Raw genomic sequence first — 57,671 nt, 5'->3', positions numbered from 1 at the left:
ATGGCCTTCATCTATGCAGCGATGGCGGGCGGCGGTAGCGCCGTGTTGGCCCCCGCGCGCAAGGTGTCGCTGGTATATCTGTGCCTGATGTTGTTGCCGCAGGTCGGCTTCTTTGCATGGGCAGGGACACGGATCGATTTGACCGTCGCAGTGATGTGTGCCGGCATGCTCGGCCTGCTGGTTTATTCGAGCAGCAGTTCGCGGCGCATCACCCTTTCGGCCTTGCAGTTGAGTCGTGAGAACAAGCGCATGGTCGAGGAGTCGGTGACCCGCCAGCTGGAGCTGGAAAACCTCAACACCCGGCTGGAGGATCGCGTGCATGAACGCACCATCATGCTGGAGCTGGAAGTGGACGCGCGCGAAGAATATGCCCTGCAGCTCAAGGAGCTGGCACTGCGTGATCCACTCACCGGCCTCTTGAACAGGCGTGCGCTGGCGGAGCAGATGGATGAAGTGCTGGCCTGCGCGGCGGGCGTAGGCATGGGGGTTCAGGTCCTGTTCATCGACCTGGATCGCTTCAAGGAAGTGAATGATGTGCAGGGGCATTTTGTCGGCGATCAGGTGCTGATCGAAGTTGCCGCGCGGCTGCGCGCAGCGTTGCCGGAACCCGCGCTGGTGGCGCGCTGGGGCGGTGATGAATTCGTCGCTGTGGTGCCGGCCGTGGCCGGGCGGAATCTGGTGCCGGCCGTACATGCCTGCCTGGCGGAACCGATTCGCGTACGTGGCAATGAAATACGGATTGACGCAAGCATCGGCATCTCGCTGTCGCCGGAACATGGGCGTGACGTAGATGTGCTGGTGCGCCAGGCCGATGTGGCCATGTATCAGGCCAAGCTCAAGGGGCGTTCAGGTTCGCAAACCTATGATGCGGCGATGGGCGAGCAATTGCGCCGTCTGCATGAACTGGGTCAGGCTCTGCGCGAGGCCTTGGAGAATGACGCCCTGAGCGTCGTGTTCCAGCCCATCGTGCCGCAGCACGCGAGCTTGACGTCAAAAATGGAAGCCTTGCTGCGCTGGCAGCATCCCGTGCGTGGCGCTGTTTCGCCACGCGAATTCATCGCGATTGCCGAGGACGCCGGCCTGATCGGCAAGCTCGGCCGCTGGGTGCTGGTGCGTTCCTGTTACGAGGCGCTCAGCTGGGGCAATGACAATGTGGTGTCGGTGAATGTCTCGGCGCTGCAGGTCATGTCCGGCGAGCTGCTTGATGACGTGATTGCCGCGCTGCGTGAAAGCGGCTTGCCGGCCGAGCGGCTGGAGCTGGAGCTGACCGAAAGCGTCTTTATCCACGATATCGACGCGATTGCCCGGGTGCTCGACACCCTGCGCGAGATCGGCGTGCGTATTGCCATTGATGACTTCGGCACCGGCTATTCCTCGTTGTCTTATCTCAATCGCCTGCCCATCGACACACTCAAGATCGACCGCAGTTTCGTCCTTGCAGCCGAAGGCGACGGCGATCAGATGCTGCGCGCCATTCTCGGCATGGCCCGGGGTTTCGGTTGCAAAGTGGTGGCCGAAGGCGTCGAAAATCCGGCACAGCTGGCCATGCTGCGCAGCCTGTCGATTGACTACATTCAGGGCAATTGCATCAGCGCGCCCTTGCTGCCGGATGCTGCGCGCGTTTGGAACGATTGTCAGGCAAGCCTTGCCTGAAAGCCCCACAGGACGGACTTTTCCGGCAGGACTGTCTGAAGAAGCCCGTCCGGCAAGCTTCTTTGGATCGCATGCCTGAACAGCGCCGTCCGGTGCGGCTCTTCGGGCAGGTGTAGGGTCTGTAACCTACATTCAACGCGATCCGCTGAATGTAGGTCAACAGACCCTAGAGCCCGTTGGCGCTTGTTGCCATTGCTGCGTCAGCGGCAAAGCTCACCGAAATGCCGCGTGATTCCGAGCCCCAAGTGCATTTTTTCACGATCAGGATTTCCGTGCACTGCGTTGGCGTGCCGAGGATGGCCTGTACTTCGCTCATGCTCATGCCGGTGTGAAGTTTGGCGTAGTTGTCGGCATTCACTGCGCTGCAGGCGGCAAGCAAGGCACTGAGCAGGAGGAGGGGCAGGATCTTGTGCATGGTTTCCTTTCGTTAATCCAGTGCTTTGCCAACGACTTCAGCGACGTCGCTGGACAAGTTTTCCTGGGCGCGAATGCGTTCGAGTTGCGCACGCGCCTGACGTTGGCGAACCGGATCAAATTTCTTCCAGCGATCGAATGTGCGCGCGATGCGCGAGGCGACCTGCGGGTTCAGCGGATCAAGTTGCAGGATCACATCGGCGGCGAGCTTGTAGCCACTGCCGTCGGCGGCGTGGAAGTGCTGCGGATTGGCGGCGCAAAACGCGCGCAGTAGTGAATACACCTTGTTCGGATTGCGGATGTCGAAGGATTCGTGCGCCATCAGGGCGCGCACATCCTGCGTCGTGCCGGGCAGGCGCGAGGTGGCTTGCACCTGCAGCCATTTGTCGACCACCAGCGCCTCGTCGCGCCACTTGGAATAGAAGCTGTCGAGCAGGGCGTGCCGCGCCGGAATGTCCAGATTGGCGACAGCCGCTAGCGCTGCAATGCTGTCGGTCATGTTGCCGGCCGTCTCGAAATGACCGATGACCAAGGCTTGCGCGCTAAGCTCGTTGAGCTCGGCGAGGTAGCCCAGGCAGGCATTGCGCAGGGCGCGTTTGCCGGCCTGCGCACCTTCGGGTGAGTAGGGCGCCTCGTCTTTCAGTTCGAAATAGGCGGCGAGCAGGGGCTCGCGCAGTTCGCGTGCCAGAGTGCGACGCAGGGCGAGGCGGGCGGCGTGGATCGCATCCGGATCGACTACGCCCATCTGCTCGGCGAGCACGTTTTCGGACGGCAGCACCAGCGCCTCGGCCACCAGCGCCGGGCCGCCTCCTTCGACAAAAGCCGCGCCGAGCAGGCGCGCCATGGCGAGGATGTAGTCCTGCGGAATCCAGCCAGTGGTTTCCCCTGTGCCCTGCTGGAATGCAGTGACACCTGCCAGCAGGATGTCCGTAGCCAGTCGCTGACCGGCTTCCCAGCGATTGACCGCATCGCGGTCGTAAGCCATCAGATGGACGAGGTCGGCGGTGCTGTAGGGATAGTCGAGCACGACCGGCGCCGAGAAGCCGCGCAGCAGCGATGGCACAGGTTCGGCATCAATGTTCTCGAAGATAAAAGTCTGCTGTGCTTCGCGCAGTTGGAGGGTGCGCTGGCTGCCGGTAGCATTGCTTTCACCCACCAGTTGCAGGGGCAGTTCGCGCCCGTCGGCGTCGAGCAGGCCGAGCACGATGGGCAGGTGATAGGGGCCGCGTGCCTGCGGCAAGCCGTCCGCCGCCATGCGATCTTCATACGGTGTGTGGGCGAACACTTGCTCCACTTCCAGTGTGTAGCGACGAGTGGCTGCATCGAATCGGCTGCGCACCACCAGGCGCGGCGTGCCGGCCTGGCTGTACCAACGCTTGAACTGAGTCAGATCCAGGCCTGAGGCGTCCTGCATTGCGGCGACGAAATCCTCGCAGGTCACGGCCTGGCCATCGTGGCGGGCGAAGTACAGGTCCATGCCCTTGCGGAAAGCGTCCTTGCCGATCAGGGTGTGGATCATGCGGATCACTTCGGCACCCTTTTCATACACTGTGGCGGTGTAGAAATTATTGATCTCGGCGTAGCTCTCCGGGCGGATCGGGTGGGCCATGGGGCCAGCGTCCTCGGGGAACTGGGCGGCGCGCAGGGTGCGCACTTCCTGGATGCGGGTCACGCCGGCGGAATGCACATCCATGCCGAACTGCTGGTCGCGGAAGACGGTGAGGCCTTCCTTCAGTGACAACTGGAACCAGTCGCGGCAGGTCACGCGATTGCCTGTCCAGTTGTGGAAATATTCGTGGGCGACGACGCGGTCGATGTTCTGGTAGTCGGTGTCGGTGGCCGTGTCCGGGCGGGCCAGTACGTACTTGGTGTTGAAGATGTTGAGGCCCTTGTTCTCCATCGCGCCCATGTTGAAGTCGCCCACTGCGACGATCATGTAGTGATCGAGATCCATCTCCAGGCCGAACACATCCTCGTCCCATTTCATCGATTTCTTCAGCGCGGCGATGGCGTGATCACACTGATCGAGCTTGCCCGGCTCCACATACACGGCGCAGCGCACGCGGCGGCCGGAGCTGGTGACGTAATGGTCTTCGATTACATCGAGTTTCGCGGCTACGCAGGCAAACAGATAGGCCGGCTTGGCGAAGGGGTCTTCCCAAGTCGCCCAATGTCTGTTGTCGTCTTCTGAGCCGCTGGCAACCGGGTTGCCATTGGCAAGCAGGATCGGGAAAGCGGTCTTGTCGGCGTGCAGCGTGCATTCGAATTTTGCCAGCACATCCGGGCGATCCGGGTAGAAGGTGATGCGTCGGAAGCCCTGCGCCTCGCATTGAGTGAAATAGCCGTCTTTCGAGCGATACAGGCCGGAGAGCTGGGTGTTCTGGTCCGGCTCGATCCGCACTACGGTTTCCAGCAAAAAGGCTTCTGGCGCCTGATGAATTGTCAGCAGGTCATCGGCGTATAAGAAGTCGTTTGCGCCCAAGGTGCGCCCATCCAGTTTCAGGGATTCGAGCTGCAGGTCTTCGCCATTCAGAACTAGCGCAGCATCCGCGCCAGCCGGGTTGCGACGCATCGTCAGGCGGCTGCTGACGAACGCAAAGCCGACATGAATGGCGATGTCCAGGGCGACAGAATCGACCAGATAGGCTGGCGGGGTGTAATCCTTGAGGTAGATGGTGCTGGGCGTATTGGACATGTTCAGGCTGCTTGAAAAGGATGGGGTGAGTGTAACCGAGCGAGGTGGATGCCGCGCAGGGCCTTCGGTTTGATCGTTATCAACAGGTTTTTGCGGGCTATGTGCTTAGCTTCGCCTACAATAATCCGGCTGCGCGCAGGCGTCGGCCCGTTCCAACAGCACGAATTACTCAGTGAGACAGAGACAGTGAGAAAACTTAGCCTTCGACTCAAGCACCTGGCGCAGGAACATCAGGCCGTGATGCATTTCGTTTCCGCCATCCGCGAGATCTCGCCGGAAACTGAAGCCGACTTGCCGGCGATTGCCGCGCGCGTACGCCGTGTGTTCGCCTCCGATCTGGAGCCGCACTTCGTTGAGGAGGAGCGTTATGCCCTGCCAATGCTGCGCGAAGTGGGGCATGTTGCGCTGGCTGATGAAGTGTTCGCCCAGCACGAAAAGATGCGGGCGATGGAAAAAGCGCTGGTCGAGCCTACTACCGAGATGCTTATCGAATTCGTGCATATGCTGGAAAAGCATGTTGAGCTGGAGGAGAGCGAAGTCTGGGACGTGCTGGACATCGCGCTTGAGGCCAGTGCTGCAGAAAAAGCTGTCGACGAAGCCGCAGCAAAGGCTGCCAACGCCTGACGCGGGAACCGGGCTGCGGTGAGTGAATGAAGGCGGCTACGAGCCGCCTTTTTCATGCCTGCTTGTCTCAGCGCGAGATGCTTTCGCCGCCCGTGCTTTGCATCAAGGCCACCACTTCCTCTGCGGAAACGAGGTTGAAGTCACCGTAGATGGTGTTCTTGAGCGTGCCGGCCGCCACTGCGAACTCCAAGGCCGAGGCGTCATCACCGGGATAGTGGATCAAGCCATAGATCATGCCGGCCGCGAAAGCATCGCCGACGCCGACACAATCCACGACGTGCTCGATGGCATGGGTGCGGGCCTTGATCATCTTGCCGCCAGCATATACCAGGCCCGTGAAGATATGGTGGTTGGCGTCCAGTGTGTTGCGTAGTGCCAGGAAGAGCTTCTTGTTGCCACCCGCCTTGGCATTTGTCTCCTCGAAGAAGCGCTGATAGCGATCGAGTTCGATGGCTTCATCCGCGCTGCGCGCCTTGAAGGGCACTGGGTCGACCCCGTATACCACCTTGTATTCGCTGCCGGTGCCAAAGAGGACGTCGGTCAGGTCGAGCATGGGCCGCATGACTTCCTGGGCCGATTTGCCGTATTGCCACAGGTTCTTGCGATAGTTCAGGTCGCAGGACACGGTCAGCCCGAGCTTCTTTGCGATCTGAATGGCTTCCAGGGTGGCGTCGGCGATGTCCTGTGTCAGGCCCGGACCGATGCCGGACCAGTGAAGCCAGGTAGCCGTCTTGAGAATTTTTTCCCAGTCGATCATGCCCGGTTTGAGCGTGGCGAAGGATGAGTTCGCACGGTCGTATACGACCTTGGAGATGCGTTGCGAGGCTGGATTTTCGTAGTAATAGAGGCCGAGGCGCTCGCCTCCGAAGACGATGTTGCCGGTTTCGATGCCGTGTGAGCGTAGTTCGGCCAGGCAGGCGTCGGCGATGTCATTTTTCGGGAAACGCGTGACGAATTCACTCTTCAGGCCGAAGTGAGCCAGTGATACGGCGCAGTTGGTTTCGCTGCCGCCGAAGGTGGCGGCAAAGCTGTTGGTTTGCGACAGTTTGAGATAGCCGGGCGGCGTGAGGCGGAGCAGGACTTCGCCGAAACTGATGATTTTGTGTTCCATGCTGATCTTCTTGAGGAAGTTTGCTTACAGGGAGAGGTTTGCAGAGCGGCACTTCTGTGAGTGCTTCTGCTGTGCGCAAATAGAAAAGGCCATCACGGGGATGGCCTTTTCTTGTGCGGCTAAATCTGGCTTACAGGCCCAACAAGGAGGTCGTGTGGTGCGCGATCATCCACTCTTCGTTGGTGGGGATTACGGCCAGAGTGATCTTTGAATCTGCGGTGCTGATGCAATGGGCCTTACCGCGGATCTTGTTCAGTTCCGGGTCGATCTTGGCGCCCATCCATTCAAGGTAGCCAACGACCTTGTTGCGGACGAATTGCGAGTTTTCGCCGATGCCGCCGGTGAACACCAAAGCTTCCAGGCCGCCGGCCGCCATCATCAGCGAGCCGATTTCGCGGGCTGCGCGGTAGCAGAACAGTTCCAGCGCTTCTTTGGCTTCCGGCGCGTCGGACGCTTCAAGGGTGCGGCAATCCTGACTGATGCCGGAAACGCCGAGCAGGCCCGATTCTTTGTACAGAAAGTTGGAGATTTCCTTCGGGCCGTAGCCGTGGGTATCCATCATGTACAGCAGCACGCCCGGGTCGATGGAGCCGGTGCGGGTGCCCATCATCAGGCCTTCGATGGCGGTAAAACCCATCGAAGTGGCTACACACTTGCAATCGTGCAGGGCGGCCATCGAAGCGCCGTTGCCCATGTGGGCGATGATGACGCTGCCGTGCGACTTGTCACCGATCACTTCAGGCAGCTGACGGGAGATGTAATCGTAGGACGAGCCATGGAATCCGTAGCGCTTGACGCCTTCGGCCGTGATCTTGCGCGGGATGGCGTAAGTCTGGGCTTGCCAGGGCTGGGTGCGGTGGAAGGCCGTGTCGAAACAGGCGACTTGCGGCAGGTTCGGGTACTTGGCGGCCAGTACGCGAATCGGGCGCAGGTTGTGCGGCTGATGCAGCGGGCCCAGCGGGATGAAGGTTTCGAGCACCTTGAACACTTCCGGCGTGACGACGACCGGGGCACTGTATTTTTCGCCACCTTGCAGCACGCGGTGGCCAACGGCTGCCAGCTCCACCTTCTGTTCTTCAATCCAGCTGAGCAGGGTGGTCAGCGCCAGTTCTTGTTGCGCTTCCAGATCGGTGCCTTCGGGCGACTTGATGATGGTGTCGAGCAGCGTCTTGCCGTCGATGTCCTTGGCGACGAACTGGGTGTTGGCGCCGATGCCGTCGATCTGGCCACGGTAGACCGAAGGCGCGTCCTTAACCAGTGGCAGGTTGAAGACAGCAAACTTGAGGCTGGAGGAGCCGGCGTTGATGATCAGGAGGGACTTCATTTCGATCTCTTTCTTTTGCGGACTTAAAGGGATACCGCTGCAAGGCGGTGGGCTACAAGACGTTTGACGACAGCGCAGGACGCGGCGCGGGCTTCGGCCCGATCTGCGCGACTGGTTAAAACAATGGGCACGCGAGCGCCCAGCACAACACCAGCCAATAAGGCGCCGGCAAGGTATTCAAGTTGTTTGGCAAGCATATTGCCCGATTCCAGATCCGGCACCACCAGAATGTCGGCGCAACCAGCTACTTCCGAGGTAATGCCTTTGGTGCGAGCCGCGAAGGGCGAAATGGCATTGTCGAAGGCCAGCGGGCCATCAAGGATACCGCCCTTGATCTGGCCACGGTCCGCCATCTTGCACAGTGCCGCAGCGATCAGGGTGGACGGGATCTTCGGGTTGATGGTTTCCACCGCCGAGAGCAGCGCTACGCGTGGCTTCGGGATATTGATGGCATGGGCCAGATCAATGGCGTTCTGCACGATATCGACCATGTCCGCCAGTTCGGGCTGGATGTTGATGCCGGCGTCGGTAATCAGCAGGGTGCGCGGGTAGCGTGGCACATCGGCCACAAAGCAGTGGCTGATGCGGCGTGCGGTGCGGATACCGGTAATCTTGTTGACCACCTGGCTCATCAACTCATCGGTGTGCAGGCTGCCCTTCATCAAGGCGTCCACCTCGCCGGCCTTGGCCAAGGCCACGGCGCGTTCGGCGGATTCGACGCTGTGCTCGGTGTCGATCAACTGGCAGCCATCCAGGCTCTCGCCGATCATTTCCGCAGCCTTGCGCATTTTAGCCAGCGGGCCGATCAGGATCGGGATGATCAGGCCTTCGTGCATGGCTTGCAGTGCGCCTTTGAGGGATTCCGCGTCGCAGGGGTGGGCGACGGCGACCTTGATGGCGGGCAAGCCTTCGCTTTGCGCCAGCAGTTCATCGTAACGGCGCTGCTGGTCAGTGATGGTTACTTCGGGCAGGGTGGCGCGGGTGCGGCGGATGCGCACCGTCGGCGCAGCCACGATGGCTTCGCCTTCCACCACCAGTACATCATCCTGATTGGTCACCGTGCAGGCGATAAGCAGCTGCTTTTTATCGGGGATTTTCTGGGTGCAGACCAGTTTGACTGACAGCGTGTCGTCGATATGAACGAGGGCGTTGAAACGCAAACTCTGGCTGACGTAGGTGGTGCCGGGGCCGGGGAACTGGTTGCCGAGCAGCGCCGAGATCATCGCGCCGGAGAGCATGCCATGCGCCGTGACCTCACCGAACTCACTTTCCTTCGCGTACTGATCGTCCAGATGTGAAGGATTGACGTCGCCGGAGACTACGGCGAAAAGCTGGATGTCCTCTCGACGCACGGTGCGGTTCAGGGTAGCGCTATCGCCGACCTTGATTTCGTCGTAAGTGATGTTCTGCAGCGTTTCGAGCGGGGAATCGGTGATGTCCATGGCCTTGCTCCTCTTGTATCAATAATAACTATCGAAACCTGCCCTTTTGGTGACAATCATCAAATTGAGTCGGGAATTATGTCGCGCCGCCGCAAAACAGCCTTGTCACCCCCGGATGCTAGAATTCCTGCTTCTGTGCCTTCGCGTTGCGGCGGCGCTAACCACCCATCAATCCTGTACAAACATGCAAATCACGATTCTCGCTGCGGGTCAGGGCAAACGTATGAATTCACGCCTGCCCAAGGTGCTGCAACCGATTGCTGGCCAAGCCATGCTCGGCCATGTGCTGACAACGTCGCGCAAGCTCGGGCCCCGGACGTTATGTGTGGTGTACGGCCACGGCGGTGATCAGGTGCGCGCCGCGCTCGACGCCCCGGATATCGCGTGGGCTGAGCAGGCACAACAACTGGGCACCGGTCACGCTGTGCAGCAAGCCATGCCCTGGCTGGGCGACGAAGGTGCGGTGCTGGTGCTCTATGGCGATGTGCCGCTGATCCGCGCGCAGACTTTGCGCGATCTGGTGGAGGCGGCAGGAAGCTCCCGCATGGCTTTGCTGACCGTGAAGCTGGCCGACCCAAAAGGTTACGGCCGGATCGTGCGAGACCTTGAGGGGCGTGTCGCTTCCATCGTAGAAGAGAAAGATGCCAGTGCTGCTGAAAAGGCCATTCGGGAAGTTAATACCGGCATCCTGTGCGCGCCGGGCAGTTTATTGCGCGCCTGGTTGGGGCGTTTGCAGAACAACAATGCTCAGGGCGAGTTCTACCTGACCGACGTGATCGCCATGGCCGTGGCCGAAGGCGTCGAGGTCGTCACGCAGCAACCGGCGCACGAATGGGAAGTCCTGGGCGTCAACAACAAGGCCCAGCTCGCCGAACTGGAGCGCATCCATCAACGCAATCAGGCCGATGCTCTGCTCGAAGCCGGCGTGACCCTGCTTGACCCGACGCGCATCGACATTCGCGGCGAGCTGATCTGCGGGCGTGACGTGGAGATCGACGTCGGTTGCGTGTTCGAAGGCCGTGTCGAACTGGCCGATGGCGTGAAGATCGGCGCGCATTGCGTACTGAAAGACGTCAAGGTCGGCGCCGACAGCGTGATCAAGCCCTTCTGCCATTTCGAATCCGCCGAGATCGGTGCCGCTGGCGTGCTCGGCCCCTACGCGCGTCTGCGCCCCGGCACCGTGCTGGCCGAAGACGTGCATATCGGCAACTTCGTCGAAGTCAAAAATTGCCAGATCGCCGCCCATTCCAAGGCCAATCACCTCACCTATCTGGGCGACGCCACCATCGGCAGCCGCGTCAATGTGGGCGCTGGTGTGATCACCTGCAACTACGATGGCGCCAACAAGTTCCGCACAATCATTGAGGACGACGCCTTCATCGGTTCGGATGCGCAGCTGGTCGCGCCGGTGTGTGTCGGCAAGGGCGCCACGATTGGCGCCGGTACAACCCTGACGCAGGATGCGCCGGCGGACGCGCTGACAATCTCACGCACGCGCCAGCTCAGTCTGACGGGCTGGGTGCGGCCGGTGAAAGTCAAAAAGGAGTGATGGTGAGGGCTGTCTGAAGAGCCGCGCGCAGATTGGCTCTTCAGCTGGCATGCCCGAAGAGATCCGCCTGGTGCGGCTCTTCGGTGTGCTACTCGATATGCGGGAAACTCGCCGCGTATTTGCTGATCCACTCCATGGCAGCTTGCGTGCTGTCCAGTTCGCGGCCTTCCTTGTCGAGCGTTTCGCGCCGGTAGCGTTCGATGTAGCAGAGCTGCTCAACCATGCGCACCGCGTAAGCGTCTTCGTGGGCTACGAACTGGATGCCCAGTTCGTAGCAGGAGTGGGCGTGGCGGCACCACACCACGGCACCGCGTGCGCGGAAGGGACGTGTGCCGACCGGGATTTCCACCGAGACTTCGCTGCCAACTTCCAGCGGTTCAGCAGAGCGGCAGGCCAGCCCGCCCTGACTCACGTCGCGCAGACTGCGCAGGCTGCGCCCGAGCTGACCTTCGCAATGGATGTGGATGGGCATTTCTGAAGGATGGCGCAGATAGGCGCGATCGCGATGCTGGACGGAGTTGTTCATGGTGCTCTGCCGGTGGATGACTCCAGCCTAGTATCTGCTGGCGTCTTGTTCCATCAGGATAAAACTGCCCTTGTGACGGTTGTCACGCTTTTCACTACACAGCGCCCATACGCCGCTGACTGGCCGCGCTTGCGCGGGTTAAACTCGCGCAGCGCAAGACGCACAGACCAATAATCCACGAGACAAAACCATGCCCGTCAAGCTCATTCAGGCCACGCCGTCGGCCTACACATACCCCTTGCTGATCAAAAGTCTGTTGCACGCCTCACTGGCGACCGCGCCGGATCAGGAGATCAGCTATCAGGGCCGCATCCGCTACAGTTACCGCACCCTGCGCGAACGCATCGGGCGCCTGGCCAGCGGCCTCGCCGCGCTGGGCGTGGACGCCGGCCAGACCGTGGCGGTGATGGACTGGGACAGTCACCGTTACCTCGAATGTTTTTTCGGCGTGCCGATGATGGGCGCGATCCTGCAGACCGTGAATGTGCGCCTGTCGGCCGAGCAGATCCTGTACACGCTGAACCATGCACAGGCCGATGTGCTGCTGATCAACAGCGAGTTCTTCCCGTTGCTGGCTCAGATTGCCGATCGCCTGACGACTGTGCGGCATTTCGTCTTGATCAGCGACGAGTCTCATCCGCACGAAGCGCCGGTCGCGCTGGCAACGGAATACGAGGCGATGCTCGCTGCCGCTGCGCCGGATTACGATTTCCCGGATTTTGACGAGAACGCGCAGGCCACCACCTTCTACACCACCGGCACCACGGGCGATCCGAAGGGCGTGTATTTCAGCCACCGCCAGCTGGTGCTGCATACCCTGTCGCTGGCTTCCTCGCTGGGCACCGCGCCGGGGCAGGGGCGCATGCATCGCGAAGACGTGTACATGCCGATCACGCCGATGTTCCATGTGCATGCCTGGGGCTTCCCGTATCTGGCCACGATGCTCGGTCTGCGTCAGGTCTATCCCGGCAAATATCTGCCGGAGAGCCTGCTGCGGCTGATTCGCGACGAGAAAGTCACTTACTCGCATTGCGTGCCAACCATCATGCACATGCTGCTGACCCATCCGCTCGCGGCCGAAATTGACTTCAAGGGCTGGAAGGTAATCATCGGCGGCTCGGTCATGCCGCAGGTGCAGGCGCTGGCCGCGATGAAGCGCGGCATCGATCTGTTTACCGGTTACGGCATGTCCGAGACGTGCCCGGTGCTGACGCTGGCCAACCTGAACACGGCCGATCTCGATTTGTCTCCTGAAGACCAGGCGGTCTTGCGCGCCAAGACCGGCCGGCCAATGCCCTTGGTCGACCTGCGCATCGTCGATGCTGAAATGGATGACGTGGCGCACGATGGTATCGCCACTGGTGAAGTCGTGGTGCGCACGCCCTGGCTGACGCAGGGCTACCTGAAGGCGCCCGAAGCCGCCGAAGCCCTGTGGGAAGGCGGCTATCTGCATACCGCTGACATCGGCCACATCGACGCGCGCGGCTTCCTCAAGATCACCGACCGCATCAAGGACGTGATCAAGACGGCCGGCGAATGGACCTCCTCGCTGGCGCTGGAAGACGTGCTCGCCAAGCACGAGGCCGTGCACGAAGTCGCGGTGATCGGCATTCCCGATCCGAAGTGGGGCGAGCGCCCGCTGGCGCTGGTGGTGCTCAAGCCGGATTTCGATGGCAAGGTCACCGAGCACGCGATCCGCAACTTCGCCGCGCACCTGATCGAAACCACCGGCATCTCGCGTCACGGCGTGCTGCTGCAGGTGCAATTCGTCAAGGCGCTGTCCAAGACCAGTGTCGGCAAGGTCAACAAGCGCGCGATGCGCGAGGCACGCGTCAGCGTTTAAGCAGATGGCCAAGCGGCATCATCATCACGTCTATGTCATCGAGCTGTCCTGGGACGTGCTGCTGGAGCCGCGCTTCATGAAGGCCAATCCTGACTACCAGCCCGGCAAGCCCTGCGTGTACGTGGGTATGACCGGGCTGCGCCCCGACGAGCGTTTCGACAAGCACAAGGCTGGCATCCGCGCCAACCGCTACGTCACCGAGCACGGCCTGCGCCTGCTGCCCGCGCTGTATGAATGCTACAACCCGATGCCGTATCATGCGGCGGCGGAAATGGAAGTCGAGCTGGGGATAGCGCTGCGCGAGGCCGGTTACGGTGTGTGGCAAGCTTGATTTGCCGGCGCGGAGAGCCGCGCGGGGCGGACATCTCCAGCATGCCTGTCTGAACAAGCCCGCCCAGTGCGGCTCTTCAGGCAGGTCATTTTTAAACAAATCACGCTTCGATAGACGATCAGCATGGCCAGCATGAAACCGAAAAACGCCTCCGGCGGCCTCGTATATTCCACCGAACTTGGCCGCACCTGTCCCGGCTGCCGCCGGCCCGTCGATGCCTGCATCTGCAAGCAGGCGCCCTCACCGAGCGGCGATGGCGTGGTGCGCGTGTCGCGCGACACCAAGAGCCGTGGCGGCAAGTGTGTCACCGTGATCAAGGGCGTGCCGCTGGACGCCACCGCGCTCGCCGCGCTGGGCAAGACGCTCAAGGCTGCCTGTGGCACCGGTGGCACCACCAAGGACGGCGTGATCGAGGTGCAGGGCGATCACTGCGACGCGGTGATCACCAAGCTCAAGGCGCTGGGATATAACGTAAAGCGTGCGGGCGGCTAAACCGCCGACTCGCTCTGAAAGCGATGACGGCCTTGCTCCCGCCTTGCCGTACTGGCGTACTGTCTGCGGCGGGGCGCCTTGTCCACACTTCCAGAGCGCGCCGGCAGAAGTGGACCTCGCTCCCACAGAGGCGCGCAGGCGGCTAAACTCTGCTGCGACTTGCGACTTGCGACTTGCGACTTGCGACTTGCGACTTGCGACTTGCGACTTGCGACTTGCGACTTGCGACTTGCTTTGATCTGTCACACTCCCACCCATTGCAGGGTCTTACCCCTCACTCCTTACGCCTCACTCTTCACCGCCCCATGACCTTCACCGAACTCGCCCTGATCGAACCCCTGTTGCGTGCGCTCGACGTACTCGGTTATCACACGCCCACGCCCGTGCAGGCGCAGGCGATTCCGGCCGTTCTGGCGGGGCGCGATCTGATGGCTGCCGCGCAGACCGGCACCGGCAAGACCGCCGGCTTCGCCCTGCCGCTGCTGCAGCGCTTGGCCGCTGAGACGACTCCGGTCGGCCCGCAGTCCGTGCGCGTGCTGGTGCTGGTGCCCACGCGCGAGCTGGCCGAGCAGGTCTTCAGCAGCTTCTGCGATTACGGTCACTTCCTGCCTTTGAAATACGCCGTCGCCTATGGCGGCGTGGGGATCGGGCCGCAGATCACGCAGCTGCGCCGGGGCGTTGACGTGCTCGTCGCCACGCCCGGCCGCCTGCTGGATCTGCTCTGGAAGAATGCCCTGCGTTTCGATGAGGTACAGACCCTGGTGCTGGACGAAGCCGACCGCATGCTCGATCTGGGCTTCGCGCGCGAACTGGATCAGGTCTTCGCGGCCCTGACCCGCCGGCGTCAGACCCTGCTGTTTTCGGCGACTTTCTCCGATGCGATTCGTGCCTTGTCCGTCAAGCTGCTGCACAGTCCGGAGCGCATCGAAGTCAGCCCGCGCAATTCCACCGTGCAGGGCGTCAAGCAATGGCTGGTGACCTGTGACAAGAAGCGCAAGACCGAACTCTTCAGCCACCTGCTGAAAAAGAATGGCTGGAGCCCGGTGCTGGTCTTCGTGCGCACCCGCAAGGGCGCCGAAGCCTTGCTGGAAACGCTGCTGCATCAGGGATTCAATGCCGACGCGATCCACGGCGACAAGGCCCAGGCCGGGCGCCAGCGCGCGCTGAGTCGCTTCAAGAGTGGCGAGGTCAGCATCCTCGTCGCCACCGATGTCGCGGCGCGCGGTCTGGATATCGACGATCTGCCCATCGTGATCAATTTCGACATGCCCAGCGTTGCTGAAGATTACGTGCACCGTATCGGCCGCACCGGCCGCGCCGGCGCCGGCGGCCTGGCCCTGTCGCTGGTGTGTGCTGACGAAGTGAAGATGCTCGCCGCCATCGAAGCCCTGATCCGCCAGACCATCAAACGCGTTGAAGAACCCGGCTTTGCCGCCACGCACCGCGTCGGCCAGACCGCGCCGGAAGGCCAGCAGGTCATTCACAAGCCGAAGAAGCCGCAGAAATCCAAGGCGCCGGGTGCCTCCGCAGGCGGCAAGCGTAAACCGCTCAAAATTGGCCGCAGCGGTGGTCGCGCGGCCGCCAGCAAAGCGCCGGGATCCCGGCCCGCCAAGCCCGCGGCCAAACCGCGCAGCCGTTAGGGCGGAACGCCAGGATCCGGGCTCAATAGCCCGTGCTCGTGCCAATCCCGGCCGGCAGCTTGCCGCTCAGCTGCACCGGCGTGTAGGCGCCGGGCGTCCAGATCAGCCAGTCCAGCGTGCCTTGATACGGATGATCAATGCTACCGTCACCGAAGCTGAGATAGTTATCCCCGGCACTTGCCGTGGCGCGCAGACCGCCGGACACCGCCAGTACGGGCGTGGCATTGCCATCCACATACAGCGTGGCGCTGCCCTGTGTTGCACTGCTGAGCGTGACGACCAGCTGATAGGTATGGGCGCGGCCGAGATCAACCGCCGGACTACTCGTCGTATTGGCACTGAGGGTGTTGATGCCATCCCATTTTTCCAGCTGGACGCCCGTGCTGGCAGTGGCGATCACCAGTTTGACGCGGCTGCCCGTCACGCCCGTGTCGGCCAGGGCCAGATCAAGATCCAGTGTGTGATTGAGCAGGTAGAGGCTGCCGGGTGCGACCTGCAACAAGGCCGTGGCGGATTTGGGATAGCTGCCACTGGCATCCCAGACGCTGCCGAGCCTGGCCATCGTCTGTTGCGACGCGATGCTCGTGCTGTTCAGGCTGAGCGTGCCGTCGTCATTGGCGGTGAAGTTGCCGGCATTCGCCGCTATCGTAAACCGGCTCGTCGAGCCATCGGCCAGACTCACCGACGCGAGCGCATCCGGCGGGGTGTCTGCCTTGTAGATATTCCACGCGAGTGCGCCACCCGAAGAACTGGAGGAGCTTGATGAACTCGACGAACTTGATGTCGTGCCGCCGCCTCCATCTCCACCGCCTCCGCCACAGGACGTCAGCAGCAGGATCAGGAGCAGGGCGAGCAGGATGAATGGATGTTTCCGCAACAGGTTTCGCATGGCTGCGCTCCTTTGCTCAAGCGGTGGCGGGTGGGAAAGCGCCAAGTAACGCCACTTTCCCCCGCCTCCCACTTTCATTATAGAAAGTGTGTCGCGCTTGATCTGCCGTGAGCCTGTTTGCGCAAAAGGCCCATCCTTGCGGACGGGCCTTTTTTTTAATGAACGGCTGAAGAGCCTCACGCAGCCTGCCTCTGCGGGCAGGCTCCTTGCAGAAGCCCGCCCTATACGGCTCTTCAGGCACTCATCGTGAACACGCCCAGCTTGTTGCCATCCAGATCGCGGAAGTAGGCGGCGTAGAAGCCGCTGTCACCGCGCGGGCCGGCCGGGCCTTCGTCCTTGGCGCCCAATTCCATGGCTTTCTTGTAGAAGGCGTCGACGGCGGCGCGGTTCGGCAGGTGCAGCGAGACCATCGTGCCGTTGCCGACTGTGGCGGGCTGGCCGTCAAAGGGCGTGATGACACACAGTGAAGGCTTGTCCGGGGCGACGCCCCAAGAAACAAAGCGCTCGGTTTCCATGTCGCGTTTGGCGCCGATGCTGGCGAGCAGGGCATCGTAAAAGGCGGCGGCGCGGGGGATGTCGTTGCTGCCGAGGGTGACGTAACCGATCATGGTGCTTCCTTTGTGTGAGGGGGCTGAGCTGGGATTATTGCCGAGCCTGGGTGATGAGGGTGTCACAGGCTTACGGGCTGTGGCGAAAAAAAGGCCCATCCTGGCGGACGGGCCTTTGGCGTGCAGCGATGCCGCAGCTTACTTGCAGTTCGGGATCACGCGTACGGCGATCACGCCATCCACGGTCTTGAGCTTGGCGACCACGTCGGCCGGCACGTCGCCGGACACGTCGATGATGTTATAGGCCACGTCGCCGCGATGCTTGTTGATCATGTCTTCGATGTTCAGGCCGATGGCGCCGAGCTGGGCGGTGAGGCTGCTGATCACGTTGGGCACATTGCGGTTCGATACGGTGATGCGCGTCTTGCCGCTCGGGGCCAGTTCGCAGGCCGGGAAATTCACGGAGTTCTTGATGTTGCCGCGCTCCAGGAATTCACGCATCTGGTCGGCCGCCATCACCGCGCAGTTGTCTTCGGATTCCGGGGTGGAGGCGCCCAGGTGCGGCACGCACAGGACCTTGTCCACGCCCAGCAGCTCGTCTTCCGGCAGGTCGATGACATAACCGCCCACGTGGCCGGAGGCAATCGCGGCCTTGATGGCGGCGTTGTCGACCAGACCATTGCGGCTGAAATTGAGCAGGCGGCAGCCCTTCTTCATGTGGCTGATGCGCTCGGCGTTGAAGAGGTTCTTGGTTTCGGCGGTCAGCGGCACGTGGATCGTGATGTAGTCGGATTCGGCGACCAGCGCATCAAGGCTGGGCGCTTTCTGCACTTCGTGCGACAGTTTCCAGGCGGCGTCGACGCTAACGAAGGGGTCGAAGCCGATGACGCGCATACCCAGAGCGTTGGCGGCATTCGCTACCAGCACGCCGATGGCGCCCAGACCGATCACGCCAAGGGTCTTGCCCTGGATTTCCGGGCCGACGAACTGGGCCTTACCTTTTTCCACCAGCGGCGGCACTTCGTCGCCCTTGCCCTTGAGCGTGTTGGCCCAAGTGATGCCTTCAAACAGGTTACGGCTGGACAGCAGCAGGGAGGCGATGACGATTTCTTTTACGCCATTGGCGTTGGCGCCCGGCGTGTTGAACACGACGATGCCGCGTTCCGAACACTTGGGCAGCGGGATGTTGTTCACGCCGGCTCCGGCACGCGCAATCGCCAGCACGGAGGCGGGAATCTCGATGCTGTGCATGTCGGCCGAGCGCAGCATGACACCGTCCGGATTGAGGATCTCGGTGGCAGATTCGTAGTGGTCACGCGGCAGGCGGTCGAGGCCGCAGGCGGCAATCTTGTTAAGCGTCTGGATCTTGAACATCGTGTGAGTCCTCAAACGTGGATGATGACGGGAAGGGAAATTCCGGCTCCGCAGCCTGCAGCGGAAAGGCGGCATTGTACGGGGTTTGGCTTGCGCGCGACTTGAAGCGGGTCAAGTCGTGCTTACATCAGGGCGACCAGCACATCCTTGAGCGAGGCGACCACCGGCACGCCATAGCGGCGGATGTCGGCATCGGGCTTGAGCAGATCCGGCACCATCACGGTCTGCATGTTGGCGGAAACCGCCGCGCGCACGCCGGCGTTCGAATCCTCCAGCGCCAGACAATCGCGCGGTTCGACGCTCAGGCGCAGGGCGGCCAGCTCGTAGATATCCGGCGCGGGCTTGCCCCGGGTGACCTCATCGCCACAGGCCAGCGCGACAAATTTTGGCAACAGCTGCGCGCGGCCAAGCTTGGCTTCGGCGCGCGGGCGGTGGGTCGAGGTGGCGACAGCACAGGGAATGCCTGTGCCTTCCAGATAATCGAGCAGCTCGCGCACGAAGGGTTTGATCGGAATCTCGCCGGCCACAATTGCCGCCTCGTACAGCTCACCGAAACGGGCGCGATGCGCGTCAATCGGGAAGTCCGTGCCGAAGGCGTCGAGGATCAGCTGATTCGAATCTTTGGCCGTGCGCCCGACCATGGACAGGCCCAACTCCGCCGTCCAGGGCGCGCCCAGTTCCTTGGAAGCCTGTTCGAAGAAGGCCAGGGCGACGCGCTCCGAATCCAGGAGCAGGCCGTCCATGTCGAAGATGACGGCGCGAGGGCGAGTGAGGGTGAGCATGACTGGGGACTGGGGACTGGGGGCAGGGGGCAGGGAACTGGGAACTCGGTTGGCGGCTGGGGCTGGTTTTCCCAGTCCCCAGTTCCCATTACCGAGTTCCCTACAACAAAACGATGTCAAATTGCTCCGGCGTGTAGCTGGTCTCGGCGTGGAAGGAAATCGGCTTGCCGATGAAGTCCTGCAGGTTGGCAATGGCTTGCGCCTCCTCCTCATGGAACATCTCCACCACGCTGGGCGAGGCGAGGATGCGGAATTCCTTGGCGCTGAACTGGCGTGCTTCGCGTACCACTTCGCGCATCACTTCGTAGGCTACGGTGCGTGCGGTTTTTACTTCGCCGCGCCCTTCGCAGGTCGGGCAGGCCTGACACAGCACGTGGGCCAGCGATTCGCGGGTGCGCTTGCGCGTCATCTCCACCAGCCCCAGCGAGGTAAATCCGCCGACCGAGACCTTTGTGTGATCGCGCGCCAATGCCTTGGTCAGCTCGGCGAGCACCGACAGGCGGTGCTCTTCGTTCTCCATGTCGATGAAGTCGAGCAGGATGATGCCGCCCAGATTGCGCAGGCGCAGCTGACGGGCGATGGCCTGAGCGGCTTCCAGATTGGTCTTGAAGATAGTGTCGTCAAAGGTGCGGGCGCCGACAAAGCCGCCGGTGTTTACGTCGATAGTGCACAGCGCTTCGGTCTGGTCGATGATCAGGTAGCCGCCACTCTTCAGGTCGACACGTCGTGCCAGCGCCTTCTGGATTTCCTCTTCGACACCATGCAGATCGAAGAGCGGCCGCTCACCGGCGTAGTGCTCCAGCAGGTCAGCGACCCGTGGCATGTAATCGGCGGCGAACTGCGCCATCTTCTGGTGGTTCTCGCGTGAATCAATCACCACTTTTTCGGTTTCGCTGCCGATCAGGTCACGCAGCACGCGCTGGGCCAGATTCAGATCGCGATACAGCAGGGCCGGCGGTTTGCCGGTCAGGCGCTGCGCTTCGATCTCCGACCACTGCTTGCGCAGATAGGCCACGTCGGCTGCCAGCTCTTCGTCGCTGGCCTGCTCGGCCTGAGTGCGGACGATGAAGCCGCCTTTTTCCTCGGGCGGCAAAAGGCTTTGCAGGCGTGAGCGCAGGCGATCGCGGCTGGCCTCGTTTTCGATGCGCTGCGAAATGCCGATATGGTTGTCCTGCGGCAGATACACCACCAGCCGACCGGCAATCGACAATTGCGTCGACAAACGTGCGCCCTTGGTGCCCAGCGGGTCCTTGAGCACCTGCACGATCAGCGACTGGCCTTCGTTGAGCAGGCGCTCGATGGGACGTTGCACTTCGCCGGCGGCGCGATCCATCCAGATATCTGCCACATGCAGAAAGGCCGTGCGTTCCAGACCGATGTCGATGAAAGCCGACTGCATGCCGGGCAGCACGCGCACCACCTTGCCCAGATAGATATTGCCGACGAAACCGCGCGAATGTTCGCGCTCGATGTGCAGTTCCTGCACCACGCCGTTATAGAGCAGCGCGACGCGCGTCTCCTGCGGCGTGAAATTGATGAGATAAGCCTCGCTCATGAGAGCACCCGGAATTTTGTAAGTGGCACCATTCTACCGGCAAGCCTCGACCCCACGGGTTCGCCGGATGGGCATTTGACACGCTTCCAGACGGATAGTGCTGCAGCGCACCTGCCCTGCGTTAAAATTGCGGCATTCCTCTTCGCTGGAGCTTCCATGCCCTTCATCACCGACCTCGCCGCTGCCTGGCAAAAGAACAACTCGCTGCTGTGTGTGGGGCTCGATCCGGATCTGGCGAAATTCCCGGCCCACCTGCAAGGCAAGCCGGACGCCATCTACGAATTCTGCAAGGCCATCGTCGATGCCACGGCGGACGTCGCCTGTTCTTTCAAACCGCAGATCGCCTACTTCGCGGGCGAGTCAGCCGAAGCCCAGCTCGAAGCCCTGATCGATTACATCCACGCCGAGTATCCGGACATCCCGGTGATTCTGGATGCCAAGCGAGGCGACATCGGCGCCACCGCCGCCCAGTACGCCCGCGAAGCCTTTGTGCGCTATCAGGCCGACGCGCTCACCGTGAATCCCTACATGGGCTTCGACTCGGTCGAGCCCTACCTCGAATACCCGGAGTGCGGCCTGATCGTGCTGTGCCGCACCTCCAACCCCGGCGGCTCCGACCTGCAGAACCTCACCGTCGACGGCGGCAAGAAGCTGTATCAGCACGTCGCCAGCCTCGTCGCCGAGAAGTGGAACAAGCACGGTCAGGCCGCGCTGGTCGTCGGCGCCACCTTCCCGCAAGAACTGGCAGACGTGCGCGCCATCATCGGCGACATGCCCCTGCTGGTGCCCGGCGTCGGCGCACAGGGCGGCGACGTGCAGGCCACGGTGAACGCGGGCAAGACCGCCGACGGGCTGGGCCTGATGATCAACTCCTCGCGCGCCATCCTGTATGCCGGCAAAGGCGAAGACTTCGCCGCGCAGGCCCGCAAGGTGGCGATTGCCACGCGCGACGAGATCAATCTGTATCGCTGAAGGTTTGTGAAATGAAAGCGGACATCAAAACCCGATTTGAGAAAATTGGGAAATGGATTGCCTGTCTCGTTTTTGTTTGTGTTTTTGCCAACCTTGCTTATGACCTCGTGATCAACGAGCCTAAGGCCAAGGCGACTCTAGCGCAGCTCGAAACCGAGTTTCAAGCCATTGAGCCTGGTGCTGGAGCGACGGGTTGGCCTTCTTACACGACAAGTCACAAGCCAAGCCAAGGGCTTGTTTCAGGCCGTTTCGTGCGACACATGCCCGCCGCTGAGGGGCAAGCCTACTATGACAAAATTCTTGTCAAGAACGGCTGGAAATTTCACAAAACGAAAATTATTAAAGACTATGGACGCGACTTGGGAGAAAAGGTGGCGTACTACTGCAAGGGTGAATATCAGGCTGCTTTGCATTATGTGAAAAGCGCTGAGAGCAATGACATGATGTATTCGCTGAATCTGAGTTGGGGTTTGGGTGGATCAGATTCTTGCCAGTAGTTGATGGTGTCCATGTCGAACGCTGAAAACCTCGCCATTGTTCATATATTTATTGCCCGAAGACCCGCTCTGGATGATCTTCTTAGGTATGCCTATATGAAGAGGCTTGCAGGGCGGGGTTCTTCGGGATGTCTGCCTGAAGGCCCTTGTCAGGCGCGGCTCTTCAGGCAGGCAAGGAAATGCAAGGAATTGTGGCTTGGCTGAAAATTGGTTGCTAAACGCAACAACCCTCGCTTAGAGTGTTGTGTATAGCAACTATTTCTACGTCCGCCATGAAAACCCCCGAAACGATGAACCTTGCCCGCCAGATGCGCGAGCTGGTGCAGCTCTATCTTGTCCGTCAGCGCCGTTACGCGCATGAACAGGGCTTGCCGCCGCAAGGGCGGATGCTGATGTTGCTGCAGAAAAACGGGCCGTTGACCCAGGCTGAATTCGGCCGGGTAGTGGGCCTGGAGAAGAGCTGGGTCAGCCGCATGCTGGATCGCATGGTGGCCGATGGCTGGGTCGAGCGGATGCCGCTGGAGAGTGACCGGCGTTGCCTGCAGCTGCATTTGACGCCGGCCGGGCTTGAGCTGGCCGGGCGCGTCGATACGCAATTGACCGGGCATGCCGAGAGCCTGCTGGCCGGGCTGGCCGAGGCGGATCAGGCGCAGCTGGCCGCTGCACTGGCGCCTTTGATTGATGCGCTGCGCACGGCAGCCGGAACGGTCGAGGCGCGCTGAGATGGAGCAATCGACTCGCAGTTTTCGCGCTTCGCTGGCGGCCATGCTCGGCATCTCGCTGGTCATCATCCTGATCGCCATCGATTCCACCGTGGTCGGTACGGCGATGCCGCGCATCGTGGCAGAGCTGAGCGGCTACGACCTGTATTCGTGGATCGCTTCGGCCTATCTGATGGGCAGCGCGGTGATGATTCCGATTACCGGGCGACTGGGTGATCTGTATGGCCGCAAACCCTTCGTCTTGCTGGCCGTTGTGTTGTTTACGCTGGCCTCGGCGGCCTGCGGGCTGGCGCAGACCATGTTGCAACTGGTGCTGGCGCGCGGCGTGCAGGGGCTGGCGGGCGGTATGCTGGTCGGCGTGGCCTTCGCCTGCGTGCCGGATTTGTTTCCGGACCGACTGCAGCGTGTGCGCTGGCAGGTGATGCTGTCCGCCAGTTTTGGTGTGGCCTCGGCAGTCGGCCCGGCGCTGGGCGGCTGGCTGACCGAGCATGCGGGCTGGCGTAGCGTGTTCTACGTGAATCTGCCGGTAGCCGTGCTGGCGCTGCCGGTGATCTGGCGCTATCTGCCCCATATCGTGCATCACGAGGGCGAGGCGCGCAGCATCGACTGGTTCGGTGCCTTGCTGATGACGGCGGCGATCTGTGGCCTGCTGCTGGCGACCGAGCGCGGGCAGATGCATGGCTTCGGCAATCCGCTGACGCTGGGCCTGTGCGCGCTGGCGCTGGTGTGTGGCAGTGTTTTCATCTGGCATCAGCATCATTCGCGCGCACCGATTGTGCCGCCGCGTCTGCTGGCCAATCAGGGGGCACGCCAGTTGATGTTGCTGGGCCTGAGCACTGGCGTGACGATGTTCGTGCTGATTTTCTACTCGCCGCTGATGTTGCAGGGCGGCTTCGGCTTCTCGCCCAAGCTGGCCGGCTTCGTGATGACGCCGCTGCTGGTATGTATCACCTTGGGCAGCATCGTCAATGGCCGATTGTTGCCGAGCGTGCGTCGGGCCGAACGGGTGATTGCCTGGGGCCAGTTGGGCACGCTGGTGAGCTGCCTCTTGCTGGCGTTCGTAAGCATCAGGATGCCGCAGGGCTGGATGATGGCCGCCTTTGCCCTGTGCGGTTTCAGCCTCGGATTCCAGTTGCCCAACCTGACGCTGCAGATGATGGCCGCCTCCGGCAAGCAGGATCTGGGCGTCGGTTCGGCCATGATCCAGACCACGCGCATGATCGGCAGCATGATCGGCGTGGGCGTGGCCGGCGTGATCGTCAATGCGGCCTATGTGCGCCATATTGCGGCAGAGCTGGCGGCGCGGCATCTCACCGATCCGGCGCTGGTGCAGCTGATCAGCTCGCCGCAGGTCCTGATTCGCGAGCAGGATCAGGCGACGCTATTGACGCTGGCACAGCAGCAGGGCATCGATGCAGCAACTTTGCTGGAGACGGCGCGACTGGGTCTGGTCAGCGGGATTCATGTGGCTTTCCTGCTGTGCGCGTTGATTGCGGGTCTGAGTATCTTCATCAGCTTGCGTTTGCCCCCTTACGAAATCACAAAAAACCGCTAGGATTGAGAGCTACGGGTTTCAGGCAGATCAAGGCCGTCCACTGTTTGTTCAAGTACGCTTGTTTATCACTTCTTCCTTCGAGGCACTTTGCAATGGCAATTTTCCAGGGTATCGAACACGTCGCGGTTTTCTCGGCGGACACCACACGTCTGCGCGACTGGTATGTGCAGAATCTCGACATGAAGACCATCGTCGACAATGGCGTCGGTGTGTATTTCCTGCTGATGGCCGATGGCTCAATGATCGAACTGGTGCCGAGCACCGAGGCCTCGGTGTGTGCCGGCAAGCCGCAGGTGAAAGATAGTGGACTGCGTCACATTGCACTAAGCGTGGATGAACAGGATTTTGGCGCTGCCGTGAAGCGCCTGAGCGATGCGGGTGTCGAGACCATTGGTCGTTCGCCGAACCAGTTTCCGGAAGGCCTGGCGACATTCCATTTCCGCGATCCGGACGGCAACATCCTGCACCTGATTTCGCGCCCGAATCGTCTGTCGCTGGCCGCCGCGCCGCGCCTGGCAGATGCGCCGAAGAACACGCTGATTCAGGGCATCGAGCACACCTGCGTCATCGCCAATAATTCCGAGACCCTGCGCCAGTGGTATATCGACGTGCTGGGCTTCCAGCTCATCGTGCGTGACGATGGCCACGGCACAGCCTTTGTCCTCGCGCCGGACGGGCATTCCATCATCGAGTTCATCTCGGCCGAAAAGAATATCGGCGTGGAGCCTTACAAGGCGCAAGGTATTCGCCATTTCGCCATCAGCGTCAGCACGGCGGCGGCAGAACAAGGTGCCAGGCTGCTCAAGGCCCAAGGGGTGGAAGTCCTGGAGGATTACAAGGTGACGGCGACGGGTGTGCACCTGTTCTTCTTCCGCGACCCGGAAGGTAATGTGCTGCATCTGGTTGGCCGTCCCGAGCCATTGGCCAAGTAAGCGTCCATGTCAAAAATCCTGTACGAACGCTCGGTCAAAGTGGCCGAGCGCAATCTTCTGATCAGTCTCGCTGTCGGTGTCGTGTGTGCGGCTTTTGTGTTTGGCGCATCCAATCTGGACACGAGCGGCAAGCAGTTTGTCGGCGGCCTGATCATCGCCGTGCTGGCTTATCAGATCGCCCGTCGGCTGACGCGCGGGCCACTGGTCGGCATGGCCATTCTGGAGGTCCTCGACGGCTTCCTGTATTTCCGCAATCCAAGCGGCCGCCCGGCACGGGTGGATCGCATCGCGCTGGAAAAACTGCATTCGGTCCGCCTGATGGGCGAAGATAGGGTGCGCTATTTCGACTGCACGCTGATGGATGGCAAGGTCGCGCACATCGGCCCCTTCGAGCGCTATCAGGGTGAAATGGCCGTCGCCGAATGGTTCTACCTGAACCTGCCGGAAACACCCTTCATCGTCGATACCTCGGCCACCGTGTTCGAAGAAATGCAGCGCCCGCCCGGTCTGTAGCCTGCGGTCCAAAAAAACCGGCGTGTTGCGCCGGTTTTTTTACGAACAGCCTCAGCTCATTCCGCCCAGATTCAGCAGCGCCGCCAGCCCGAGCAGGACGAAGATCAGCGCGCAGACGGCGTGCACGATCTTGAGCGGCACGATCTTGATCAGCTTGTCGCCGAAATACACCACCGGCACGTTCGCCAGCAACATGCCCGCCGTGGTGCCGGCGACGACTGCGGTGAGATTGACGTACTTGGCCGCCAGCGCCACGGTGGCGATCTGCGTCTTGTCGCCCATCTCGACGATGAAGAAGGCAATCAGCGTGGTCAGGAAAGCGCCGAAGCGCTGTTGCTTCGTGCCCTCATCGTCGTCCAGCTTGTCGGGGATCAGCATCCAGCCGGCCATGGCGATGAAGGAAATGCCCAGAATCCAGCGCATCGCATCCGGGCCAATATATGTGGTGATCCACTGCCCGACCGCTGCCGCACAGGCGTGATTGAGCAGGGTGGCGACAAAAATGCCCAGGCAGATCGGCAGGGGTTTTTTCAGACGTGTGGCCAGCACGAGGGCCAGCAACTGGGTTTTGTCGCCGATTTCAGCAAGGGCGACGATACCGGTAGAGACGAGGAAAGCTTCCATGGGATTCTCGAGGCGGGCTGGCGATGCACGAACCAATGACTGCCACAGCCCGCCAACCCGCGTCAGCGCTGCAACAGTCAAAGGTCTCGCCAGACGCTTGCGCGTTCTCTGCACCATGGCCCGGGGGCCAAGTCTGTTGATGCAGGGCCTTCTGAAGAAGGAGGCTACTCCCCAATGAAGGGGCGGATTGTACGGGGTTTGCGGGGGCGGTGGGCTTGCTTTGGCGCAAGTTGTGGCAGATATGAATGAGCGCTTGGAGAGCCGCGCGCAGCGGTCTTCTTCAGGCAGGCCTGTTGCACAGGCCCGCTGGATGCGGCTCTCCAGTCATTACTCGATATTTTTGTTCCGATAAGCCCACACCATGATCCCCAGACCCGCCGCAATCATCGGCAGACTCAGCCATTGGCCCATCGACAGCTGGCCGGCGAGCAGACCGAGGAAGTCATCCGGTTCGCGGGCGAATTCGGCGATGAAGCGGAAGCAGCCATAACCCGTGAGGAACAGGCCAGCCACCGCGCCGGTTGGCCGGGGTTTGCGCGCAAACAGCCACAGAATCACGAACAGCAGCAGACCTTCCAGCGCGAACTGGTAGAGCTGTGAGGCGTGGCGCGGCAGGCCCACCAACGTATTCTGTGTGACCGGGTCAATGTAAGTCAGCAGCGAGGATGCCAGCGCAGGGCTGGTTTTCACCAGCGCCTGATCGGCCTGCCAAGCTTGCGGAAAGATTACCGCCCAAGGTGCGTCCGGCGCGGCGATGCGGCCCCACAATTCGCCATTGATGAAGTTGCCCAGGCGCCCGACAGCCAGACCGGTCGGTACCAGCGGTGCGACGAAATCGGCGACCTGCATCCAGCTGCGCTTGGTTTTGCGGGCGAAATACCACAAGGCCAGCAGTACGCCGATCAGCCCGCCGTGAAAGGCCATGCCACCTTCCCAGACCTTGAAGATTGCGATGGGGTCGGCAAGGTAATCGCCCAGTTTGTAAAACAGGATGTAGCCCAGGCGCCCCCCCAGAATCACCCCGAGCATGCCGTAGAAGAGCAGGTCGTCCAGCTCCGTGCGTTGCCAGCCCAGATCAGGCCGCGCCTTGATGCGCGCACGGCCGAGCAGCACGAAAAGCAGGAAGGCCAGCAGGTACATCAGGCCGTACCAGCGCACGTGCAGGGGGCCGAGCGAGAAGGCGATCGGATCGAATTGCGGATGAATGAAAGGCATGTTGTGTGGCTTGGGCTAGAATTCAGGACTCAATTGAACCACATCAGCGCGGCGAAGAGATTTCAGCAGCGCAAGCGGAGAATTCAAACATGCCCCAATACCGTTCCCATACCTCCACCCACGGCCGCAACATGGCTGGCGCACGTTCCTTGTGGCGTGCCACCGGCATGAAGGATGGCGACTTCGACAAGCCCATCATCGCCGTGGTCAATAGCTTTACGCAATTTGTCCCGGGCCATGTGCATCTGAAGGACATGGGCCAGCTGGTGGCGCGCGAAATCGAGGCGGCGGGCGGTGTGGCCAAGGAATTCAATACGATTGCGGTGGATGACGGCATCGCCATGGGCCACGGCGGCATGCTGTATTCGCTGCCGAGTCGCGAGTTGATCGCCGATTCGGTCGAGTACATGGTCAACGCTCACTGCGCGGATGCGATGGTGTGCATCTCCAATTGCGACAAGATCACTCCGGGGATGCTGATGGCCGCGCTGCGCCTGAATATCCCGGTGATCTTTGTGTCCGGCGGGCCGATGGAGGCCGGCAAGGTCACCGTGACCGACCCGAGCGGCCAGAAAATCATCAAGCTGGATCTGGTCGACGCCATGGTCAAGGCCGCCGACAAGAGCGTCTCGGATGCCGATCTGGCGGAGATCGAGCGTTCGGCCTGCCCGACTTGCGGTTCCTGTTCCGGCATGTTCACCGCCAATTCGATGAATTGCCTGACCGAGGCGCTAGGCCTGTCACTGCCAGGTAACGGCACGGTGGTCGCCACCCACGCCGACCGCAAGCAGCTCTTCCTGCGCGCCGGGCGTCTGATCGTTGAGCTGGCCAAGCGGTACTACGAAAAAGACGACGAAAAGGTGCTGCCGCGCAATATTGCCACTTTTGCCGCCTTTGAAAACGCCATGACGCTGGATGTGGCCATGGGCGGCTCGACCAACACTGTCCTGCATTTGCTGGCTGCGGCGCATGAGGGCGGGGTGAATTTCACCCTGGCCGACATCGACCGCATCTCGCGCAAAGTGCCTTGTCTGTGCAAGGTGGCGCCAATGACCGACAAATACCATATCGAGGACGTGCATCGCGCTGGTGGTGTGATGGGCATCCTCGGCGAGCTGGACCGCGCCGGGCTCCTCAATCACGGCACTTACACCGTGCACAGCCACACCATGAAGGGCGCGCTGGAGCAGTGGGATGTAATGCATTCCGGCGATCCGGCCGTGTTTGATTTCTACCGTGCCGCGCCCGGTGGTGTGCCGACGCAGGTCGCCTTCAGCCAGAGCAAGCGCTACAACGAGCTGGACATGGACCGCAGCAACGGTTGCATCCGTGATCAAAGCAATGCCTATTCAAAAGATGGCGGCCTCGCGGTTCTTACCGGCAACATCGCACGCAATGGCTGTATCGTGAAGACCGCCGGCGTGGATGAATCGATCTGGAAGTTCACCGGCACCGCCCGCGTGTTTGAAAGCCAGGACGACGCCGTCGCCAGCATCCTCGACGAAACCATCCAGGCCGGCGATGTGGTGGTCATTCGCTACGAAGGCCCCAAGGGTGGCCCCGGTATGCAGGAGATGCTGTATCCGACCAGCTATCTGAAGAGCCGTGGTCTGGGCAAGGAATGCGCACTGCTCACCGATGGGCGTTTCTCCGGCGGCACCTCGGGCCTGTCCATCGGCCACGCCTCACCGGAAGCGGCCATGGGCGGCGAGATCGGTCTGGTTGAAGACGGCGATCGCATCGAGATCGACATCCCGAATCGCAGCATCCATCTGGCCATCAGCGACGCCGAAATGGCCAAACGCCGTGCCGCCATGGAAGCGCGTGGCGACGAAGCCTGGAAGCCCGCCAACCGCGTGCGTCCGGTGTCGCTGGCGCTGCAAGCCTATGCTGCGATGACGACCTCGGCGGATACCGGCGCGGTGCGCGATCTTTCGCAGCTCAAGCGCTGAGCGATCAGACCGGATGTGGCAAAAAGGGGCGCGATATGCGCCCCTTTTTGTTTGCGCTTGAGGCATATTGAGTCAATCCGATTGCATCAGCTCAGCCGCTAACAAAAAATCATGTCCCGCGACCCTGCCGCCCTCGTCTGGTTTCGCCGCGATCTGCGCGATTTTGATCACGCTGCGCTCTCACATGCCTTGCAGGCGCATCGGCGCGTGTTCTGCGCCTTCATCTTCGATACCGATATCCTCGACGCGCTCCCCTCGCGGCAGGATCGGCGCGTGGATTTCATCCAGGCCAGCCTGGTCGAGCTGGATGCGCGCCTGCGTGAAAATGGTGGCGGCCTGATTGTGCGGCTGGGCCGTGCCGTCGATGAGATTCCGCGTCTGGCGACGGAACTCAAAGTCGTCAGCGTCTTCACCAATCATGATTACGAACCGGCCGCGATGGCGCGTGATGCGGCGGTGGCGGCGGCCCTGAAAGATTGCGGCATCGTCTTCCGCAGTTTCAAGGATCAGGTGATCTTCGAGCGCCGTGAAGTGCTGACCCTGTCCCACAAGCCCTTCGGCGTGTTCACGCCCTACAAGAATGCCTGGCTGAAGAAATTGCGTGAGCGCGACTACGCCAGCTGGCCAGTGGCCGAGTTTGCTACGAATCTGGCGCCTCCCCTGGAAGGCGCATCTGTCCTAAGTCTTCAGTCTATCGGCTTCGAGAAGACCGATCTGCGCGTCTCTCCGGGCATGAGTGCTGGAGAAGACCTGTGGGAGGACTTCTCCGGGCGCATCAATCACTATCAGGCCGCCCGCGATTTTCCCGCTGTTAAAGGCGTGTCCTACCTGTCCACGCATCTGCGTTTTGGCACCGTCTCGATCCGCGAACTGGTGCGTCAGGCCCACGCGCGCGGCGGCGCGGGCGCCGAGACCTGGCTATCCGAACTGATCTGGCGCGAGTTCTACCAGCAACTGCTTTACCACCATCCGCAGGTCGTCGATCACGCGTACAAGCCAGAATTCGACGCGATCCGCTGGGAAGAAGGCACCGAGGCCGATGAGCGCTTCGCCGCCTGGTGTGCCGGCCGTACTGGTTATCCGCTGGTCGACGCGGCGCAGCGGCAGCTGGTGCAGACCGGCTTCATGCACAACCGCCTGCGCATGGTCAGCGCCAGCTTCCTGACCAAGGATCTGGGCATTGACTGGCGGCGCGGCGAGCGCTTCTTTGCCGACTGGCTGCTCGATTACGATCTGGCCGCCAACAATGGCGGTTGGCAATGGGCCGCCTCCACCGGTTGCGACGCCCAGCCCTGGTTCCGCATTTTCAACCCCGTTACCCAGTCCGAGCGCTTCGATCCCCAAGGCAAATTCATCCGCCGCTACCTGCCCGAGCTGGCCGCTTTGCCGGACAAACTCATCCACGCCCCGTGGAAACTCAAGCCCGCCGAACAAGCGGCCGTCGGCTGTGTCATTGGCCGCGACACCCCCGCGCCCATCGTCGATCACGCCGCCGCGCGCGAAAAGACCTTGTTGCGGTTCAAGGCGATCAAACCCGTCGTCTGAAGATCCGCTACCCGCGTGCTTTTGCAGGCATGAGTGTTGCCGAGGCAATATGGGCGGGACTCTACATGCATGCCCAAACCAACAACGGAGGGTCGAACGAGCGTAGCGAATTCCACCGGATGGGGTTTCTAGCGTGGAGTGAGGTGATCCGCTGGATCGCTGGCGGAATTCGCTGCGCTCGTCCGCCCTACGAAAATCAGACCTGCCTTCGGTAGAGTGCAGAGCAATGAGGACTGAGCGTTGAGTGGGCATGCTTGAAAAGCCTCGCCCAGCAAGCCTCTTGGGCTAGGTGTGCTGCAGAGGCTTGACCGGCGCGGTTCTCCAGCCACACTGCCACGCACTCAGCACTCAGCACTCAGCACTCAGCACTCAGCACTGCGCCGCAGGCGCCCCTCGCCGCGCAGCACAGTGGACTCCAGTTCCTGCGCCGCTTGCCGTTAGTTCAAGTTGGAAGACCCTGAACTCCACCCTGACAAGTGAGCGGCATGTACCCGGTGTCTGATCAATTCGATAATCTGAGCAATCGTCTGCAAGCGGCGTTCAACCGTTTGGCCAAGGACGAGCATCTGTGGCAGAGCGACCTGTATGGTGCGTTGCGCGATGCGACGACTTCGCTCGCGAGTACGCTGGAGCTGGCGCGGGCGAGTGTCTGGTTGCTGAATGAAGAGCGTAGTGCGCTGGAGTGTCAGTTGCTGTTCCGCGCTGAGCAGGGCAGTTTTGAATCAGGCGCGCGTCTGCTGGTGACGGAGTGTCCGGGGCTGTTCGGGGCACTGAATGAAGGGCGTTTGCTGGACGCCTCGGATGTGGTCAATGATCCGCGTCTGGTCGAGATTTACCTGCACCATCTGCGTCCGCACGGGGTGGGGGCGACGATGATTGCCACGCTGAACGAGGCGGGGCGTTTGTCGGGCATTTTGTGTCTGGAGCATGTGGGCAGCCCGCGCCTGTGGAGTCGGGATGAGCAGAATTTTGCGGTGTCGGCGGCGGATTTGCTGTCGCAGCTGCGGGTGTTTCATGCGCTGAAAAATCGCGAGCGCAGCTACCGGGCGGTGGTAGATGCGGCTGGGGATACGATTTTCACCATCGTCGATGGCCTGATTACCGACTGCAATCCGGCGGCTGAGGCCATGTTCGATTGGCCTCGTACGCAGCTGATCGGCAAGACGCAGGCCATGCTCTCGCCACAGATCCAGAGTGACGGGCGCGCGTCGAGTGTGAAGGCGCAGGATTACCTCCAGAATGCCATCGATGTCGGCCCGCAATGCTTTGAGTGGACGCACCTGAAGGCGGATGGCAGCAAGCTGGAGGTGGACGTGAGCCTGTCCGCCATCTGGCTGAGCGGGCGCTGTCAGATCACGGCAATCGTGCGCGATGTGACCGAACGCCGTCTGGCTGAGCAGATCCGGCAGGCTTCGGCCGAGGTGCTCAAGCAGCGCAATGCTTCCTTGCAGGTCATCAATAATCTGGCCAACCGCTTGCACGGCAGCACCGACAGCCATGCGATTGCGGATGAGACTTTGCGGGTCCTGCAGGTGCTGCAGCGATCACCCTTGTCCTTGTTCCATCTTTACGATCCGGCCGCCGATGATTTTGAAGTGGTGGCGGCAATCGGTTATCAGCCCGAAGAAATTGCCGCGCGCCGCCGCATGCCGCTGGGCCGCAGTCTGAGTCAGCATGCCATCGAGCAGCGGCGCATCCTGCATTGCGACGATATCGCGGCGGATCCGCGCATGGATCCGGAGATCCGTACGCTGCTGCTGGCGACAGGCATCCGCTCGCAAACTGTGGTGCCCTTGCTGTATCACGACCAGGTGCTGGGCATCATTGGCCTGCATTTTCATGATTGCGGCAATGAGTTCTCTGAAACCGAGCTGGATACCCTGCGTGCGGTGAGTCAGACCGTAGCGTTGGCCTTGGCCAATGCGCGGCATGTGCATGACCTGGAATTCCAGGCGAATCACGATTCCCTGACCGGTTTGCCGAATCGAACTCAGCTGCATCGTGATGCCACGACGGCGTTGCGCAATATTGCCGGCAGCGATAAGGGCATGAGTCTGCTGCTGCTGGATCTGGACAAGTTCAAGGAGGTGAATGACACCCTCGGCCATCGCACGGGTGATCAGATCCTCAAACAGGTTGCTCAGCGCTTGCAACAGGCGCTGACGCCGCACGATGCAATGCTCGCGCGTCTGGGCGGGGATGAGTTTGCGATTGTGCTGCGCTGTATCAGTGGTGCGCCGCAGGCCATGGGAATTGCGGCTTCCATGCTGGCGACCTTGCGTCAGCCGATGGAGGTGGAGGGGATCTTCATCGAGCTCGGCGGCAGTATCGGCGTGGCGGTGTATCCGCAGCATGGTGGCACCAGTCATGCACTGCTGCGTTGTGCCGATGTGGCCATGTATGCGGCCAAGAATACCGATGGTGCGGTGAGTCTGTATGACAGTGCGCACGATGCGCACAACCCGCGGCGTCTGGCCATGATTACCGAGCTGGGCGCTGCCATCCGCGGAAGTCAGCTGGTCGTGTATTTTCAGCCGCGTCTGGCCTTGCAGGAGGGGCATTGGTGCAGTTCCGAAGCTTTGGTGCGCTGGCAGCATCCGCGCCTGGGCTTCATCCCGCCGGGTGAATTCGTGCAGTTTGCCGAGACCAGTGAGCTGATCCGTCCGCTTACCTTGTGGGTGGCGCGTCAGGCGGTGATGCAACTCGCGGCCTGGCATCAGGCAGGCCTGCAGGTCTCGGTGTCGGTGAATCTGGCGACGCGCAATCTGCTCGATGTCACCTTGCCCGAGGCCTTGCTGAGCCTGCTGCAGGAATTCAATGTACCGCCCGGCTCGCTGGAACTGGAGATCACCGAGACGGCCTTGATGAACGATCCCGAGCGTGCGCTGCAAGTGGTCAATCACATCGCCAGTCTCGGCATGCGCCTGTCGATTGACGATTTCGGCACCGGCTATTCTTCGCTGGCCTACCTGAAGCGCCTGCCGCTGCACTCGCTGAAAATTGATCGCTCATTTGTGCGCGACATGCTGATCGATGATCAGGACGCGATCATCGTGCGTTCCACCATCGGCCTGGCCCACAGCCTGGGCCTGCAGGTGGTGGCTGAGGGCGTGGAGGATCTCGACACCCTGGCGCGCCTGCGCGAATACGGTTGCGATGAAGCGCAGGGCTATGTACTCAGCAAGCCCCAGCCGGCCGCGATTGCCGGCATCACCATGCAGACCCCACCGCCAGGCGATTACGCCTGAGCCGACCCGGAAGGCAGACTCCATGGCCATACTTCCCTCATTCATCAGTCGTCTTGGCGAGCGCGTGCGCGGCCTGATGCCGGCCCGTTTTGCGCTCTCGCCCGAGGCGCGTGCGCGTCTGCAGCCGGGAGCCCTGATTGCCAGCGTGCGCGAAGGGCGCAGCGAACTGCAACAAGCCTGGCGCGAGGATCGCGTGGGCACCGTGTTCAATCCCGGTATCCGCTATCTGAACCGCCTGAGCTATCCGTGGAAATTCGGTCTGGTCGGCTTGCTGGCCATGGCGTCGATTGGTTTCTACGTGATCTCGCTGAATGTATCGATGCGTGGCGAGCTGAATGCGGCCCGTGACGAGCGGGCGGCGCTGGGCCTGTATGCGCCAACGGTGGCGGCGCTGCAGAAGGTGCAGGTTTACGCCTTGCTCGGCCATGGGGCGAGCACTAATCCGGAGCTCAAACCGGCCTGGCAGGCGCGTGGCACGGAGGTAGAGACCGCCTTCAAGGCGGTGGATGCGATTCTGGCGCGTGATGATGCTTTCGATCTGGAAGACAAGTGGAATGCGCTCAAGGCCGCCTGGAAAACTTTGCGCGCCGCCGAAGCGGGGATGAGTGCCGACCAGGCCAAGATCGAGCTGCCAAAATTCAGCCGTCTGATGCTCGATTTCATGGGGGATCTGGGGGCCGCGTCGGGTCTGGTCAGCGATAAGGGGCGCGACAGCAGCTATCTGGCCGACATCCTGATCCGCAAAATTCCACATGCCAGTGATCGGCTGGCAAGTGCCAATAACAATGCCTTGCTGCTGCTGGGATCGAAGGAGATGGGCGCCGAGTGGAATCGCATGCGCGGGCTGAATGCCAATGCCGAACGTGGCCGCGATGATCTGCGCGAAACATTGAAACGCGCCGGCGCGGCGAATGTCACGCTGCAACCGGTGTTGCAGAAGGTGGATGCGGATCTGGTCGCGATGCTGGCCGCACAGCTTGAGATTATTGACCGTGAAATCAGCAAGGGCAGTTTTGCAATGCCCGGGCCCGAATTCGTAGAAGTTTCAGTCAAGGCCGGTGAAGTGCTGACGGCCCAGATTCCGGCCGTGAGCAATGCCCTGAGCGGTTTGCTGGATGTGCGTGTCAAGCAGCTCGAAGGCGAGTTCTGGTCGGCCACGCTGATCGCCAGTGCCATGTTGCTGGTGCTGGCCTATTTCGCGGCGGCAATGTTTGTGACCATTCTGGATGCGGTTGCCGAATTGGGCGAGGGCGCCCGGCAGATCGGTGAGGGCGATCTGCGCTACCGGATCGTCTACACCGCACGCGACGAGATGCGTGCCGTGGCGGAACAGTTCAATCACATGGCCGAGACCTTTGGCGGCGTGATTCGTCAGGTGCAGAACACGGCGGGCGAGCTGGTGAACAGTGCCGATGCCTTGTCAGCCTCGGCGGCGCAGGTCGCACAAGGTTCGGAGCGACAGAGCGAGGCGGCCTCCAGCATGGCTGCGGCGGTAGAGGAAATGACCGTGGGGATTGACGAGATTTCGCGGAGTGCCAGCGCGGCGGATGAGGTCTCGACCCGTTCCGGCCAGCTCTCGCAGGAGGGCGGTGAGGTGGTGCAGCGCACGGTCGTTGAAATGGAGCAGATCGCCGCAGCGGTAAACGAATCGGCGCGCGTGATCGAAGAGCTGGGCCGCAACTCACGGCAGATCCATTCCATCGTCACTTCGATCAAGGAAATTGCAAACCAGACCAATTTGCTGGCGCTGAATGCTTCAATCGAGGCCGCGCGGGCGGGCGAGGAAGGGCGCGGGTTTTCCGTGGTAGCGGATGAGGTGCGCAAGCTGGCAGAACGCACGACCAAGGCGACGGTCGAGATTGCCGGCATGGTGGGCGCCATTCAGGTGGGCACCACGCACGCCGTGGCCGCCATGCAGGATGGTGTGCAGCGCGTGGCGGGCGGCGTGCAGCTGACCAATCGTTCGGGTGATGCAATGCATCGGATCCGTGAGGAATCGGATCGTGTGCTGCGCTCGGTCAGCGAAATATCCGCGGCGCTGCGCGAGCAAGCCAGCGCCAGTACCGAAATCGCTCGCAGCGTGGAAACCATCGCGCAGATGGCGGAAGCCAATCACTCCGTGGTGGCGCAGACCAGCAATACCGCCCGCTATCTCGCCGGCCTGGCCCAGAAACTGGGGCAGGACGTCAGGCATTTCCGTATCTGAACCAGGGACTACGGCATGAAAACCCTCATATTCCTGCTTGCCCCTGCCGTGCTGCTGCTGAAACGCATGCGCTATCCGGGCCGTTTTGGCCTGATCGGCGTGTTGGCAATGGTGGCCATTGGCTATTTCATGGTGACTCTGGCGGTGCAGATGCGCAGCGATCTGGCGATTGCCGATCGGGAGAAAAGCGGCCTGGAGTTGTATTCTGTCAGCATCGTCGCTTTGCAGCAGACACAGATTTTCATCGGCATGGCGCAAGGCGCCACAGGTGTGGATACGCTCAAGGGCAGCTCGCAGATTGCCGAAAAAGCGGTCGATCAGGCCATGCTGGATGTAGCGGCGCTGATCGAGGATTTTCCCGAACTGGCGCTGGGCAAGCCCTGGAAGGAGGTGAGCGGATTGTGGCTGAGCTACAAGGCCAAGGCTGCGAACTTCGACCGGGCGACCATGACGACCGAGCATCAAGCCTTGATCGCGGGTCATCTCGGTTTTCTGCGCGAGCTGGCGGATGCCTCGGGCCTGTCGCGCGACCCGGATGTGCGCGGCGCCTATCTGGCTGAAGCAGTGGTGCGCAGTTTGCCCGAGATGGGTGATCAGCTGGGTCAGCTCAGTGCAACCGGCACCGTGGTGCTGGGCGTGCCGGGGTTTGCCAAGGAATGGCGACGCATGAATGCCATGCTTGATAGCCTGCAAGGCAAGCGTGACGAGCTGGCTGATGCCTTGCTGCGGGCCGGGTCGATGGATGAGCCGGGCAAAAAGCTCAATGCCAGTGTCGAACAATTTGTCGAGCTGACCAAAAAGAGCATCCTCTCCGGCAGCCGTGACATGCCCGCGCAGGCGTGGTCCGAGGCGGGCGCCAAGGCGCTGACGGAGTTTTACCAAGTGGCGGATGCGGAAATCGTCGATGAATTGCGCAGTGTCGTTGGCTGGCGCAGTCGCTCCTTGTCCTTGCGTTTCTGGGGCATGAACCTGCTCGCGCTGGGGATGGTGCTGGCGCTGGCGTATGCGGCGATCAGCATGTTCCTTTCGCTCAAACAATCGGCCGAGGAGCTGGGTGAGGGCACGCGCCGCGTGGTGGCGGGCGATCTGTCGCACCGTATTGCGTTCAGTGCGCAGGATGAATTGAAGAGCGTGGCGGACCGCTTTAACAGCATGATCGAATCGCTGGGCGGGGTGATTCGTCAGGTGGAGGCGGCGGCCAGCGAGGTCAATGGTGCTGCGGGCGAGCTGAGCCGTTCAGCTGCCAGCGTATCGGCGGAATCGGGTCGGCAGAGTGAGGCCTCGACCGGCATGGCCTCGACCATGCAGGAGATGACGGCCGGCATCAACGAGATCGCGCGGTTTGCGGGCGAGGCCGAGCGGATGGCCAGCCAGTCCGGCAAAGTCTCGGCCGATGGCGAGCAACTCACCAGCCAGACTGAGCAGGAGATCGAACGCATTTCCGAGGCCGTGCAGCAATCGTCCATCGTGATTGAGGAGCTGGTTGCCAACTCCTCGCGCATCAGCGCGATCGTGTCCACCATCAAGGAGATTGCCGAGCAGACCAATATGCTGGCCCTGAATGCGGCCATCGAAGCGGCGCGTGCCGGCGAATCCGGACGCGGCTTTGCGGTGGTGGCCGACGAAGTGCGCAAGCTGGCCGAGCGCACCTCGCGCGCGACGGTGGATATCACGGCGATGATTTCTGCCATCCAGCAGGGCACTGAGCAGGCGGTGGAATCAATGCAGCGCGGGGTCGAGCGGGTGAGCGAAGGCGTTGGCCTGACCCGCGCGGCGGGCGAATCGATGCGCAATATTCATCAGGCTTCGGCCGAAGTGGTCGGGCTGGTGGCGGATATCTCGTCGGCCTTGCGTGAACAGAGCGCAACCAGCAACGAGATCGCCGGCAACATCGAACGCGTGGCGCAGATGGCGGAAGACAACAACAGCGCGGCACGTCAGACCCTGGACACCACGCATGCGCTGGAAGCGCTGGCTGCCAGCCTGAGCGCGCAGATACGCCAGCTGCATGGCGGGCGGAGCTGAAATCATGAGCGGCCTGCAACAATTCATGTGGCGCGGCAACATCAAATGGACCGAGCTGGTGACGGTGGCCGAAGGCGTGGTCGCACGCTGGAATACGGTCACCAATTTTGTCACCCAGAACGATGCGCGAGAACATATCTGGACGGTGCGCCACGCCAGCGTAGCCATGCCATTTCTGGTCTTCAACGAGGATTCGCTGCGCGGATCGGCGCCGCGCGTGGGCAATCCATTGCCCTTCCTGTTGCTGCTGGGGATTTGTGTCAGCCGGCCCGGGGCGCTGGAACTTTCCTTTGCCAATGGGCAGAAAATAGACCCTGCCAAATTCGATCTGGCGGACCTGACGAATCTCTTGCCGGATGCTACCCACGCGGCACACCGCAAACTGGCCGCGCTGGCCATGCAGCCATCGCCACCACCAAGGCTTGTGCCGCCACCGGCGGCCAAGGGCTGATGTTGATTTAATACTTGCTGTAGAGCCGCTGTGGACGTGGCTCTACAGATAGGTGCTCTGAAGATCGAAGCGGGACGCGGCTCTTCAGGCATGCCTTTGTTTATCCTGCCGCCACGGGGGTAGTGCCATGAATCGCCTCGCTCGGGAAAGCTCGCCCTATCTGCTGCAGCACGCCGGCAATCCGGTCGATTGGTGGCCCTGGTGCGCGGAGGCGCTCGAACTCGCCGCGCGTGAGAATCGCCCGATTCTGTTGTCGATTGGCTACTCGGCCTGCCACTGGTGCCACGTGATGGCGCACGAATCTTTCGAGAACGAGGCGATTGCCGCGGTGATGAATCGTTATTTCGTGTGCATCAAGGTTGATCGCGAAGAGCGCCCGGATCTCGATCAAATTTATCAGGCCGCGCATGCCCTGGTCAGCCGCCAGGGCGGCGGCTGGCCGCTGACTTCGTTTCTGAGCCCGACCGGCGTGCCCTTCTACAGCGGCAGCTATTATCCGCCGGTGGCGCGCTTCGGCCTGCATGCATTTCCCGATGTGCTGCAGCATGTGGCCCAGGCCTGGGCGCGGCAAAGCCCGGCGATCCTGGCGCAGAACGCGGCCGTGCTCAGCGCCCTCCAGCAATCCTTGCAACCCATGAGCACACAGGCCGGCAAGCTGGAGCGGCAGGCGGTGCGCCTCAGCGTCGCGCATTTGCTGGCCAGTTTTGATGCGCGTGATGGTGGCTTCGGCAGCAGCCCAAAATTTCCGCATCCCACCGAACTGCAGTTGCTGCTTTACGTGGGGCAATTGCAGGAGGATGAGAGCGCGCGCCACGCGGCGCTGCACAGCCTGCGCAAGATGGCCGAGGGCGGGCTGTGCGATCAGCTGGGCGGAGGTTTCTTCCGCTACAGCACGGATGCACGTTGGGAAATTCCGCATTTCGAAAAGATGCTCGCGGATAACGCGCTGCTGTTCTGGCTCTACAGCGAAGCGTTTGCGCTGACCGGCGAGGATCTGTTCCGCCGCACTGCCGCCGATCTCGTGAATTGGGCGCTGCGTGAATTGCATGGCCCGGAAGGTCTCTTCTACACGGCGCTGGACGCTGATAGCGACGGCGTCGAAGGCGCGTTTTATCTGTGGGACAAACACGAAGTCGCCGGTCTGCTGAATGGCGAGCGTCTGGCTTTGGTCAGCGCCCATTTCGGGCTTGAGAACAAGGCCAATTTCGAAGGTCGCGCCTGGCATCTGCACGTCTGGCGCCCGCTCGAAGAAGTGGCCGCCACGCTGGCTTTGCCGCCGGTCACAGCGCGTCAGCACATCGATGCCGCCCGCACGCGTTTGCTGGCGCAACGCGAGACGCGCCCCCGCCCCGGCCGTGACGATAAAATGCTGAGCGGCTGGAACGCCCTGATGATTCGCGGCTTGGCACGGGCCGCCAGTGTTTTTGCGCAGCGTGACTGGCTTGTCGCCGCGCAGCGTACGCTGGTGAGTCTGCGCGCCCATCTTGAAGTCGATGGCCGTTTGTATGCCACCTGCAAGCAAGGCGAGGCACGCTTCAATGCCAGCCTGGACGACCATGCCTGGCTGCTCGAAGCCTGCCTGGAGTTGCTGCAAACCGAATTCCGCTTGGAGGATTTGAACTATGCGCGCTGGCTCGCCGATCAGATCCTTGAGCATTTCGAAGATCCCGAGCGCGGTGGCTTTTACTTCACGCGCCATGATCATGAACCCTTGATCGCGCGCGTCAAAACCGCGCTGGATAACGCCAGCCCAAGTGGTAATGGCGTGGCCGCACGCAGCCTGATCCGCCTCGGCCACCTGCTTGGCGAGCCGCGCTATCTGCGCGCGGCCGAGCGTTGCCTGCGCACTTTCCACAACGAACCCGAACACCACGCCGGCCCGGCCCTGTTGCTGGCCCTCGAAGAATGGATCGCGCCGCCGACGCTGGTGATCCTGCGCGGCAAGCCTGCCGAGGCCAGCGTCTGGCAAGCCCGGCTGCGCGCGCGTTGCGAGCCGCAGTTGATTGTCGTGTGCATTCCCTCTGGTTTGGCCGGTTTGCCGATCAGCCTCGACAAGCCTGCCGGCACCGGACTTACCGCCTGGGTTTGTCGCGGCAATACCTGCCTGCCGCCGGTGGCCAGCTACGAGGAACTCATTCCCTTGCTGCGCCCGCAGCCCGATTACATGCTGCAGGTTTTATTGCCGGAGCAGTGAGTGTTTGCGGTGCTGGCGGTGAGCAGCCCGAAGAGCCGCGTATGGCGGACTTCTTCAGGCAGACGAGGCTGAGGTTCCCTGCAGGAGCGGCTCTCCAGAGGGGGCTTGTAAGGGCAGGCGCACGGTGAAACAGCAGCCATTGCCGGGAGTGCTGTCGACGTGGATTTCTCCACCAAGGATGCCGGTGACGATGTTGTGCACGATATTCAGGCCGAGCCCGCTGCCATCACGCCCGAGTTTGGTGGTAAAGAAGGGGTCGAAGATGCGCCGCAGATTTTCCGGGCTGATGCCGACGCCATCGTCCTGACAACGGAACAGGATGTGTCCGGCGTCTTCCTGCTCGACACTCAGGGTGATTTTTCCAGCGCTGCGGCCTTCGAAAGCGTGCAGGATGGTGTTGTTGAGCAGGTTGGCGAGGACCTGGCCAAAGGGCCCCGGGTAGCTGTCGAGGCGAATGCCGGTCGGGATCTGGTTGTCGATCAGGAAAGGGGTTTTGCGGAATACCGGGTGCATGGTGACGATGATTTCGCTGACGACGGCAGCCAGGTCGAAGGCGCGGCGTTGTGAGCTGGTCTGATCGACGGCGACTTGTTTGAAGCTGGAGATCAGCTCCGCGGCGCGGCTGAGATTGCGCATCAGGATGTCGGCAGCGGTTTCTGATTCGGTGACGTGGGCATCCAGTCTGGAACGGCGCAGGCCGCCATTGAGCTCGTCGCGGAAGGCCCGGTTGGTATCGCGCAAGGTGCTGGCGACCATCAGGCTGTTGCCGATCGGGGTGTTGAGTTCGTGCGCGATGCCGGCCACGAGCGAACCCAGCGCGGCGAGCTTTTCGGAATGCACCAGTTCTTCCAGGGTGCGTTTGAGGTGCTCCAGAGTCTTTTCAAGCTCGGCGTTGGCATCGGCCAGTGCATGGGTGCGCTCGGTCACACGTCGCTCCAACGACTGATTCAGCTCTTCGACCTGACGTTGCGCTTCCAGCAAGGGGGTGACGTCGACAGCGGCTACCAGCAGGCAGCTTTCATGGCCCATGGTGACGGGGCGCACGTAGATCTGGCAGTCGCGAATGTCGCCATCGTGGGTGCGCAGACGCATCTCGGCACCGGAGACTTCACCCGTGCGAGTCAGCAGATCGACGGCCCAATCCCGTTCGGCCAGATCAACGTAGATCTTTGTGTCGGCGACTGGATGGCCCACAAGTGCTTCGCGTGGATAGCCGAAATGAGTCAGGAAGGAGGGGTTCAGATCCAGGCAGATGCTGTCGGCCTGGCGTAGCAGTGCAATCGGGACAGGGGCGTACTGGAAGATCGAGAAAAATTTCTGTTCACTATGTTGCAGGGCTTGCAGGGTGTGCTGGCGCAGAAATTCGGTGGCGGCGCGGGCCGCTCCCAGTTCGATCAGGGATTGCACGCCAGCGGACTGTGCCAAGGGGGCTTCGAATAGCATAACGATGTGGCCCAGCACGCGTTGCGTGCTGTCCGTAATGGGTTCAACAATCAATGCTGCGGTGCGCGTGCAGCTAAGCAGCGCAGGGTCCCGGCTGATGGCTTCGTAGGCATGGTGTTTGAGTATGAGCGGGCCGTCGATTCCGACGCGGCCTCCCAGCGTGCCACGCAGGGGGTGAGTGCCCGGCACAATGGTCCAGTCAGGACTGCTCCAGCAGGCCTGAATTTCGAAGCTGGCCTCGCAGTGGGTTGCCAGATAGGTGGCTTGGGCGCCGGCTCCGCGTGCCAGGATGGCGAGCAACTGTTCGAAGAAAACGCTGGTTTTCAGGTCCGCACCGATACGGGCGATATTGCGCAAGGCGTCCGCCATGCGGCGACGATCACTGACATCGGTGAACAGGGCGACCCATTGCTGTACGGCGTTGCCTTCTGTGCGGATGGCTTGCAGTTCAAGAGAAAGCCAGCGCTCATCCTGAGCGCCTGTTTGCAGCGGCAATTCCAGGCCTGTGAGCATTTGCCCACTGTTCAGTGCGGTTTCGACTTCGGCGATGCCGACACTGTCGTGGGCGGCAGCATGCTCACGCAGGACATCATTGAGCTGGACGCCTCGCAGGCTTTCTCCTTTTCCACCGAAGCTGTCTTCAAACGCCTGATTGAACCATTCGATGCGCCCACCGCCATCGGTCAGAGTAACCAGATTGGTGGACAGTCGGATGACTGTTGCCAGACGCTGGATCTCGTCGTCGGAGCGTTGCCGTTCGGTGATGTCTTCCAGCATCGCGACGATGCGCTGGCCGACGCCTGTCGAATCACGAATGAGGCTGTTGTACCACTGGCATACGATGGTGCTTTGATCCGCGCGCTGGCAATGCAGCTGGGCCTGTTGACCTGCCATGGCTAGGTCAAGCTGGTGGTTCGGGGTATTCCCGGCTAGGCCAGGGGCGCGTGCAAGCAGCATGCTGGCATGCCGGCCCAGCACCTCTTCCCGACGCCAGCCGAAGATGCGTGCGGCTGCATTGTTCCAGTCCAGAATGTGCCAGCCGAGATCGAATTCGATAACGCCCAGCGGGTTTTGATCGACGAGCGTGCGCAGGCGCTGTTCGCGATCGCGGAGTGCCGCTTCGACTCGCATGCGCTCGCGCAAGTCGACCTCGAGCGCCCGGTTTTTTTGCTCCAGCGTACGAAACAGGCCTTGCAGGGATTGGCGAGTCACTTCGAGCTGGGATTCGACTTGACCGATCTCGTCCTGGCGCAGGGCTTGAATGGGTTTGTCGAGTTCGCCCCGGGCCAGTGCGGCGGTCTCTTCGCCCAGGCGCAGCAGAGGATGGCCGATTCGACGCTGGAGCACATAGAGGATCAGTAGCACGCTGATAATCAGCTGCGCGCCCAGCACTGCGGCAGAGGTAAGTAATTGGGTTTGCAGGCTGCGCTGCAAAGGGGCGTCGCTTAGTTCCAGGCGGATCTGACCGATGGTCTCGCCTTGGTGCAGGATTGGACGGCTCAGGCTGTGGATCTGACCTTCGCGCCGCTCAGGCGCTTCGCGAGAGACGAATTTGCCGAGACTCGGATCGAGAACCTTGATGCTGACCAGCGCGGGATCTTGCATCAGTGCTTCGATCAGGGCCGTTGCGGAGCCTTTGTCCAGCGACCACAGACTTTCGCGCACGCCCAGCGCGATCAGATCGGTGTTGTGTTCCAAGCTGCGTGAAATTTCTGCGGCGAGTTTGTTGCTGTAGAAAAACTGCGTGAGGATCAGGCCGGCGACAAGCGCTGGCAGCAGCATGCCCAGTAATACGGCGATGATGACTGCGCGCCGGACGGTCAGTTTCACTGCGTCTCCCTTGTACCTGCCAGATTGTCTGTGCAGGCTGTTTGCTCGATTCTATCCTGCCTTGCGGGGTGTGTTTGCCTGAATTTGTGGCGATATCAAGTTGTGGTGGCGTTGCGCGCTGCGTAAGAGCGCAGCCAGTCGATCAGTTGTTGCGGCTCCATTGGGCGAGCGTAGTGGAAACCTTGTGCGTCTTCGCAGCCAAGTTCCAGCAGGAGGTCCGCTTGTTCCTTTTCTTCTACGCCTTCTGCCATCACGGTAAGGCCCAGTTTATGGCCAAGCTGGATGACCACTTCAGGAATGCGACGTCCGCGTTCGCTCTTGCAGATTTCTGCAACGAAGGCGCGGTCAATTTTCAGCCGATCTACCTGTAAACGCTGCAGATAGGACAGCGAGGAGAAGCCTGTACCGAAATCATCAACGGCAATGCGGACGCCTAGCGCTTTAATGCTGTCGAGGACTTTGGCGAGCAAGTCAGCTTCCTCCATCGCCATTGATTCGGTGATCTCCAGCTCGATCAGGCGTGGATCTACGCCGCTATCTGCCAGTGCGCCCTGCAGTGAGGCAAGGAAGCGTGGATGGCGGAACTGGCCGACCGAGACATTGATGGCCATGCTCAGATTCTTGTAGCCGTGGCGGCTGAGTTCGGCTTGCTGGAAGCAGGACATGCGCAGTACCCAGTCGCCAATACCAACGATCATGCCCGAGTGTTCTGCGATGGGAATGAAACGGCTGGGCTCGATCAAACGGCCGTCTTCGGTGCGCCAGCGCAGCAAGGCTTCTACGCCGATGACTTGCCCGGTGGCGAGCGCGATTTGCGGCTGGTAGCACAGGAACAGGCGTTGTCGTTCAATCGCCACGCGCAGCGCCTGCAGCAGCTTGGAGCGTTCGCGGATCTCGGTGGCCATGTCGCGAGTGAAGAAAACATATTCACCACGGGCGTGAGTTTTGGCCTTGCGCAGGGCCAGATAAGCATCCTTGAGGGCCTCGACGCCGGGACCGTCCACGTCGACGAGGTGTGCGATGCCCATAGTGCAGGCAATCATCAGCTCCTGTTCCTGAATGATGAAGGCTTCACGAAACAGGGATTGGAGATTGGCGGGGAGGAGCAGTTCAATTTGCCCGAGTACCGCAAAGGTGTCGCCCGACAGACGGGCCAGGGTACATTGTGGCCCCAGGATGCTGCGGATGCGTTCGGCCACGGCCTTGAGCAGTTCGTCGCCGAATTGATGGCCCAGAGCATCGTTGGTTTCGGCAAAACCATCCAGATCGATCAGGGCCAGACTGTAGCGTCCGCGCTCCCCTCCAAGCAGGCGCTCGTCGAGTTTGTTGATCAGGCTGCGCCGGTTCGGCAGGCCGGTCAGAGAGTCGAAATAGGCGTAATCATGTAACTGCGAGAACAGCAGAGTGTTTTCCAGGCCGATCGAAATGTTTGTGCAGAAGACTTCGAGCAGCTGTCGGCAGCTGTCATCAATGTCAATCGGCGCGTCCAGATAGGCCGCCATGTTGCGGTGCGAGCGGCTGCCGAAAAACAGCGTGCTGCTGTCTGTGTCAAAGATATGCTGCCCTTCGTTCAGGCAGCGATTGAGGCGCTGATGGACGTGCTCGTTGCCGATCTCGTCAATGGGTAGATTGATCAGGCCTGCGTAACGCCCGGCAGCGGCGATCACCACGGTGCTGTCACCGGTGGAGTCAATTTCTGGCGGACGCTGGACGCAGATAAGGCCTTCGGGCATTACGCCGAGCAGGGATGACATTTGTGTGATCACGCCGGCAGCGAAATTGCGGATGCCGGAGAGGGCGAGGAGTTCGCCACTGGCGCGCACAATCAGATCGAGACCACGCCGATTGGCATTGATGGTGCGGATCTGTCGATAGGAGCGGATGGCGGAGGTGAGGGCGGTAAATAGTTTGTTGCGTGTGAGTTCGGATTTTGTTTTGTAATCGTTGATGTCGTAATCGCGGATTGCATCCATTTCCGGTGCGTAACCGGGCTGACCTGTACGCAGAATGATGCGGGTTTCGCCCATGCCGAGTTCGTCACGAATGGTGCGTACCAGCTTGAGCCCCGAATCGTCCTCCTCCATCACCACGTCGAGGAGAATGACGGCGATGTCATAATCGTTGCTGAGTAGTTCGCGTGCTTGAGCGGCTGAGTCAGCGTGCAGGAATGTAATGGTTCGGCCGAGGATTTCGGTGCCACGCAGGGCGAAGGTCGTTGTGGTGTGTACGTCGGGATCGTCGTCAACGATCAATACACGCCAAGGCGCCAGATGAGTATTTAATTTGCTGGCAGATCCTTCGGCGGCGTCTCCGGCGAACAGCAGTTCGTCGTCAGCTGTCTTGTTTACCACGCTAGTCTCCCGCGAGCTCGTGCAATGCTTGATGGTGGATGTGTGGGCGCACAAATGTCACCGGTCGATCGGTTAACTATTAATTCTATCGACAGCTTGGCCCGGATTCTTGAACGGAGATGCTGACAACCACGGTCTTTCTACCACTGCCAGACGAGATCTGGCGCGGGTATGCGTGGCATTTGCAGGACCTTGCCCTTGCGGGCAGGGTGAAGGGCGCGGTCGGCTACAATGGTTCGGAGCAAGTTTATCGCGCGTTTGGCGCGGAGCTTGGTGTCGTTTGGCCTTGAGTGGCTGGCTGGGAACGGGGTAATTCCAGTCCTCCCTTGATACCGCAGGCCGTCAGGGTGAGGCAGAGGAGAGTGCACAAGCTGAAGCTTCGCATGGGCGGATTACCGGATTGAAAAGTGTCAATATTAGCAAAGGAGTGCACGAGTAATGGATGAGGCAACGTTTCTGCTTGAAACCGAAAAGCTTTTGCTGCAGCTTGAGGCGGCGATTGAGACGGCTGTAGAAGTCGCCGGGGTCGATGTTGATGTCGATATGCAAGCCGGCGGAATTTTGCAGTTGGTCTTTGAAAACGATAGTCAGATCATCATCAACCGGCATGCGGTAGCCCGTCAGGTATGGGTAGCTGCGCGCGCGGGAGGTTTTCACTTCCGTCCGGAAGATGGGCTGTGGCTGGACTCCCGTGATGGACGGGAGTTGTGGGTAACTTTAGCCGAACTGATCTCTCAGCAGGCCGGCGTACCCGTCACTTTGACCCGCTGACTTCATGACGATGGCGGCGCTGCGCTTTGCTCCTCTTCCGGTGGGTTGCGTGGCAAATGCTCTTCGTAGATGTAGTCAGGCCCTTCCCTGTCGAAACTGGGTTTGACTTCTACGAGCCCGGGGGGCGGAACCATGTGTTGTTCAGGCTTATTCTTGAGAGCCTGACGCATGTAGTCAATCCAGATCGGCAGGGCCAGCGCACCTCCGGTCTCTCCTGAGCCCAGGCGCTTGGGTTGATCGAAGCCAACCCATGCGACGCCAACAAGACTTGGTTGGTAGCCGCAAAACCAAGCGTCCACATATTCGTTGGTGGTGCCTGTTTTTCCGGCCAGGTCGCTACGCCCCAGTGCCATTGCTTTGCCTGCCGTTCCGCGGCGGACGACGTCTTTCATCATCATATCCATCAGATACACATTACGTGGATCGAGGACGCGCTCGGATTCGTCGCTGCCAGCTTCTGGCGGATCGACCTTGGCGAGGATCTTGCCGTTATTGTCCAGCATCTCTTTGACGACATAGGGGCGAATGCGATAGCCGCCATTGGCAAAAGTTGCATAGGCGGCGGCCATTTGCCATGGGGTGACTGCACCTGAGCCAAGCGCCAAGGTCAGGTAGGGCGGGTTTTTGGCTGGATCGAAACCGAAACGGCTGGTGACATAGTCTTGGCCGTAGGCGGGGGTTATGGCGTGCAGAACGCGGATTGCAACCATGTTTTTGGACTTTGCGAGTGCGGTGCGCAGGCTCATTGGCCCATCATATTTTCCGTCGTAGTTGCCTGGGTTCCAAGCTTGGCTGCCAGTTGCTTCTGATGAAAAACTGAGCGGAGCATCATCAAAGACGCTGCCGGGCGTGTAGCCCTTGTCGATGGCCGCAGAGAAAATGAAAGGTTTGAAACTCGAGCCCGGCTGACGCCAGGCCAAGGTGGCGTGATTGAATTTGTTGCGATTGAAGTCAAAGCCGCCGACCAGTGCGCGTATTGCTCCGTCATGCGGATCGAGTGAAACGAAAGCGCTTTCGACTTCGGGTGGTTGAATGATTTGCCAGCCTTTGTTGCCCTTGACGACCCGGATTACTGCTCCGGGGACAATCCGTTTCTGCTGAGGTGCATTTTCAGCAAGCATCGGGGAAGGAAATTTGAGGGCGTCGCCGGAAATAGTGATGTTCTCGCCGCCCCGCAGATAGGCGCTGACTTTCTGGCGAGAGGCCTCTGTGACGATCGCTGCGCGCATTTCGTCCAGATCATGAAAGGGCTCAATCAGATCTTCCAAGGTGTCGTCTGCATCGTCTTTGAGTCGGGACAAGTCGACATAGGCCTCAGCGCCCCGGTAGCCGTGGCGGCGTTCATAGTCGATCAAACTGCGCCGCAATGCTTCATAGGCCGCCTGTTGATCAGTCTTTGTGATTGTTGTAATCACGCGAATGCCGCTGGTATAGGTCTCTTCCTTGAACTGTTCGTAGGCCAGTTGTCGAGCCATTTCCGCAACAAACTCTGCGTGCAACTGAGGGGTAGTCGATGCTACGGCATTCTTCCCCTGCACCAGGCGCAAAGGTTCTTTGATTGCCAGTTCGAGAGCCTGATCATCGATTCTCCCCAGCTCATGCATGCGTCGCAATACGTAGTGCTGACGAGTCGTGGCACGTTCGGGATTGACGACCGGATTGTATTTGGAGGGTGCCTTGGGCAGGCCGGCCAGCATCGCTGTTTCAGCCAAGCTTAGCTTCTCGAGCGGCTTGCCATAATAGGCTTGGGCAGCGGCCGCAAAGCCGTAAGCGCGTTGACCAAGATAAATCTGGTTAATGTAGACCTCAAGGATCTGTTCTTTTGACAGGCTGTGTTCAATCTTCAAGGACAGCAGGATTTCATATAGTTTGCGGCTCAGGGTTTTTTCACGGCTAAGGTAAAAATTCCGGGCCACTTGCATGGTAATGGTGCTGCCTCCTTGCTTGCTGGCGCCGACAAGATTGAGCAGTGTGGCGCGGAGCAAACCCGCGAAGTCAACACCGCCATGCTCGAAAAACCGGTCGTCCTCGGCCGACAGAATGGCGAACTTCAGATTGTCCGGTACATCCCGTATGGCGACAAAGGTACGACGTTCCTCGCCAAATTCACCGATTAACACGCCGTCAGCGGTATAAATACGCAACGGAATGTGCGGCTTGTAGTCGTCAATTGCTTCCAGCGAGGGCAGTTTTGGCCAGGCAAAGGATGCTGCAACTGCGATGGCTGCAGCGCCCAGCAAAGGTAGGCCAAGAGCGGTGGATAGGCATATAGCAAGCAAACGATGGCGCATGGGGATCCCTGAATTGAGCCGCAATTATATGCGTCTCAGCACTCTGGACGTGCATGTATGACAGACGGCATTGAGACTCCTTCGGGCAGGCCTTCCTACCGTTCGGCGCTCTTGTGCTTTACTTGAGTCTCAACTTGCTGTTAGGATTTAAAGTAATTTATTGCAATTGCGCTCAAGCTTCTGAATTTAAACAACATTTTGAGAGTGGCCTGACGAGATGGACATTCAATCCTTGCTGGGAGGGAAATCGAAAGCCTTGATCGGGCTGGATATTTCTTCTTCTGCGGTAAAACTGGTGGAGCTCGTTGAGGCGGGGGCGAATCAATATCGCCTGGAACGCTATGCGATTGAGCCGCTGCCGCGAGACGCTGTGACGGATGGCAATATTGCCAGTCTGGAAGCTGTGGCGGAGTCAATCCGCCGCGCTTGGCGACGTCTTGGATCTTCAACCAAACAGGTGGCTTTGGCATTGCCCGCCGCTGCCGTGATTACTAAAAAAATCACGCTGCCCGCAGGCTTGCGCGAACTGGAGATGGAGATTCAGGTTGAGTCAGAGGCTAATCAATACATTCCTTTTGCTATTGAAGAGGTGAATCTTGACTATCAGGTGTTGGGACCTGCGGGCACCGGCGCTGATGAGGTTGAGGTCTTGATTGCCGCTTCGCGCAAGGAGAAGGTTGAGGATCGTGTCGCGGCGGCCGAGGCGGCAGGCTTGCGAGCAGTCGTGATGGATGTCGAGTCTTTTGCTTCTCAATCAGCATTTGATCTGGTCAAGCGGCGTTTGCCTGAAGCGGGTAAAGGCAAGGTGGTGGCACTGGTTGATGTCGGGGCTCAGATGATGAAAGTTACCGTGCTGCGGGATGATAGTGTGCTGTATTCACGTGAGCAGGCTTTTGGCGGCAACCAGCTGACGCAGGACATATCACGCAATTACGGGATGAGTACTGAAGAGGCTGAGGCGGCCAAGCGCTCAAGTAGCCTTCCGGAAAATTACGAGCACGACTTGCTGCGACCTTTTTCTGAAAGCGTAGCGCTGGAGATCTCCAGGGCCTTGCAGTTCTTCTTTACATCCACCCAGTTCAATCAGGTTGACCACATAATCCTTTCGGGTGGTTGTGCTGTTATTCCAGGGATTGATCAGGTTGTTGCCGGGCGTACTCAGGTGACTACCGAAGTAGCAAATCCGTTCGTTGGCATGAGTTTGTCGTCACGGATTCGTCCGAAAAATCTGGCGGCTGACGCTCCGGCATTGCTGGTTGCGTGCGGTTTGGCCTTGCGGAGGTTTGACGCATGATTCGCATCAACCTATTGCCGCACCGTGAACAAGCACGCAAGGATCGCAGGCAGCAATTCATTTCCTTGGCCGTGCTGATGGTGATCGCTGGCGGCTTGATCTGGTTCTTGGGAAATATCCTGATTGGTCAGCGGATCGATACGCAGGTCTCTTCGAACGAATTTTTGAAAAGTGAAATTGCTTCCCTGGATAAGGAAATTGCGGAAATCGCACGTCTTAAAGAGCAAACGCAGTCTTTGCTGGCTCGTAAGCAGGTAATTGAGTCTTTGCAAGGAAACCGTACGCAAACCGTAATGGTTTTTAATGAGTTGGTTCGGCAAATGCCTGAAGGTGTTTTCCTTAAAAGTGTTAAGCAAACTGGCGGCGGGATAAATTTTACCGGTTATGCACAGTCGAATGCTCGCGTGTCCCAACTCATGCGAAATCTTGATGCCTCTCCTATCTTCGAGAAACCATTGCTACAGGAAATCAAGGCAGTAAGTTATAACCGCCGCCAAGTTGGCGAGTTCAATCTGAATGTCAGTATTGAGAAGCCAACCGTGGAGGAGCCTGCTGTGAAGGTAGGTCCTGCTACTGCGTCAGCTCCTGCAGGAGGCAAGCCATAATGGAAATTCGCGTCGATCGGATCATTAATGATTTTCGGCAGCTAGATCCCAATGACCCCGGGGTTTGGCCTGCTGCGCCAAAATTTATTGCCTTATTGCTGATTTTTGTTCTGGTTGTCACTGCTGGATGGTGGTTCAACTGGAAAGGCGATTTTGAGCGGCTTGAACAGGCTCAGCAAGAAGAAACGAAACTGAAAGACGAGTGGCTGAATAAAAAGCGTCAGGCTGTAAACCTTGAAGAGTATCGTAAACAACTGGCTGAGATGGATCGTCAGTTCGGCGCTCTCTTGAAGCAGTTGCCGAATAAATCCGAAATGGAAACTCTGATTATAGATATCAATCAGGCCGGGCGTGGGCGTGGTTTGCAGTTTGAGTTGTGGAAGCCGGGACAGGAGTCAGTCAAGGATTTTTATGCTGAGCTGCCGATTTCTGTTTCGATTACTGGCAGTTATCACGCGCTTGGGCAATTTGTTAGCGATGTCGCCAAGCTGCCGCGAATCGTGACTTTGCGAGACGTAGTGGTTGCGCCGGCCAAGGATGGTGGTTTGAAGATGGATGCCTTTGCGGTGACCTATCGCTACCTTGATGATGAAGAAGTCTCCAAGCAGAAGCGCGACAAGGCTGCTGCAGAGAAGAAAAAATAAGGCCGGCAGGGGATATGACTATGAAGCCGATCTGGTTGGTAATGATGGTGTGCTCCCTTGTGGCAGGTTGCAGCGGAGAAGAGCATCAAAGCATGAAAATCTGGATGGACGGGGAGGCCAAGGGAATGCAAGGACGAATTCAGCCTTTGCCTAAGCTGATGCAGTTTCCCGTGGTTGACTACGACGTAATGGCTCTGGTTGATCCTTTTCAGGCAGCTCGCCTGGATCCGGAAAAGGGCAAAAAGCCTAAGGAGGCTTTGGCGGACCGCCGCCGTGAGCCGCTTGAGGCGTATCCACTGGAAACCCTCAAAATGGTTGGCATGATGATGATGAACGGCAAGCCTGTCGCTTTGGTTCAGGCTGATCGTACTGTGCATCAAATCAAGGCCGGGAATTATCTTGGCCAAAATTTCGGGGTGATTACCAAGATCACCGAAAACGACCTCACGCTGAAAGAACTCGTCGAAGACGCCAATGGTGACTGGGTCGAGCGTTTCAGTACCATGCAGCTGCAAGAGCAGGAGACCAAAAAATGAAGACCGTAACGCGTTTGATTGCGCCGGTGTTGTGTGTGCTCGTCGGCGTCGTCCAAGTCGGCATCGTACACGCACAAACCAGTCCTGCTCCGGCGTCTGCCGCAGAGGCGAAAAATGCTATTGAGTCCATTCAGACGACCCAGTCGGGGGGGGGCGTGGTTATCAAGGTGACCCTCAAGCAGCCGCTGGAGGGGCAGATTGGTAGTTTTAGCGTCTCCAATCCGGCGCGAGTGGCGATTGATATCCCCGCCACCACCAATGCCACGGGCAAGACGGCACAGGCCGTAGGCGAGGGCGACGTTCGCAGCGTGAATATCGTACAGGTTGCGGATCGTACTCGTTTGGTGATTAATCTGCTGCGTCCCCTGTCCTATGAGACCAAAATTGAAGGCAAGGAGTTGCTGATCACGTTGTCCGTAGCAACGGCGAAGTCGCCTGAAGCGACGACGACGGCACGCTTTGCTGAGCAAAAAGGCGGGCCGGATAGCCATGCTATTCGTGACATCAATTTCCGTCGCGGTAAGGATGGTGAAGGCCGGGTGGTGATTGATTTGTCGGACGCCAACACAGGTATCGACATTCGTCAGACAGGTTCAAATCTGGTTGTCGAATTTTTGAAAACATCGCTTCCGGATCGGTTGCGCAAAAGTCTGGATGTGACTGATTTTGGTACGCCTGTGACCAATATCGCGACGACACAGCAAGGTGCTGCCGTCAAGATGGTGATCACACCTAGCGGTCTGTGGGAGCACAATGCATATCAGACGGATACGCAGTTCGTGCTGGAGGTCAAGCCTGCTCAGGATGATCCGCGCAAGCTGGTTCAAGGAACCAGTCGTGCCGTAAAGTACGCAGGCGAAAAGCTGTCGCTAAACTTCCAGAATATTGATGTCCGCTCGGTTCTGCAAGTCATCTCGGACTTCACCAATTTCAACATCATTACCAGCGACTCGGTTACGGGTTCATTGACCTTGCGTTTGAAGGATGTTCCTTGGGATCAGGCCTTGGAAATCATTCTTCAGGCCAAGGGTCTGGATATGCGCAAGAACGGCAACGTGATCTGGATCGCCCCGCGTGAAGAACTGGCTGCTCGTGAAAAGCTGGAACTCGAGTCGAAGATGCAGATTAGTGACCTTGAGCCGCTGCGCACAGAAACCTTTCAGATAAATTATCACAGCGCCAAAGGGATTTTTGATGGAGTGCTGAAGGACAAGGAGAAGAACACCATCATGTCCAAACGTGGCTCCGTGATCATGGACGAGCGTTCAAACAAACTGATCGTGACGGATACTTCGCCTCGTCTGGATGACGTGCGCCGCATGCTGAACGACATTGATGTGCCGGCACGCCAAGTGATCATTGAGGCTCAGATTATTGAGGCTGAAGATACTTTCAGTAAAAATCTTGGGGCGCGGTTTGGCGCTGCTCAGCAAAAGTCTATTGGAACTGGAGGCGGTTACCAGATCGGCGGTAATACGCAACATACCAATTACATTACGCCCTATACGGGAATGACTGGCACTCAATATACTGCAGCAGATGCTCCCAAGCTGATGACTGAAGTGCAGAATTTCAGCAACACGGCCTCGAGCATCGCGGGTAAAAACCCGGGCCAGATGGCACTGACTTTGTTGGGTGCTGGCGGTACCGGTTTGCTGAATCTTGAAATTTCCGCTCTGGAGGCCGATGGTCGTGGTCGAGTCGTGTCGCGTCCGCGAGTCATGACTGCGGATCAGATTGAAGCAATCATCGAGCAAGGTGTAGAAATCCCATACCAAACGGCGACAAGCTCTGGTGCAACCGCCGTGCAGTTTCGCAAAGCCAATCTTTCTCTAAAGGTCAAGCCGCAAATTACACCGGATGGTCGTATTTCGATGAGTTTGGATATCAACAAAGATACGCCAAATACTCAGATCGCGACGGGTGCCGGGGTGGCTATTGACACCAAGCACGTCAAGAGTGAAGTTTTGGTGGAAAACGGTGGCACCGTGGTGATCGGCGGGATTTTCCAGCAGGACTCCAAGTCTGTGCTGACGAAGGTTCCGTTCTTCGGCGACATTCCTTTCCTTGGTGTTTTCTTCCGGAATAACGAGAAGAAAGACAACAAAACGGAACTCATGGTTTTCATCACACCCAAGATCGTGACGGATCAAGCCGCTTTGCGCTGATTCAAGTCCTTGATTGACAAGCCCGCAATACCGGATTCCGGTATTGCGGGCTTTGTTTGTGGTTTTGAGCATGTTGCTGAAGCGATCACCGATGAAGCCGTATGCTGATTTCAGCTAGAATTCGGCTGTGGAAACGAATCGACGCAATCTCTATCTTGTAGGCCTGATGGGTTCAGGCAAGACTACGATCGGACGCCAGATTGCGCGCCGTATGGGGCGTGTTTTCTACGACTCTGACCATGAAGTCGTACATCGTGCAGGAGTGAGAATCCCTTTGATCTTCGAGCTAGAAGGTGAACTAGGTTTTCGTCGTCGTGAAGCTCAAGTCATTGCGGAGTTGGCTGAACAGTCCGGGGTGATTGTTGCTACTGGCGGCGGCGCGGTTTTGTATCCTGCCAACCGGAAAGTCATGAAGGATTCGGGTTGGGTGGTGTATCTCGATGTGCCGACCCATGTGCTGCTCGAGCGTACGCGTCATGACACCAATCGCCCGTTGCTACAGGTTGCTGATCCGGCGGCCAAACTGAACGCCTTGCGCGCCGAACGCGATCCGCTTTACCGGGATGTTGCTGACATGGTGATTGATGGTTCGCGCATCAACTCCCACGGTGCCGTCATGAAAATTCTTGCTGAATGGGAGCGCCAATGCGCACTGTCAACGTAGCGCTGGCCGAACGAGCTTATCCGATCCGAATTGGGCAGAGCCTGCTCGCCAAGCCTGAGCTGATCCTGCCTTATCTGAAGACGCCGCGCGTAGCGATTGTGACCAACGAAGTCGTCGCACCACTCTTTCTGATTCGCTTGGTTGAAGGTTTGACGGATGCCGGGGTGGCGGTTGAAAGCATCATTTTGCCCGATGGAGAAGTGCACAAAGACTGGCCTACGCTCAACCTGATTTTTGATGGCCTGCTTGCGTCGCGTTGCGAGCGCTCCACCACTCTTATCGCCCTGGGCGGCGGCGTAATTGGCGACATGACGGGTTTTGCTGCAGCCACTTACCAGCGCGGCGTTCCCTTCATTCAGATTCCTACGACCTTGCTGTCGCAGGTGGACTCTTCCGTTGGTGGTAAAACGGCCATCAATCATCCGTTGGGCAAGAACATGATCGGTGCTTTTTACCAGCCGCGTCTGGTGCTGGCCGATATCGACACGCTACAGACTCTGCCTGACGCCGAGTTGAAGGCTGGCCTGGCAGAAGTCATCAAATATGGCTTCATTCGCGACTTGCCATTTCTTGAGTGGCTGGAAGCGAATCTGGACGCCATTCTTGCCAAAGACCCGACGGCACTGACTTTTGCCGTAGAGCGCAGCTGCATCAACAAGGCCGAAGTGGTGGCGAACGACGAGACCGAGCAGGGCGAGCGCGCCTTGCTCAATCTTGGCCACACCTTTGGTCACGCCATCGAAGCCGGTCTTGGTTTTGGTGCTTGGCTGCATGGTGATGCCGTCGCTGCGGGAACGGTGATGGCGGCGGAGCTTTCCGCGCGCCTCGGTATGCTGCAATCCAGTGACGTCGATCGTGTGCGCCGTATCTTTGAGCGGGCCGGCCTGCCGGTTGTTGGCCCCAGGCTCGGCGCCGAGCGTTACATTGAACTGATGCGTCACGACAAAAAAGTCGAGGCTGGTCGGCTGCGCCTGATTCTGCTGAAGGAAATCGGGCAGGGCATCATCAGCGATGCCACTCCGTTGGCCGACATCGAAGCGGCGATCAACGCCTGCTGCGCCTGAGCATGACCGGCACGCTGGCGAGCTATGCCGTTATCGAAGCCAATAGTCGCGGGCGCCGCTTTGCTGAGCCAGCCCCCGGCACCCGCAGCGAATTTCAGCGCGACCGCGACCGCGTCATCCACTGTACCGCCTTTCGCCGCCTTGAATACAAGACCCAGGTCTTCATCAATCACGAAGGCGATCTATTCCGCACCCGCCTCACCCACAGCATCGAGGTCGCCCAGATCGGCCGCTCTCTGGCGCGCTCGCTCGGCCTGAACGAAGATCTGGTCGAGGCCATTTCCCTCTCGCACGATCTCGGCCACACGCCCTTCGGCCATGCCGGGCAAGACGCACTCAACGACTGCATGAAGCCCCACGGTGGCTTCGAGCACAACCTGCAATCCCTGCGCATTGTTGATCTGCTCGAAGAGCATTACGCCGAATTCGACGGATTGAATCTCACCTTCGAGACCCGCGAAGGCATCCTCAAACACTGCTCGCTGCCGAATGCGCGCACCTTGGGCGAACTTGGCGAGCGCTTTCTCCAGAAACAATCGCCCTCGCTCGAAGCCCAGCTCTGCAACC

General features: G+C 60.1%; 46 protein-coding genes and 1 riboswitch (2 of these 47 only partly in view). Of the genes, 29 read left to right on the top strand and 17 right to left on the bottom strand.

Annotation, left to right across the window (positions count from 1 at the left end; translation table 11 throughout):
• A protein-coding gene (locus tag ABXR19_RS04390) for an EAL domain-containing protein (protein ID WP_354599876.1) crosses the window boundary here: on the top strand, positions 1-1,653 show its 3' portion. 909 nt of this gene lie to the left of the window's left edge; only the last 1,653 of its 2,562 coding nucleotides appear in the window; its start codon lies beyond the left edge, outside the window; the stop codon is at positions 1,651-1,653.
• Positions 1,654-1,819: 166 nt separating this feature from the next.
• On the opposite strand, the gene bamE is transcribed toward ABXR19_RS04390, so the two are convergent.
• The gene (gene bamE, locus ABXR19_RS04385) at positions 1,820-2,068 is read right to left on the bottom strand and encodes an outer membrane protein assembly factor BamE domain-containing protein (protein ID WP_354599875.1); all 249 of its coding nucleotides are present in this window, start codon (positions 2,066-2,068) and stop codon (positions 1,820-1,822) included.
• A gap of 12 nt (positions 2,069-2,080) precedes the next feature.
• The gene (gene pepN / locus ABXR19_RS04380; RefSeq protein WP_354599874.1) at positions 2,081-4,762 is read right to left on the bottom strand and encodes an aminopeptidase N; all 2,682 of its coding nucleotides are present in this window, start codon (positions 4,760-4,762) and stop codon (positions 2,081-2,083) included.
• 48 nt (positions 4,763-4,810) lie between these two features.
• On the opposite strand from pepN, the gene ABXR19_RS04375 reads away from it, so the two are divergent.
• A complete protein-coding gene (locus ABXR19_RS04375) occupies positions 4,811-5,386 on the top strand; it encodes a hemerythrin domain-containing protein (RefSeq protein WP_354599873.1) in 576 nt (191 codons plus the stop codon).
• A 67-nt stretch (positions 5,387-5,453) separates the two neighbouring features.
• Here the strand turns inward: ABXR19_RS04375 and ABXR19_RS04370 are convergent, their stop codons facing one another.
• The 3 genes from ABXR19_RS04370 to ABXR19_RS04360 all read right to left on the bottom strand — a co-directional run bounded on the left by ABXR19_RS04370 (position 5,454) and on the right by ABXR19_RS04360 (position 9,263).
• Positions 5,454-6,497 carry a sugar kinase gene (locus ABXR19_RS04370; RefSeq protein ID WP_354599872.1) on the bottom strand — a complete coding sequence of 348 codons (1,044 nt, stop codon included), beginning with the start codon at positions 6,495-6,497 and terminating at the stop codon, positions 5,454-5,456.
• A gap of 130 nt (positions 6,498-6,627) precedes the next feature.
• Positions 6,628-7,821 carry an acetate/propionate family kinase gene (locus tag ABXR19_RS04365; RefSeq protein ID WP_354599871.1) on the bottom strand — a complete coding sequence of 398 codons (1,194 nt, stop codon included), beginning with the start codon at positions 7,819-7,821 and terminating at the stop codon, positions 6,628-6,630.
• Positions 7,822-7,844: 23 nt separating this feature from the next.
• A complete protein-coding gene (locus tag ABXR19_RS04360) occupies positions 7,845-9,263 on the bottom strand; it encodes a bifunctional enoyl-CoA hydratase/phosphate acetyltransferase (protein ID WP_354599870.1) in 1,419 nt (472 codons plus the stop codon).
• 184 nt (positions 9,264-9,447) lie between these two features.
• On the opposite strand from ABXR19_RS04360, the gene glmU reads away from it, so the two are divergent.
• Positions 9,448-10,812 carry a bifunctional UDP-N-acetylglucosamine diphosphorylase/glucosamine-1-phosphate N-acetyltransferase GlmU gene (gene glmU, locus ABXR19_RS04355; RefSeq protein WP_354599869.1) on the top strand — a complete coding sequence of 455 codons (1,365 nt, stop codon included), beginning with the start codon at positions 9,448-9,450 and terminating at the stop codon, positions 10,810-10,812.
• 88 nt (positions 10,813-10,900) lie between these two features.
• Here the strand turns inward: glmU and ABXR19_RS04350 are convergent, their stop codons facing one another.
• Entirely contained in the window at positions 10,901-11,338 is a 438-nt protein-coding gene (locus tag ABXR19_RS04350; RefSeq protein ID WP_354599868.1) for a PilZ domain-containing protein, read from the bottom strand.
• Positions 11,339-11,528: 190 nt separating this feature from the next.
• On the opposite strand from ABXR19_RS04350, the gene ABXR19_RS04345 reads away from it, so the two are divergent.
• From ABXR19_RS04345 to ABXR19_RS04330, 4 genes are all read left to right on the top strand, one after another.
• Positions 11,529-13,181 carry a fatty acid--CoA ligase gene (locus ABXR19_RS04345; protein ID WP_354599867.1) on the top strand — a complete coding sequence of 551 codons (1,653 nt, stop codon included), beginning with the start codon at positions 11,529-11,531 and terminating at the stop codon, positions 13,179-13,181.
• A gap of 4 nt (positions 13,182-13,185) precedes the next feature.
• Positions 13,186-13,512, top strand: a complete 327-nt coding sequence (locus ABXR19_RS04340) for a hypothetical protein (protein ID WP_354599866.1) — start codon at positions 13,186-13,188, stop codon at positions 13,510-13,512.
• A 132-nt stretch (positions 13,513-13,644) separates the two neighbouring features.
• Positions 13,645-14,004, top strand: a complete 360-nt coding sequence (locus ABXR19_RS04335) for a translation initiation factor Sui1 (RefSeq protein ID WP_354599865.1) — start codon at positions 13,645-13,647, stop codon at positions 14,002-14,004.
• A 305-nt stretch (positions 14,005-14,309) separates the two neighbouring features.
• On the top strand, positions 14,310-15,644 hold the full coding sequence (locus ABXR19_RS04330; RefSeq protein ID WP_354599864.1) for a DEAD/DEAH box helicase: 1,335 nt from the start codon (positions 14,310-14,312) through the stop codon (positions 15,642-15,644).
• Positions 15,645-15,666: 22 nt separating this feature from the next.
• On the opposite strand, the gene ABXR19_RS04325 is transcribed toward ABXR19_RS04330, so the two are convergent.
• From ABXR19_RS04325 to rng, 5 genes are all read right to left on the bottom strand, one after another.
• The gene (locus ABXR19_RS04325; protein ID WP_354599863.1) at positions 15,667-16,533 is read right to left on the bottom strand and encodes a hypothetical protein; all 867 of its coding nucleotides are present in this window, start codon (positions 16,531-16,533) and stop codon (positions 15,667-15,669) included.
• A gap of 233 nt (positions 16,534-16,766) precedes the next feature.
• Positions 16,767-17,141: a VOC family protein gene (locus tag ABXR19_RS04320; protein WP_354599862.1), complete on the bottom strand. Its 375-nt coding sequence runs from the start codon at positions 17,139-17,141 to the stop codon at positions 16,767-16,769.
• Positions 17,142-17,279: 138 nt separating this feature from the next.
• Entirely contained in the window at positions 17,280-18,455 is a 1,176-nt protein-coding gene (locus ABXR19_RS04315) for a phosphoglycerate dehydrogenase (RefSeq protein ID WP_354599861.1), read from the bottom strand.
• Between the two features lie 122 nt (positions 18,456-18,577).
• Positions 18,578-19,237, bottom strand: coding sequence for an HAD family hydrolase (locus tag ABXR19_RS04310; protein ID WP_354599860.1), 660 nt, complete (start codon positions 19,235-19,237; stop codon positions 18,578-18,580).
• 100 nt (positions 19,238-19,337) lie between these two features.
• Positions 19,338-20,792: a ribonuclease G gene (gene rng, locus ABXR19_RS04305; protein WP_354599859.1), complete on the bottom strand. Its 1,455-nt coding sequence runs from the start codon at positions 20,790-20,792 to the stop codon at positions 19,338-19,340.
• Positions 20,793-20,948: 156 nt separating this feature from the next.
• Here rng and pyrF point away from each other — a divergent pair, with 156 nt between their 5' ends.
• The 6 genes from pyrF (at position 20,949) to ABXR19_RS04275 (ending at position 25,983) form a co-directional block, all read left to right on the top strand.
• Positions 20,949-21,764: an orotidine-5'-phosphate decarboxylase gene (pyrF, locus tag ABXR19_RS04300; protein ID WP_354599858.1), complete on the top strand. Its 816-nt coding sequence runs from the start codon at positions 20,949-20,951 to the stop codon at positions 21,762-21,764.
• A gap of 11 nt (positions 21,765-21,775) precedes the next feature.
• Positions 21,776-22,261, top strand: a complete 486-nt coding sequence (locus ABXR19_RS04295) for a hypothetical protein (protein ID WP_354599857.1) — start codon at positions 21,776-21,778, stop codon at positions 22,259-22,261.
• Positions 22,262-22,533: 272 nt separating this feature from the next.
• Complete coding sequence (locus tag ABXR19_RS04290) at positions 22,534-22,983, top strand: MarR family winged helix-turn-helix transcriptional regulator (protein WP_354599856.1); 450 nt, start codon at positions 22,534-22,536, stop codon at positions 22,981-22,983.
• A 1-nt stretch (position 22,984) separates the two neighbouring features.
• Positions 22,985-24,538, top strand: coding sequence for an MFS transporter (locus tag ABXR19_RS04285; protein WP_354599855.1), 1,554 nt, complete (start codon positions 22,985-22,987; stop codon positions 24,536-24,538).
• A gap of 92 nt (positions 24,539-24,630) precedes the next feature.
• Complete coding sequence (locus ABXR19_RS04280; protein ID WP_354599854.1) at positions 24,631-25,470, top strand: VOC family protein; 840 nt, start codon at positions 24,631-24,633, stop codon at positions 25,468-25,470.
• 6 nt (positions 25,471-25,476) lie between these two features.
• The gene (locus ABXR19_RS04275) at positions 25,477-25,983 is read left to right on the top strand and encodes a hypothetical protein (RefSeq protein WP_354599853.1); all 507 of its coding nucleotides are present in this window, start codon (positions 25,477-25,479) and stop codon (positions 25,981-25,983) included.
• A 51-nt stretch (positions 25,984-26,034) separates the two neighbouring features.
• Here the strand turns inward: ABXR19_RS04275 and ABXR19_RS04270 are convergent, their stop codons facing one another.
• Both ABXR19_RS04270 and lgt read right to left on the bottom strand, forming a co-directional pair.
• Positions 26,035-26,607 (bottom strand): TMEM165/GDT1 family protein, encoded by a 573-nt coding sequence (locus tag ABXR19_RS04270; protein WP_354599852.1) that lies wholly within the window; start codon positions 26,605-26,607, stop codon positions 26,035-26,037.
• Positions 26,608-26,627: 20 nt separating this feature from the next.
• Positions 26,628-26,792: riboswitch (yybP-ykoY riboswitch) on the bottom strand.
• 142 nt (positions 26,793-26,934) lie between these two features.
• Positions 26,935-27,822 (bottom strand): prolipoprotein diacylglyceryl transferase, encoded by an 888-nt coding sequence (lgt, locus tag ABXR19_RS04265; RefSeq protein ID WP_354599851.1) that lies wholly within the window; start codon positions 27,820-27,822, stop codon positions 26,935-26,937.
• 89 nt (positions 27,823-27,911) lie between these two features.
• Between lgt and ilvD the strand changes: the two genes are divergently transcribed.
• The 7 genes from ilvD (at position 27,912) to ABXR19_RS04230 (ending at position 41,443) form a co-directional block, all read left to right on the top strand.
• On the top strand, positions 27,912-29,774 hold the full coding sequence (gene ilvD / locus ABXR19_RS04260) for a dihydroxy-acid dehydratase (protein WP_354599850.1): 1,863 nt from the start codon (positions 27,912-27,914) through the stop codon (positions 29,772-29,774).
• A 111-nt stretch (positions 29,775-29,885) separates the two neighbouring features.
• The gene (locus ABXR19_RS04255; RefSeq protein WP_354599849.1) at positions 29,886-31,319 is read left to right on the top strand and encodes a cryptochrome/photolyase family protein; all 1,434 of its coding nucleotides are present in this window, start codon (positions 29,886-29,888) and stop codon (positions 31,317-31,319) included.
• A 494-nt stretch (positions 31,320-31,813) separates the two neighbouring features.
• Positions 31,814-34,567: a bifunctional diguanylate cyclase/phosphodiesterase gene (locus ABXR19_RS04250; RefSeq protein WP_354599848.1), complete on the top strand. Its 2,754-nt coding sequence runs from the start codon at positions 31,814-31,816 to the stop codon at positions 34,565-34,567.
• 22 nt (positions 34,568-34,589) lie between these two features.
• Positions 34,590-36,773, top strand: coding sequence for a methyl-accepting chemotaxis protein (locus ABXR19_RS04245; protein WP_354599847.1), 2,184 nt, complete (start codon positions 34,590-34,592; stop codon positions 36,771-36,773).
• Between the two features lie 15 nt (positions 36,774-36,788).
• Entirely contained in the window at positions 36,789-38,798 is a 2,010-nt protein-coding gene (locus tag ABXR19_RS04240; protein WP_354599846.1) for a methyl-accepting chemotaxis protein, read from the top strand.
• 4 nt (positions 38,799-38,802) lie between these two features.
• Positions 38,803-39,249 (top strand): hypothetical protein, encoded by a 447-nt coding sequence (locus tag ABXR19_RS04235; RefSeq protein ID WP_354599845.1) that lies wholly within the window; start codon positions 38,803-38,805, stop codon positions 39,247-39,249.
• A 127-nt stretch (positions 39,250-39,376) separates the two neighbouring features.
• Entirely contained in the window at positions 39,377-41,443 is a 2,067-nt protein-coding gene (locus ABXR19_RS04230) for a thioredoxin domain-containing protein (protein ID WP_354599844.1), read from the top strand.
• Positions 41,444-41,497: 54 nt separating this feature from the next.
• Here ABXR19_RS04230 and ABXR19_RS04225 read toward each other — a convergent pair whose 3' ends face one another.
• The 3 genes from ABXR19_RS04225 to lptM all read right to left on the bottom strand — a co-directional run bounded on the left by ABXR19_RS04225 (position 41,498) and on the right by lptM (position 47,452).
• Positions 41,498-44,716, bottom strand: a complete 3,219-nt coding sequence (locus ABXR19_RS04225) for a PAS domain S-box protein (protein ID WP_354599843.1) — start codon at positions 44,714-44,716, stop codon at positions 41,498-41,500.
• Between the two features lie 95 nt (positions 44,717-44,811).
• Entirely contained in the window at positions 44,812-47,067 is a 2,256-nt protein-coding gene (locus ABXR19_RS04220) for a GGDEF/EAL domain-containing response regulator (protein ID WP_354599842.1), read from the bottom strand.
• A 247-nt stretch (positions 47,068-47,314) separates the two neighbouring features.
• Positions 47,315-47,452, bottom strand: coding sequence for an LPS translocon maturation chaperone LptM (gene lptM / locus ABXR19_RS04215; RefSeq protein ID WP_354599841.1), 138 nt, complete (start codon positions 47,450-47,452; stop codon positions 47,315-47,317).
• A gap of 53 nt (positions 47,453-47,505) precedes the next feature.
• On the opposite strand from lptM, the gene cyaY reads away from it, so the two are divergent.
• The gene (gene cyaY, locus ABXR19_RS04210) at positions 47,506-47,838 is read left to right on the top strand and encodes an iron donor protein CyaY (RefSeq protein WP_354599840.1); all 333 of its coding nucleotides are present in this window, start codon (positions 47,506-47,508) and stop codon (positions 47,836-47,838) included.
• A 2-nt stretch (positions 47,839-47,840) separates the two neighbouring features.
• Here cyaY and ABXR19_RS04205 read toward each other — a convergent pair whose 3' ends face one another.
• Positions 47,841-50,129 (bottom strand): penicillin-binding protein 1A, encoded by a 2,289-nt coding sequence (locus ABXR19_RS04205; protein ID WP_354599839.1) that lies wholly within the window; start codon positions 50,127-50,129, stop codon positions 47,841-47,843.
• 217 nt (positions 50,130-50,346) lie between these two features.
• On the opposite strand from ABXR19_RS04205, the gene ABXR19_RS04200 reads away from it, so the two are divergent.
• The 8 genes from ABXR19_RS04200 to ABXR19_RS04165 form a co-directional block, all read left to right on the top strand.
• On the top strand, positions 50,347-51,423 hold the full coding sequence (locus tag ABXR19_RS04200; RefSeq protein ID WP_354599838.1) for a pilus assembly protein PilM: 1,077 nt from the start codon (positions 50,347-50,349) through the stop codon (positions 51,421-51,423).
• Positions 51,420-52,028 (top strand): PilN domain-containing protein, encoded by a 609-nt coding sequence (locus ABXR19_RS04195; protein ID WP_354599837.1) that lies wholly within the window; start codon positions 51,420-51,422, stop codon positions 52,026-52,028. Before ABXR19_RS04200 ends, ABXR19_RS04195 begins: the two co-directional genes overlap by 4 nt.
• Positions 52,028-52,672 (top strand): type IV pilus inner membrane component PilO, encoded by a 645-nt coding sequence (locus tag ABXR19_RS04190; protein WP_354599836.1) that lies wholly within the window; start codon positions 52,028-52,030, stop codon positions 52,670-52,672. The genes ABXR19_RS04195 and ABXR19_RS04190 overlap by 1 nt, the downstream gene beginning before the upstream one ends.
• A gap of 92 nt (positions 52,673-52,764) precedes the next feature.
• Positions 52,765-53,208, top strand: coding sequence for a pilus assembly protein PilP (locus ABXR19_RS04185; RefSeq protein WP_354599835.1), 444 nt, complete (start codon positions 52,765-52,767; stop codon positions 53,206-53,208).
• Positions 53,205-55,376: a type IV pilus secretin PilQ gene (locus tag ABXR19_RS04180; protein WP_354599834.1), complete on the top strand. Its 2,172-nt coding sequence runs from the start codon at positions 53,205-53,207 to the stop codon at positions 55,374-55,376. Before ABXR19_RS04185 ends, ABXR19_RS04180 begins: the two co-directional genes overlap by 4 nt.
• A 166-nt stretch (positions 55,377-55,542) precedes the next feature.
• Positions 55,543-56,040: a shikimate kinase gene (locus tag ABXR19_RS04175; protein WP_354599988.1), complete on the top strand. Its 498-nt coding sequence runs from the start codon at positions 55,543-55,545 to the stop codon at positions 56,038-56,040.
• Positions 56,022-57,104 (top strand): 3-dehydroquinate synthase, encoded by a 1,083-nt coding sequence (aroB, locus tag ABXR19_RS04170; protein ID WP_354599833.1) that lies wholly within the window; start codon positions 56,022-56,024, stop codon positions 57,102-57,104. The genes ABXR19_RS04175 and aroB overlap by 19 nt, the downstream gene beginning before the upstream one ends.
• A 2-nt stretch (positions 57,105-57,106) precedes the next feature.
• Positions 57,107-57,671 carry the 5' portion of a deoxyguanosinetriphosphate triphosphohydrolase gene (locus ABXR19_RS04165; RefSeq protein ID WP_354599832.1) on the top strand. It continues 563 nt past the right edge of the window, so the window shows 565 of its 1,128 coding nt (coding positions 1-565); its start codon is at positions 57,107-57,109; its stop codon lies off the right edge, out of view.

The sequence above is a fragment of the Uliginosibacterium flavum genome (assembly GCF_040566545.1).
Classification (GTDB): Bacteria; Pseudomonadota; Gammaproteobacteria; order Burkholderiales; family Rhodocyclaceae; genus Uliginosibacterium; species Uliginosibacterium flavum.
Note: the sequence above shows the minus strand (reverse complement) of the source record. Positions and strands in the feature narration are given on the sequence as shown.

What these genes read in the sequence shown, in the direction of transcription:
- bamE (WP_354599875.1), bottom strand. Translation starts at nt 2,068, where the DNA reads ATGCACAAGATCCTGCCCCTCCTCCTGCTCAGTGCCTTGCTTGCCGCC.
- pepN (WP_354599874.1), bottom strand. Translation starts at nt 4,762, where the DNA reads ATGTCCAATACGCCCAGCACCATCTACCTCAAGGATTACACCCCGCCA.
- ABXR19_RS04375 (WP_354599873.1), top strand. Translation starts at nt 4,811, where the DNA reads ATGCCGCGCAGGGCCTTCGGTTTGATCGTTATCAACAGGTTTTTGCGG.
- ABXR19_RS04370 (WP_354599872.1), bottom strand. Translation starts at nt 6,497, where the DNA reads ATGGAACACAAAATCATCAGTTTCGGCGAAGTCCTGCTCCGCCTCACG.
- ABXR19_RS04365 (WP_354599871.1), bottom strand. Translation starts at nt 7,821, where the DNA reads ATGAAGTCCCTCCTGATCATCAACGCCGGCTCCTCCAGCCTCAAGTTT.
- ABXR19_RS04360 (WP_354599870.1), bottom strand. Translation starts at nt 9,263, where the DNA reads ATGGACATCACCGATTCCCCGCTCGAAACGCTGCAGAACATCACTTAC.
- glmU (WP_354599869.1), top strand. Translation starts at nt 9,448, where the DNA reads ATGCAAATCACGATTCTCGCTGCGGGTCAGGGCAAACGTATGAATTCA.
- ABXR19_RS04350 (WP_354599868.1), bottom strand. Translation starts at nt 11,338, where the DNA reads ATGAACAACTCCGTCCAGCATCGCGATCGCGCCTATCTGCGCCATCCT.
- ABXR19_RS04345 (WP_354599867.1), top strand. Translation starts at nt 11,529, where the DNA reads ATGCCCGTCAAGCTCATTCAGGCCACGCCGTCGGCCTACACATACCCC.
- ABXR19_RS04340 (WP_354599866.1), top strand. Translation starts at nt 13,186, where the DNA reads ATGGCCAAGCGGCATCATCATCACGTCTATGTCATCGAGCTGTCCTGG.
- ABXR19_RS04335 (WP_354599865.1), top strand. Translation starts at nt 13,645, where the DNA reads ATGAAACCGAAAAACGCCTCCGGCGGCCTCGTATATTCCACCGAACTT.
- ABXR19_RS04330 (WP_354599864.1), top strand. Translation starts at nt 14,310, where the DNA reads ATGACCTTCACCGAACTCGCCCTGATCGAACCCCTGTTGCGTGCGCTC.
- ABXR19_RS04325 (WP_354599863.1), bottom strand. Translation starts at nt 16,533, where the DNA reads ATGCGAAACCTGTTGCGGAAACATCCATTCATCCTGCTCGCCCTGCTC.
- ABXR19_RS04320 (WP_354599862.1), bottom strand. Translation starts at nt 17,141, where the DNA reads ATGATCGGTTACGTCACCCTCGGCAGCAACGACATCCCCCGCGCCGCC.
- ABXR19_RS04315 (WP_354599861.1), bottom strand. Translation starts at nt 18,455, where the DNA reads ATGTTCAAGATCCAGACGCTTAACAAGATTGCCGCCTGCGGCCTCGAC.
- ABXR19_RS04310 (WP_354599860.1), bottom strand. Translation starts at nt 19,237, where the DNA reads ATGCTCACCCTCACTCGCCCTCGCGCCGTCATCTTCGACATGGACGGC.
- rng (WP_354599859.1), bottom strand. Translation starts at nt 20,792, where the DNA reads ATGAGCGAGGCTTATCTCATCAATTTCACGCCGCAGGAGACGCGCGTC.
- pyrF (WP_354599858.1), top strand. Translation starts at nt 20,949, where the DNA reads ATGCCCTTCATCACCGACCTCGCCGCTGCCTGGCAAAAGAACAACTCG.
- ABXR19_RS04295 (WP_354599857.1), top strand. Translation starts at nt 21,776, where the DNA reads ATGAAAGCGGACATCAAAACCCGATTTGAGAAAATTGGGAAATGGATT.
- ABXR19_RS04290 (WP_354599856.1), top strand. Translation starts at nt 22,534, where the DNA reads ATGAAAACCCCCGAAACGATGAACCTTGCCCGCCAGATGCGCGAGCTG.
- ABXR19_RS04285 (WP_354599855.1), top strand. Translation starts at nt 22,985, where the DNA reads ATGGAGCAATCGACTCGCAGTTTTCGCGCTTCGCTGGCGGCCATGCTC.
- ABXR19_RS04280 (WP_354599854.1), top strand. Translation starts at nt 24,631, where the DNA reads ATGGCAATTTTCCAGGGTATCGAACACGTCGCGGTTTTCTCGGCGGAC.
- ABXR19_RS04275 (WP_354599853.1), top strand. Translation starts at nt 25,477, where the DNA reads ATGTCAAAAATCCTGTACGAACGCTCGGTCAAAGTGGCCGAGCGCAAT.
- ABXR19_RS04270 (WP_354599852.1), bottom strand. Translation starts at nt 26,607, where the DNA reads ATGGAAGCTTTCCTCGTCTCTACCGGTATCGTCGCCCTTGCTGAAATC.
- lgt (WP_354599851.1), bottom strand. Translation starts at nt 27,822, where the DNA reads ATGCCTTTCATTCATCCGCAATTCGATCCGATCGCCTTCTCGCTCGGC.
- ilvD (WP_354599850.1), top strand. Translation starts at nt 27,912, where the DNA reads ATGCCCCAATACCGTTCCCATACCTCCACCCACGGCCGCAACATGGCT.
- ABXR19_RS04255 (WP_354599849.1), top strand. Translation starts at nt 29,886, where the DNA reads ATGTCCCGCGACCCTGCCGCCCTCGTCTGGTTTCGCCGCGATCTGCGC.
- ABXR19_RS04245 (WP_354599847.1), top strand. Translation starts at nt 34,590, where the DNA reads ATGGCCATACTTCCCTCATTCATCAGTCGTCTTGGCGAGCGCGTGCGC.
- ABXR19_RS04240 (WP_354599846.1), top strand. Translation starts at nt 36,789, where the DNA reads ATGAAAACCCTCATATTCCTGCTTGCCCCTGCCGTGCTGCTGCTGAAA.
- ABXR19_RS04235 (WP_354599845.1), top strand. Translation starts at nt 38,803, where the DNA reads ATGAGCGGCCTGCAACAATTCATGTGGCGCGGCAACATCAAATGGACC.
- ABXR19_RS04230 (WP_354599844.1), top strand. Translation starts at nt 39,377, where the DNA reads ATGAATCGCCTCGCTCGGGAAAGCTCGCCCTATCTGCTGCAGCACGCC.
- lptM (WP_354599841.1), bottom strand. Translation starts at nt 47,452, where the DNA reads ATGCGAAGCTTCAGCTTGTGCACTCTCCTCTGCCTCACCCTGACGGCC.
- cyaY (WP_354599840.1), top strand. Translation starts at nt 47,506, where the DNA reads ATGGATGAGGCAACGTTTCTGCTTGAAACCGAAAAGCTTTTGCTGCAG.
- ABXR19_RS04205 (WP_354599839.1), bottom strand. Translation starts at nt 50,129, where the DNA reads ATGCGCCATCGTTTGCTTGCTATATGCCTATCCACCGCTCTTGGCCTA.
- ABXR19_RS04200 (WP_354599838.1), top strand. Translation starts at nt 50,347, where the DNA reads ATGGACATTCAATCCTTGCTGGGAGGGAAATCGAAAGCCTTGATCGGG.
- ABXR19_RS04195 (WP_354599837.1), top strand. Translation starts at nt 51,420, where the DNA reads ATGATTCGCATCAACCTATTGCCGCACCGTGAACAAGCACGCAAGGAT.
- ABXR19_RS04190 (WP_354599836.1), top strand. Translation starts at nt 52,028, where the DNA reads ATGGAAATTCGCGTCGATCGGATCATTAATGATTTTCGGCAGCTAGAT.
- ABXR19_RS04185 (WP_354599835.1), top strand. Translation starts at nt 52,765, where the DNA reads ATGAAAATCTGGATGGACGGGGAGGCCAAGGGAATGCAAGGACGAATT.
- ABXR19_RS04180 (WP_354599834.1), top strand. Translation starts at nt 53,205, where the DNA reads ATGAAGACCGTAACGCGTTTGATTGCGCCGGTGTTGTGTGTGCTCGTC.
- ABXR19_RS04175 (WP_354599988.1), top strand. Translation starts at nt 55,543, where the DNA reads ATGGGTTCAGGCAAGACTACGATCGGACGCCAGATTGCGCGCCGTATG.
- aroB (WP_354599833.1), top strand. Translation starts at nt 56,022, where the DNA reads ATGCGCACTGTCAACGTAGCGCTGGCCGAACGAGCTTATCCGATCCGA.